At 33.0% G+C, this 57,671-nt stretch carries 57 protein-coding genes, 2 tRNA genes and 3 pseudogenes (1 of these 62 only partly in view); 35 read left to right on the forward strand and 27 right to left on the reverse strand.

Annotated elements, in window-relative coordinates:
- Window positions 1-536: 536 nt before the first annotated feature.
- The 8 genes from RSTT_RS00265 to RSTT_RS00300 all read right to left on the reverse strand — a co-directional run bounded on the left by RSTT_RS00265 (window position 537) and on the right by RSTT_RS00300 (window position 7,715).
- Entirely contained in the window at window positions 537-1,292 is a 756-nt protein-coding gene (locus tag RSTT_RS00265; RefSeq protein WP_096525256.1) for an exodeoxyribonuclease III, read from the reverse strand.
- A gap of 90 nt (window positions 1,293-1,382) precedes the next feature.
- A complete protein-coding gene (locus RSTT_RS00270) occupies window positions 1,383-1,844 on the reverse strand; it encodes an LA_2272 family surface repeat-containing protein (RefSeq protein WP_096525257.1) in 462 nt (153 codons plus the stop codon).
- An 88-nt stretch (window positions 1,845-1,932) separates the two neighbouring features.
- Entirely contained in the window at window positions 1,933-2,514 is a 582-nt protein-coding gene (yihA, locus tag RSTT_RS00275) for a ribosome biogenesis GTP-binding protein YihA/YsxC (RefSeq protein WP_015423042.1), read from the reverse strand.
- 230 nt (window positions 2,515-2,744) lie between these two features.
- Window positions 2,745-3,461 (reverse strand): Bax inhibitor-1/YccA family protein, encoded by a 717-nt coding sequence (locus tag RSTT_RS00280; RefSeq protein WP_096525259.1) that lies wholly within the window; start codon window positions 3,459-3,461, stop codon window positions 2,745-2,747.
- A complete protein-coding gene (locus RSTT_RS00285; protein WP_096525260.1) occupies window positions 3,436-3,903 on the reverse strand; it encodes a bis(5'-nucleosyl)-tetraphosphatase in 468 nt (155 codons plus the stop codon). Before RSTT_RS00285 ends, RSTT_RS00280 begins: the two co-directional genes overlap by 26 nt.
- 295 nt (window positions 3,904-4,198) lie before the next feature.
- Window positions 4,199-5,485: a competence/damage-inducible protein A gene (locus RSTT_RS00290; RefSeq protein WP_096525261.1), complete on the reverse strand. Its 1,287-nt coding sequence runs from the start codon at window positions 5,483-5,485 to the stop codon at window positions 4,199-4,201.
- Between the two features lie 178 nt (window positions 5,486-5,663).
- Window positions 5,664-6,728 carry a threonine synthase gene (gene thrC, locus RSTT_RS00295; protein ID WP_096525262.1) on the reverse strand — a complete coding sequence of 355 codons (1,065 nt, stop codon included), beginning with the start codon at window positions 6,726-6,728 and terminating at the stop codon, window positions 5,664-5,666.
- Between the two features lie 204 nt (window positions 6,729-6,932).
- Window positions 6,933-7,715 carry a DUF4238 domain-containing protein gene (locus tag RSTT_RS00300; protein ID WP_172412795.1) on the reverse strand — a complete coding sequence of 261 codons (783 nt, stop codon included), beginning with the start codon at window positions 7,713-7,715 and terminating at the stop codon, window positions 6,933-6,935.
- Window positions 7,716-8,502: 787 nt separating this feature from the next.
- Between RSTT_RS00300 and RSTT_RS00305 the strand changes: the two genes are divergently transcribed.
- From RSTT_RS00305 to RSTT_RS00330, 6 genes are all read left to right on the forward strand, one after another.
- Window positions 8,503-9,378 carry a KAP family P-loop NTPase fold protein gene (locus RSTT_RS00305; protein ID WP_172412796.1) on the forward strand — a complete coding sequence of 292 codons (876 nt, stop codon included), beginning with the start codon at window positions 8,503-8,505 and terminating at the stop codon, window positions 9,376-9,378.
- A 130-nt stretch (window positions 9,379-9,508) separates the two neighbouring features.
- A complete protein-coding gene (locus RSTT_RS00310; RefSeq protein WP_149029994.1) occupies window positions 9,509-10,168 on the forward strand; it encodes a hypothetical protein in 660 nt (219 codons plus the stop codon).
- A complete protein-coding gene (locus RSTT_RS00315; protein ID WP_096525266.1) occupies window positions 10,168-10,734 on the forward strand; it encodes a hypothetical protein in 567 nt (188 codons plus the stop codon). Before RSTT_RS00310 ends, RSTT_RS00315 begins: the two co-directional genes overlap by 1 nt.
- A gap of 295 nt (window positions 10,735-11,029) precedes the next feature.
- Window positions 11,030-12,388 carry a hypothetical protein gene (locus tag RSTT_RS00320; protein WP_096525267.1) on the forward strand — a complete coding sequence of 453 codons (1,359 nt, stop codon included), beginning with the start codon at window positions 11,030-11,032 and terminating at the stop codon, window positions 12,386-12,388.
- Between the two features lie 4 nt (window positions 12,389-12,392).
- Window positions 12,393-13,514 carry a hypothetical protein gene (locus tag RSTT_RS00325; protein WP_096525268.1) on the forward strand — a complete coding sequence of 374 codons (1,122 nt, stop codon included), beginning with the start codon at window positions 12,393-12,395 and terminating at the stop codon, window positions 13,512-13,514.
- On the forward strand, window positions 13,505-15,028 hold the full coding sequence (locus RSTT_RS00330) for a hypothetical protein (RefSeq protein WP_096525269.1): 1,524 nt from the start codon (window positions 13,505-13,507) through the stop codon (window positions 15,026-15,028). The genes RSTT_RS00325 and RSTT_RS00330 overlap by 10 nt, the downstream gene beginning before the upstream one ends.
- Before the next feature lie 292 nt (window positions 15,029-15,320).
- On the opposite strand, the gene RSTT_RS00335 is transcribed toward RSTT_RS00330, so the two are convergent.
- The 3 genes from RSTT_RS00335 to RSTT_RS05855 form a co-directional block, all read right to left on the reverse strand.
- Window positions 15,321-15,521 carry a hypothetical protein gene (locus RSTT_RS00335; protein ID WP_096525270.1) on the reverse strand — a complete coding sequence of 67 codons (201 nt, stop codon included), beginning with the start codon at window positions 15,519-15,521 and terminating at the stop codon, window positions 15,321-15,323.
- A gap of 87 nt (window positions 15,522-15,608) precedes the next feature.
- Window positions 15,609-15,785, reverse strand: coding sequence for a Fic family protein (locus RSTT_RS00340; RefSeq protein WP_096525271.1), 177 nt, complete (start codon window positions 15,783-15,785; stop codon window positions 15,609-15,611).
- A 216-nt stretch (window positions 15,786-16,001) separates the two neighbouring features.
- Complete coding sequence (locus RSTT_RS05855; protein ID WP_149029995.1) at window positions 16,002-16,232, reverse strand: Fic family protein; 231 nt, start codon at window positions 16,230-16,232, stop codon at window positions 16,002-16,004.
- Window positions 16,233-16,497: 265 nt separating this feature from the next.
- Here RSTT_RS05855 and RSTT_RS00345 point away from each other — a divergent pair, with 265 nt between their 5' ends.
- From RSTT_RS00345 to RSTT_RS00375, 6 genes and pseudogenes are all read left to right on the forward strand, one after another.
- Window positions 16,498-18,210 (forward strand): type I restriction-modification system subunit M, encoded by a 1,713-nt coding sequence (locus tag RSTT_RS00345; RefSeq protein WP_096525272.1) that lies wholly within the window; start codon window positions 16,498-16,500, stop codon window positions 18,208-18,210.
- Entirely contained in the window at window positions 18,210-18,854 is a 645-nt protein-coding gene (locus tag RSTT_RS00350; RefSeq protein WP_096525273.1) for a restriction endonuclease subunit S, read from the forward strand. Before RSTT_RS00345 ends, RSTT_RS00350 begins: the two co-directional genes overlap by 1 nt.
- The gene (locus RSTT_RS00355) at window positions 18,854-21,859 is read left to right on the forward strand and encodes a type I restriction endonuclease subunit R (RefSeq protein ID WP_096525274.1); all 3,006 of its coding nucleotides are present in this window, start codon (window positions 18,854-18,856) and stop codon (window positions 21,857-21,859) included. The genes RSTT_RS00350 and RSTT_RS00355 overlap by 1 nt, the downstream gene beginning before the upstream one ends.
- 488 nt (window positions 21,860-22,347) lie before the next feature.
- The gene (locus tag RSTT_RS06720) at window positions 22,348-22,548 is read left to right on the forward strand and encodes a caspase family protein (RefSeq protein ID WP_096525275.1); all 201 of its coding nucleotides are present in this window, start codon (window positions 22,348-22,350) and stop codon (window positions 22,546-22,548) included.
- Window positions 22,549-22,603: 55 nt separating this feature from the next.
- Window positions 22,604-23,002: pseudogene (locus RSTT_RS06725) on the forward strand (caspase family protein); the annotation flags it as partial.
- On the forward strand, window positions 22,980-23,288 hold the full coding sequence (locus RSTT_RS00375) for a hypothetical protein (RefSeq protein WP_096525277.1): 309 nt from the start codon (window positions 22,980-22,982) through the stop codon (window positions 23,286-23,288). The pseudogene RSTT_RS06725 and the gene RSTT_RS00375, both read left to right, overlap by 23 nt.
- 124 nt (window positions 23,289-23,412) lie before the next feature.
- On the opposite strand, the pseudogene RSTT_RS06895 reads toward RSTT_RS00375, so the two are convergent.
- Window positions 23,413-24,099: pseudogene (locus RSTT_RS06895) on the reverse strand (TdeIII family type II restriction endonuclease).
- A 24-nt stretch (window positions 24,100-24,123) separates the two neighbouring features.
- Window positions 24,124-24,573 (reverse strand): annotated as a pseudogene (locus tag RSTT_RS00385) (site-specific DNA-methyltransferase); the annotation flags it as partial.
- Between RSTT_RS00385 and RSTT_RS00390 the strand changes: the two are divergent.
- Both RSTT_RS00390 and RSTT_RS00395 read left to right on the forward strand, forming a co-directional pair.
- On the forward strand, window positions 24,552-24,818 hold the full coding sequence (locus RSTT_RS00390) for a Panacea domain-containing protein (protein WP_096525278.1): 267 nt from the start codon (window positions 24,552-24,554) through the stop codon (window positions 24,816-24,818). The pseudogene RSTT_RS00385 and the gene RSTT_RS00390 overlap by 22 nt on opposite strands.
- Window positions 24,819-24,998: 180 nt before the next feature.
- Window positions 24,999-25,184 (forward strand): hypothetical protein, encoded by a 186-nt coding sequence (locus tag RSTT_RS00395; RefSeq protein ID WP_095558650.1) that lies wholly within the window; start codon window positions 24,999-25,001, stop codon window positions 25,182-25,184.
- A 332-nt stretch (window positions 25,185-25,516) separates the two neighbouring features.
- Here the strand turns inward: RSTT_RS00395 and alaS are convergent, their stop codons facing one another.
- The 4 genes from alaS to RSTT_RS00415 form a co-directional block, all read right to left on the reverse strand.
- Window positions 25,517-28,150, reverse strand: coding sequence for an alanine--tRNA ligase (gene alaS, locus RSTT_RS00400; protein ID WP_096525279.1), 2,634 nt, complete (start codon window positions 28,148-28,150; stop codon window positions 25,517-25,519).
- Between the two features lie 1,233 nt (window positions 28,151-29,383).
- A complete protein-coding gene (locus tag RSTT_RS00405; protein WP_096525280.1) occupies window positions 29,384-31,336 on the reverse strand; it encodes an ABC transporter permease in 1,953 nt (650 codons plus the stop codon).
- Window positions 31,337-31,491: 155 nt separating this feature from the next.
- Window positions 31,492-32,397, reverse strand: coding sequence for an efflux RND transporter periplasmic adaptor subunit (locus tag RSTT_RS00410; RefSeq protein WP_096525281.1), 906 nt, complete (start codon window positions 32,395-32,397; stop codon window positions 31,492-31,494).
- A gap of 1 nt (window position 32,398) precedes the next feature.
- Window positions 32,399-33,619, reverse strand: a complete 1,221-nt coding sequence (locus RSTT_RS00415; RefSeq protein WP_096525282.1) for a TolC family protein — start codon at window positions 33,617-33,619, stop codon at window positions 32,399-32,401.
- A gap of 542 nt (window positions 33,620-34,161) precedes the next feature.
- Between RSTT_RS00415 and rpmH the strand changes: the two genes are divergently transcribed.
- From rpmH to cas1, 15 genes are all read left to right on the forward strand, one after another.
- Entirely contained in the window at window positions 34,162-34,296 is a 135-nt protein-coding gene (gene rpmH, locus RSTT_RS00420) for a 50S ribosomal protein L34 (RefSeq protein WP_015423058.1), read from the forward strand.
- Window positions 34,297-34,305: 9 nt separating this feature from the next.
- Window positions 34,306-34,725 (forward strand): ribonuclease P protein component, encoded by a 420-nt coding sequence (gene rnpA, locus RSTT_RS00425; protein ID WP_096525283.1) that lies wholly within the window; start codon window positions 34,306-34,308, stop codon window positions 34,723-34,725.
- A 3-nt stretch (window positions 34,726-34,728) separates the two neighbouring features.
- Complete coding sequence (yidD, locus tag RSTT_RS00430) at window positions 34,729-34,953, forward strand: membrane protein insertion efficiency factor YidD (RefSeq protein ID WP_015423060.1); 225 nt, start codon at window positions 34,729-34,731, stop codon at window positions 34,951-34,953.
- Between the two features lie 19 nt (window positions 34,954-34,972).
- A complete protein-coding gene (yidC, locus tag RSTT_RS00435) occupies window positions 34,973-36,532 on the forward strand; it encodes a membrane protein insertase YidC (protein WP_096525284.1) in 1,560 nt (519 codons plus the stop codon).
- A gap of 56 nt (window positions 36,533-36,588) precedes the next feature.
- The gene (locus RSTT_RS00440; RefSeq protein ID WP_095558651.1) at window positions 36,589-36,822 is read left to right on the forward strand and encodes a Jag N-terminal domain-containing protein; all 234 of its coding nucleotides are present in this window, start codon (window positions 36,589-36,591) and stop codon (window positions 36,820-36,822) included.
- 127 nt (window positions 36,823-36,949) lie between these two features.
- Entirely contained in the window at window positions 36,950-37,318 is a 369-nt protein-coding gene (locus RSTT_RS00445) for a CoA-binding protein (RefSeq protein ID WP_015423062.1), read from the forward strand.
- A 251-nt stretch (window positions 37,319-37,569) separates the two neighbouring features.
- On the forward strand, window positions 37,570-38,199 hold the full coding sequence (locus RSTT_RS00450) for an HAD family hydrolase (protein WP_331712790.1): 630 nt from the start codon (window positions 37,570-37,572) through the stop codon (window positions 38,197-38,199).
- Between the two features lie 669 nt (window positions 38,200-38,868).
- Window positions 38,869-39,633 carry a ParA family protein gene (locus RSTT_RS00455; RefSeq protein ID WP_096525286.1) on the forward strand — a complete coding sequence of 255 codons (765 nt, stop codon included), beginning with the start codon at window positions 38,869-38,871 and terminating at the stop codon, window positions 39,631-39,633.
- Window positions 39,634-39,670: 37 nt separating this feature from the next.
- Window positions 39,671-40,531 carry a ParB/RepB/Spo0J family partition protein gene (locus tag RSTT_RS00460; protein ID WP_015423065.1) on the forward strand — a complete coding sequence of 287 codons (861 nt, stop codon included), beginning with the start codon at window positions 39,671-39,673 and terminating at the stop codon, window positions 40,529-40,531.
- A 203-nt stretch (window positions 40,532-40,734) separates the two neighbouring features.
- Window positions 40,735-42,150, forward strand: a complete 1,416-nt coding sequence (locus tag RSTT_RS00465) for an ATP-dependent DNA helicase (protein WP_096525287.1) — start codon at window positions 40,735-40,737, stop codon at window positions 42,148-42,150.
- Between the two features lie 237 nt (window positions 42,151-42,387).
- Window positions 42,388-42,474 (forward strand) — tRNA-Ser (locus RSTT_RS00470).
- 671 nt (window positions 42,475-43,145) lie between these two features.
- The gene (gene cas9, locus RSTT_RS00475; RefSeq protein WP_096525288.1) at window positions 43,146-44,042 is read left to right on the forward strand and encodes a type II CRISPR RNA-guided endonuclease Cas9; all 897 of its coding nucleotides are present in this window, start codon (window positions 43,146-43,148) and stop codon (window positions 44,040-44,042) included.
- Entirely contained in the window at window positions 44,014-44,337 is a 324-nt protein-coding gene (locus tag RSTT_RS00480; protein ID WP_096525289.1) for a hypothetical protein, read from the forward strand. Before cas9 (RSTT_RS00475) ends, RSTT_RS00480 begins: the two co-directional genes overlap by 29 nt.
- Entirely contained in the window at window positions 44,306-46,669 is a 2,364-nt protein-coding gene (cas9, locus tag RSTT_RS00485; RefSeq protein WP_096525290.1) for a type II CRISPR RNA-guided endonuclease Cas9, read from the forward strand. Before RSTT_RS00480 ends, cas9 (RSTT_RS00485) begins: the two co-directional genes overlap by 32 nt.
- A complete protein-coding gene (gene cas1 / locus RSTT_RS00490; RefSeq protein WP_096525291.1) occupies window positions 46,670-47,455 on the forward strand; it encodes a type II CRISPR-associated endonuclease Cas1 in 786 nt (261 codons plus the stop codon).
- A 394-nt stretch (window positions 47,456-47,849) separates the two neighbouring features.
- Here cas1 and RSTT_RS00495 read toward each other — a convergent pair whose 3' ends face one another.
- Genes RSTT_RS00495 through RSTT_RS06020 form a run of 3 tightly spaced genes read right to left on the reverse strand, consistent with a single transcriptional unit; the run spans window position 47,850 to window position 49,652 of the window.
- Window positions 47,850-48,674 carry a radical SAM protein gene (locus RSTT_RS00495; protein ID WP_096525292.1) on the reverse strand — a complete coding sequence of 275 codons (825 nt, stop codon included), beginning with the start codon at window positions 48,672-48,674 and terminating at the stop codon, window positions 47,850-47,852.
- A gap of 19 nt (window positions 48,675-48,693) precedes the next feature.
- Complete coding sequence (gene tcmP, locus RSTT_RS00500; protein ID WP_096525293.1) at window positions 48,694-49,515, reverse strand: three-Cys-motif partner protein TcmP; 822 nt, start codon at window positions 49,513-49,515, stop codon at window positions 48,694-48,696.
- Window positions 49,500-49,652 carry a hypothetical protein gene (locus RSTT_RS06020; protein ID WP_172412798.1) on the reverse strand — a complete coding sequence of 51 codons (153 nt, stop codon included), beginning with the start codon at window positions 49,650-49,652 and terminating at the stop codon, window positions 49,500-49,502. The genes tcmP and RSTT_RS06020 overlap by 16 nt, the downstream gene beginning before the upstream one ends.
- Window positions 49,653-49,999: 347 nt before the next feature.
- On the opposite strand from RSTT_RS06020, the gene RSTT_RS07245 reads away from it, so the two are divergent.
- The 3 genes from RSTT_RS07245 to RSTT_RS00515 are packed head-to-tail and all read left to right on the forward strand — an operon-like array spanning window position 50,000 to window position 51,299.
- A complete protein-coding gene (locus RSTT_RS07245) occupies window positions 50,000-50,566 on the forward strand; it encodes an ATP-binding cassette domain-containing protein (protein ID WP_503487593.1) in 567 nt (188 codons plus the stop codon).
- Window positions 50,554-51,033: an ATP-binding cassette domain-containing protein gene (locus RSTT_RS00510; RefSeq protein WP_096525294.1), complete on the forward strand. Its 480-nt coding sequence runs from the start codon at window positions 50,554-50,556 to the stop codon at window positions 51,031-51,033. Before RSTT_RS07245 ends, RSTT_RS00510 begins: the two co-directional genes overlap by 13 nt.
- 41 nt (window positions 51,034-51,074) lie before the next feature.
- Complete coding sequence (locus RSTT_RS00515; RefSeq protein ID WP_102135980.1) at window positions 51,075-51,299, forward strand: ATP-binding cassette domain-containing protein; 225 nt, start codon at window positions 51,075-51,077, stop codon at window positions 51,297-51,299.
- Between the two features lie 20 nt (window positions 51,300-51,319).
- Here the strand turns inward: RSTT_RS00515 and RSTT_RS00520 are convergent, their stop codons facing one another.
- On the reverse strand, window positions 51,320-52,564 hold the full coding sequence (locus RSTT_RS00520) for a peptidase U32 family protein (RefSeq protein WP_096525295.1): 1,245 nt from the start codon (window positions 52,562-52,564) through the stop codon (window positions 51,320-51,322).
- A gap of 1,020 nt (window positions 52,565-53,584) precedes the next feature.
- Here RSTT_RS00520 and RSTT_RS00525 point away from each other — a divergent pair.
- Both RSTT_RS00525 and RSTT_RS00530 read left to right on the forward strand, forming a co-directional pair.
- Window positions 53,585-53,821, forward strand: a complete 237-nt coding sequence (locus RSTT_RS00525; RefSeq protein ID WP_096525296.1) for a hypothetical protein — start codon at window positions 53,585-53,587, stop codon at window positions 53,819-53,821.
- A gap of 136 nt (window positions 53,822-53,957) precedes the next feature.
- On the forward strand, window positions 53,958-54,146 hold the full coding sequence (locus tag RSTT_RS00530; RefSeq protein WP_096525297.1) for a hypothetical protein: 189 nt from the start codon (window positions 53,958-53,960) through the stop codon (window positions 54,144-54,146).
- Between the two features lie 259 nt (window positions 54,147-54,405).
- Here the strand turns inward: RSTT_RS00530 and RSTT_RS06025 are convergent, their stop codons facing one another.
- The 3 genes from RSTT_RS06025 to RSTT_RS06375 form a co-directional block, all read right to left on the reverse strand.
- Window positions 54,406-54,552, reverse strand: coding sequence for a DUF5679 domain-containing protein (locus tag RSTT_RS06025; protein ID WP_172412799.1), 147 nt, complete (start codon window positions 54,550-54,552; stop codon window positions 54,406-54,408).
- Between the two features lie 55 nt (window positions 54,553-54,607).
- Window positions 54,608-54,678, reverse strand: a tRNA-Gly gene (locus RSTT_RS00535).
- 55 nt (window positions 54,679-54,733) lie between these two features.
- Window positions 54,734-55,561 carry an HD domain-containing protein gene (locus tag RSTT_RS06375; protein ID WP_349677901.1) on the reverse strand — a complete coding sequence of 276 codons (828 nt, stop codon included), beginning with the start codon at window positions 55,559-55,561 and terminating at the stop codon, window positions 54,734-54,736.
- On the opposite strand from RSTT_RS06375, the gene RSTT_RS06900 reads away from it, so the two are divergent.
- Window positions 55,518-55,832: an HDIG domain-containing metalloprotein gene (locus RSTT_RS06900; protein WP_197702012.1), complete on the forward strand. Its 315-nt coding sequence runs from the start codon at window positions 55,518-55,520 to the stop codon at window positions 55,830-55,832. The genes RSTT_RS06375 and RSTT_RS06900 overlap by 44 nt on opposite strands.
- Here the strand turns inward: RSTT_RS06900 and RSTT_RS00545 are convergent.
- From RSTT_RS00545 to RSTT_RS00555, 3 genes are all read right to left on the reverse strand, one after another.
- Complete coding sequence (locus RSTT_RS00545) at window positions 55,731-56,156, reverse strand: nucleotidyltransferase family protein (RefSeq protein WP_172412800.1); 426 nt, start codon at window positions 56,154-56,156, stop codon at window positions 55,731-55,733. The genes RSTT_RS06900 and RSTT_RS00545 overlap by 102 nt on opposite strands.
- A 27-nt stretch (window positions 56,157-56,183) precedes the next feature.
- Entirely contained in the window at window positions 56,184-57,407 is a 1,224-nt protein-coding gene (locus RSTT_RS00550) for a M16 family metallopeptidase (RefSeq protein WP_096525300.1), read from the reverse strand.
- 104 nt (window positions 57,408-57,511) lie between these two features.
- Window positions 57,512-57,671: the end of a M16 family metallopeptidase gene (locus RSTT_RS00555; RefSeq protein ID WP_015423077.1), read on the reverse strand. The gene runs 1,064 nt beyond the window's last position; 160 of the gene's 1,224 nt are visible here — the last part of the coding sequence; its start codon lies off the right edge, out of view; it ends in the stop codon at window positions 57,512-57,514.

The following is a 57,671-nucleotide window of genomic DNA, read 5'->3' on the forward strand; positions in this document are numbered from 1 at the left end:
GTTACTATGTTGTTAAGAATAGTCTTCTGTTTTTACAATATAAACTTTTTCATTGCTATAAGTTCTTCTTTAGACATTTTGTGACTCCTTTTATAATTTATTTTAAAAACTTTATTTTCAATCAATTTCCTCAAACGTCACGAAAATCACACATAAATACATTCCGCTCCCACAAACATAGTGAAATTATCATCCCTGCTATTATGCTACAATTTTACTTTGTGTTTGTTAAGCCATTTACGTCTTGTTACGTTTACGCCTACGATATAGTTGCTTACCTTCATTGCTAATGGAAAGAGGACGCAGTTCGGAGCCGTAAAGAATAGAAAAGCAGTATAAACATGTCGAGAGTCCTTAAGAAAGAGATACAGACACATTATCTGTCGCACTGGTTTCAAATAGCAGAGCTTTTGTTTCCTCTCTGTCAATTTATACGCTTTTTGATTAATTTTTATAGTAGAGTGGTGGTGTTGCAACAACGTTACTGCGTAAAAGGTGTTCCTTGCGATATAATAGTCACCCGATAATGAAAACCGCTAAAAAACTGTTATTGAAACCGGGCAGTGGTCTGAACCTGAAACTGATTTCTTAATATCTGCAGATTTCAGTCGTTTGACTGAATGTTGCGACATAAAAAAGTGATCTATCCTCCAGCCTATGTTCCTTGATCTTGCGGCAGTTTTATAATCCCACCATGTATAATTGCCTGGTTCTTTATTAAAGTACCTGAATGTATCAATGAAACCAGATGAAACAAGATTATCAAGTTTTTCTCTTTCTTCAGGCATAAAACCGGATACTTTTTCATTTTCTTTGGGTCTTGCCAAATCTATCGAAAAATGTGCGGTATTATAATCGCCGCATATAATTACTGTTTTATCTTTAAACTGTTTGAGATATTTGATTAAATAGTCGTAAAATTCCATTTTATATTTAAGACGCTCTTGCGAGGCGCCGCCATTAGGAAAGTAAACGTTGAAAATAATAAAATCCTTAAAATCAAGGCGGATTATTCTGCCTTCATTGTCAAAAACTTTATTTTCAATGCTGGCGATTACGAAATCGGGCTTGATTTTTGACCAGACGGCAACGCCGCTGTAACCCTTTTTTTCTGCGGAAGAACAATAAAAATTGTATCCATTGATTTCTTTTATATCTTTGGGAAACTGTGTCTCGACGGCTTTTGTTTCCTGCACGCAGACAATATCGGCGTTTTCATCTTTAAACCAAGCAGTAAAATCTTTTTTATATATTGCTCTTATTCCGTTTACATTCCATGAAACTATTTTCATTTAGCCTTTCTCAAAATAGATTCTGCAGTCAGTGTGTTGACTGCGGACTTGAAGCCATCTCTTAGTACTGCTGATGTTTCTCTTGCGAGATTAAAACCTTGCATTGGCAATTATCATTATAGGAATAGGACCCTTTTTAATGAAATTTATAAAACCGAGTTGTATGCCTTCCATATTTTCAGCCACATTTATAAAGCCTACCTGAATACCTTTTACTGATACTGCTTTGTTAAAAAATCCTTTCTGTATGCCTGAAATTTCACCTGAGTTTAAATTTATTATACCGGTCTGCAATCCTTTAAATAATTCTGTAAAAGTTATAAGACATGCGTGCTGCCAGCCTGAACAATCATCGGTTTTTGCATAAATGAGATTACACAGTATACCTTTTACTTCAGGAGTGTAAGTTCCGATACCTATTTCTAAACCGTTAACAGAATCGTCTTGCGGTATAGCGGTTTTTTCCCATATAGAAAGTTTAAGCGGCGTTGTTGCAAAAGAGATACTTGTAAACACGGCAATTGCGCATAATGCTGACAATAATCTATTCATTCCCAGACCATCCTTTTTTCTTTACTTACGGTATTATTCAGACCGCTGCGGGAATTGCTTTTATACCTATGGTCAGCATAAATATGTTCTAACTGTTAAAGAATTTTAAAATATCTGTTTTCAGTTTATTAAATCCGTTTCTCTTTTTTGCGCTTACTGTAAATACGTTTGGTTTATCTGTACCAAAACACTCTGCCGCTTTACTTTGTATTTCGTCTTCAGAAATAGTTTGAGGCACTTTATCGCATTTGTTTGCGATAATTTTAAAAGAAATATTATACTCTTTAAGCCATTTAGTCATATCGAAATCTAATTCTGTAGGACCTACAAAGGCGTCTATAACTATGTAAACCGTCTTATTGCTATTTCTTTTGATTATGCATTCTTCCATCATCTTATTCCAAAGTTTTTTTTCCTGCAGACTTACTCTTGCAAAGCCGTACCCCGGCAAATCTACTATCCATTTTCTTAAAGAAACGCTGTAAACATTTATGCTTCTAGTTCTGCCTGGCGTTTTTGATATTCTTGCTAAATTCTTTTGCGAACATAAAGCGTTTATAACGCTGCTTTTTCCGACATTAGATCTTCCGGAAAAAATAATCTCTGCAACACTTTTTGGCAGAGAATCCGCCTCTGCTGTAGCTCTGAAAAAAACTGTTTTCTCTAACATATGGTTTTTATCAACATATACAGTGTGCTTGTTTTGGAACAAAATAAAATGTGTAGCGCTAAGTTTCCGCTTGCGTCGTTTATTCTCAGCAGGCAGTTTACCTGCTGAGAATAAACGACGTTTGTATTGACAGGGAAACAGGGAATTCTGATGGATAGTGCGCTGTTTTTGTTCTAACTCAAAAGTCTGTATTCCTTTTTTATGAATTTTACTTTATTAGTAGGCAGACTTCAGTCTTTCCTGTTCAGCTTTGAAAGGAGTTTCAGCATTTCGAGATAAAGCCATACGAGCGTTATCATAAGAGAAAGAGCGCTGTACCACTCCATATATTTGGGAGCGCGGTCATACGCGCCTTTTTCAATCAAATCGAAATCAATGATAAGATTAAAAGATGCAACGGCTACAATCACAATACTTATGATGACTCCAAAAGTCGAAGAATCATGAATGTATGGCAATTTCCCGGCTCCAAAACTGTTTAAAAGTAAATCCGCTATATAGACAAACGCTATGGCAAGTGTTGAAAATATTACAGTTTTTTGAAATCTCGGAGTGGCTTTAAGTATGCCGGCTTTGTAAGAGGCAAGCATACAAAATAAAACGCAGATTGTTGAAAGGATTGCATTTACTACAATGCCCGGATACGACTTTTCAAAATACAAAGAAACCGTACCAAGAACAAATCCTTCGCACATTGCATAAAGTGGTGACAAAAACGGCGTTGCTGTCTTTTTAAATATTGAAACAAAAGCCAGAACAAAAGCTCCGATTGATATCGGAAACAGCAAAGGCGCTATTACTCCGGGATGCGTCCACGAATAAAATGCGCTCCCCACAAGAAGAATCCATAAAATTATACTTTTATTTATTGTTCCCGACATCGTCATAACTTCACTATAGCTTTCAGTCGATTGAAAAACGCTATCTTTTAAAAGCGGATTGCTCATGTTGTCCTCCAATGATTAAATTATAAGCTGCTGAATTTACGATTTTTTTTTGATTGACGAAAGAAAGCATATCTCGCGCTTGATTTATATTAGCCCATTTTAATTCCAATATCTCGTTTTTGTCAAAATCCGAAGCGTCTTCAAGTGCCGATGCAAGAAAATATATTGAATGTTTTTCGACTTGTCTTTCGTCCGTGCGACTTGCTGTGTCGTCAATTATATATACATCCTCCTGTCTGAAATTTTTAATGAACGAAATATTTTTAATTCCCGTTTCTTCAAAAATTTCTCTTCTTGCAGTCTCTATTTCGCTCTCGCAGTTTTCAATATGTCCTTTTGGAAATCCCCATATTCTGCTTCGTTTTGAATTTACAAGCAAAAATAAAGGATTGTCATTTTTCATTTTATAAAGTACCGCGCCGCAGGAAAATTCTTTAAGCATGCATATACTCCTATTTTTATTGGTTGTATCGTTAGTCCGTAATTAAAACCGGCAACGGATAACAGTCCGGGGGACCAGTAATTCATTGTTATCTCTTAATGATATTGCCGTCTGACTATTGAAACGGACAAACCCTTTGGCAGATTCAGCTCTGAAGCTCGATAAAAACTATACAAATAATCTAAGTTGAAAGTTTCAGCTTTTTGGGGCGGCGGTCATTTGTCATTAAAAAGTAGCCGCCGCGTCAATTTCCTATTTTAAAGTCCGGTGAGAAAAATATAATTGAAAGACGCTTTTAATAGGAATGTTTTGCTATAAGCTTTCTTCTCAATAAATCCAGCGCTGTATTTACGGTTCTTTTTCTTATGTCTTTTCTTGTTCCGCTAAAATTAAATTTAAAGCTCTCAGTTTTCTTTTTATCGGCAGAACCTATATACACAAGACCAACCGGTTTTTTTTTTGTTCCGCCGATTGGTCCTGCAATTCCAGTTACTGAAAAAGCATAATCACTGTCCGAAAGTTTCAGAACGCCTTCCGCCATCTCTTTGACTGTCTCTTTGCTTACAGCTCCGAAATTTGTCAAAGTTTCTTCTTTTACTCCGAGCAGTTTCATTTTTGATTCATTTGAGTATGTGACAACAGAACTTTTAAAATATAAAGAACTTCCGGGAATGTCTGTAATTGCTGCCGCTATATTTCCCCCTGTGCAAGACTCTGCAAAAGAAACTGTTTTTTTATTTTCAAGCAGGAGTCGTCCCGCGACGGATGCAAGAGTATCGTTATCAAAACCAAAAATATTGTCTTTTAAGACGTTGCCAAACCCGAGTTTTAACTTGCTTATTGTCTCATCGACAAAAAGTTCATCTGTTCCGGAAACTGAAAATTTTATGTCTATAACCGATTTACTTGCGAGAATGCCGAACTCCACAAATTTTGAATCGCCGGATACGGCTTCCTCCATAACGGGCTTTATCATCTCTTCAACCGCGGATTCTGCAATTCCGAATACATGTAATACTCCATTCTTCTTTATGCCGACAGAATAACTTTTTAAAAACGGCTCGACGTTTTCTTCAAATATCGGCTTCATTTCTTCTGGAGGTCCGGGAAGCAGAAACAATGTTTTTCGGTATTTTTTTTCGCTGTCTTTAAATTTAAAATGTAACATCTGACCCGGCGCTGTTCCAACGCGGTTTTCTAAAACTTTTGCGCCTCTGATAATATTTGCCTGTTTCTCGTTAATTTTAGGAATTGAAGCAGCAACAGAGCGTTTTAAGAAGTACTCTTTTATAGAATTTAAAACTTTTTCGTCGGGATATATCTCGAGATTTAAGCATTCCGCAGCGGTTTCAACTGTTATATCGTCAAATGTCGGACCTAGTCCGCCTGTGGTAATAACAATATTACTTCTCTTAAAAGCTCTTTTAAATTCCCGCAGCAAATCCTGTTTTTTGTCACCGACGTCGGTAACAAGCGATATTTCAAATCCTATAGCAGAAAGTCTTGAGCCTATATAAGCGGCATTGGTATTAACTTTTCCGGTAAGGAGTTCGCTTCCCGTACAGATGAGTTCAATTTTCATATTTTTTTAGTAAAGTCTGTTGTTGACTATTATCAATAACAAATACAGTTATAGTCAGTCTGACGAAACAGCAATATTCCTGTTCACATTTATAAAAAGTCTGCCAAAACAACATATTTTTCGATTTTACTGCTGTAATGATATCGACTCCTAAACCATGAGTCATATACAAAAGATTTTAAAATCCTATAGTGTTTATAATATCTTTAATATCTGCTTTAACTTTTTTGGGCTTAACAGCGTTTGTTACTGCGGTATCCGGATCTTTCAAGCCGTGTCCGGTAAGTATGCAGACAATTTTTGCGGGAGCAGCACTTTTAAAATAGCCCTGCTTAATATATTTTATAAGTCCCGCTATAGATGAAGCAGAAGCAGGCTCGCAGAAAACGCCTTCCGTTACAGCCACAATTCTGTACGCTTCCAGTATTTCTTCGTCTGTTACTTTGTCTATTACGCCGCCGGATTCATCTCTTGCTTCTTCGGCGGTCTTCCATGAAGCGGGATTTCCTATTCTTATAGCGGTTGCTATTGTTTCAGGGTTTGTAATAGGATGTCCTTCAACTATCGGAGCTGAACCTGCTGCTTGAAAACCCATCATTTTAGGAAGAGTATATTTTTCCGGTGCTGCCTTATTATATTCTTTATATCCTTTCCAGTATGCGGTAATATTTCCGGCATTACCGACCGGCATAAACTGATAGTCAGGAGACTGCTCCAGACTTTCGCATATTTCATAAGCTGCGGTTTTTTGTCCTTCTATTCTGAAAGGATTGATTGAATTAACCAAAGTAAGAGGATATTTGCTGCTTAACTCTTTTACGAGATTTAACGCTTCATCAAAGTTTCCGTCGATTTCCAAAACTTCCGCTCCGTGCATAACAGCCTGAGAAAGTTTTCCAAGCGCTATTTTGCCTTCAGGTATCAGCACTACGCATTTTATTCCCGCTCTTGCGGCATAAGCCGCGGCAGAAGCCGAAGTATTCCCGGTCGAGGCGCAGATGACAATCTTGCTTCCGTCTTCGACGGCTTTTGAAACAGCCATTGTCATTCCTCTGTCTTTGAAAGAACCGGTGGGATTCATTCCTTCAAACTTAAGATATATTTTACCGTTAAATCCGAGTTTATCAGGCAGATTTCTTGCAGGTAGTAGAGGGGTATTTCCCTCATGAAGAGATATAACCGGAGTTTTGTCGCTGACCGGCAGATTTTTCCTGTACTTTTCAATCAAACCTCTGTAACCCATTTTCCTTATTCCCTTTATAGAATTTATAAAAATTATTATACTCTATTAAGAGTGTAAAATCAATAATAATAAAGAAGCTGAAATCCTTAGAAACATCAGATCTTTCTGAGCGTAAATATGTAGTACTCTATCGTGAATTTGTTTGTGTCTGTGCTTTACCGTTGAATATGTTAAATTGATTTATTTAAGAAAGTATATTTTCGCTCACAAAAACTGTTTAAGGAGAAATCTTTTATTGGATATAATATACTCAGACTCAGTATCATTATAGATTTCTTTATTGAATTCTTTGATAATAATATTTATTGGTTTATTATGCACTGTTTTAAATATCTCAGGACCTCTTGCTCCAAAAATAAGTAACTTTGGAGTCAAAGCTATCATTATTAAATCTACTTTACCTTTTTCGCCCAGCATCAGCAATGGGTGATTTGAAGTAAGAAATTGTCCATATTGCATATCTTTTTCTTCTATTATTTTGTTGCCAAAGGTAAATCTTTTAAACTGACCAAATATCGCTCCTCCCGGATTAAACACTGATAAAAAAGAATAATTGGATAGCGGTTTGTTATATTTTTGTAATTCTTCTATTTCTTCTTTAGTAGCTTTCCCATGTCTTATCAATTCATCAGCGAATTTAGCAAGGTCGGACTCTGCTGTTTCATAAGCTTCAGCAACAATATGTTTTTTTCTTACTTTAAGAGCGACTATAAAAGAATAAAAATTCCCAAATTCTGTTTCTGACAACTTATCCATTGTTTTATCTTTAAGAATCTTATTTATAGTAGGAAACCAAACGTTATTTTCAATTTGTGCAAACATATTTTCAACTTCATTGTCCCATATTCTGTCAGCAAATATATTTCGCGGATTGGGTTTAAATATATTAGAATTTTCTTTTTGCAGGCAGTATACTTGCGTGTCATTAAATTTCCACTTTGAACTGTAAAACTGAGGAATATAGTGATTATTTTTTGTTTTCGGCATAATTTTTTGCATCCTATTAACTTATTCATTAGAAAACAATATAATAGCAGTTGTCTGGATTTTAAAGTGCATAAGTAATATCTAACTATATATGATACATAGGCGAATAATGGAACGTATGTATTAAAATACAATACTAAATACTTTATATTAGTACATAAATATAAATAATAAGCGTATAACAAACAGATAATATCTGCTAGTGAATTTCTTAGAGATTTTAATCTTTTTAAATTTTCAGAAAGTATTACTATGCATTTAAAACAAAAATGTTTAGGACTCAATTTAACTCGGGGATTTCTTACAAAAATCAGATATAAGTTTCGGTTCATTAAAACGTTTTAAAAATAAGCGCAAAATCTCTCTAAGTTGTTTAAACTAAACCGAAAGTTTATAACAACTAACTGCAGGAACTTTAGCTTTTGCTTGTCAGGTTGAGTGGACGGAGTCCATGAAACATCCAGTCTTTTCAGAATACCTTATGGCAATGCTCTCATTTTTCTTTCACTTCAAAGAAGGATGGAGTGCGCAGCAGAGAGGACTGACTTAATTTTCTTCCTTTAAAGATATTGATCTGGCGTTAGCGTTAAAGAGAGGTGTGTAAAAAATATTCAATTTGCAGCAATGAAAGATATATAAATAGCGGAAAAGCAAAATGTAAGCAAAGGATGTAAAAGGAATTTTGAAAGAATCGTACGTTCGGCAGGCAAAGAAAAAATTGGGCTGATATTGTATTAAACAATCTGAAAAAAGAGTATTCAAAATTTTATTTTGAGGTGAAATGATAATGACTGACAATCAAACTTTAGATGAAAAAATACAAATAAAACAAGATGACTGTAAAAAGGAAATTTTTAATGCGGATAAAGATAAAAAGGATGATATACTTGGAAGAATTCGTTTTGCCGAAAATATGTCTTTGAGGTTATTGAATTATAAGGCTGATGAAAGTGTCATTATTGGACTTAATGGAGAGTGGGGATCAGGAAAATCATCAGTTATAAACTTAATTAAACAATGCATTAATAACAATAACGATAATGCTGGCAAGCCGGCAATAATAAATTTTAATCCTTGGACGTTTTCAAAAAGAGAGGATATAACAAGGTATTTTTTCGATGAAATATCTTCTGCATTTGATTACAAAAACAGAAGTGAAGAAGATAAAGCTACAGCGGAAAAATTCAGGAGTTATGCCAAATTGCTAGGAGCTTTAGAATATGTTCCCAACTCTTCTGTTTTCTTATTTTCCAAGTTTTTAAAGAATATTTTTAAAAGATGTGAAAAGTATTGTAGAAAATCCGAGAATGTATCTATAATGGGTATTAAAAATGAACTTAATGATCGTTTAATTAAAAACAAAAGAAATACAATTGTGTTTATTGATGACATAGACAGGTTAACCAATAAAGAAATCAGAGAAATATTCAGATTAGTAAGAGTTAATGCTGATTTCTGGAAAATGATATATGTAATTGCTTTTGACAGACATATTGTTGAAAAAAGCTTTGAAGAACAGGGGAAAGAATATTTAGAGAATATCATACAAGTAAATGTTAATGTGCCGTTTCCTTCTAAAGAAGGACTTTCACAGTTTCTTTGCAAGGAATTAGACCGGGTAATAAAAACACTGCCGGCATCAGTGCAGGAGTTATTTCAATAAAGATGAAAATGAAAATAATTGGGATAGTGTTTATCGTTCAGGATTCAGAGACTTTTTTTAAAATATCAGAGATATAAAAAGATTTATAAGCGGGTTAGAATTTAACATATCTCGAATGTGTAAAAATAATGTGATTGGAATAAATCCAATTGACTTTATCGCTGTTAAAGCAATTAGAATGTTCGCTTATGATTTTTATTTACTCATGGCTGAGAACTCGGTTCTTTTTACGGCAAAACATAAGTTAGAATTTGAAAGATTAGGATTATCTGAAGAAAAGATAAAAGAAGAAATAGACAATGCGTTAACGAATTGTATAACTGAAGATAATAAATGTCGTCAGACTGTAAAAGGTTTAGTTAAAGAGTTATTCCCGTGGCTTAAAGATATTGAGGAAGGAATATCGCGTGAATATAATTACGTAATATGGAGTAAACAGTTAAGAGTATGCTCTGAGCGGCTTTATGATTCTTACTTTAACTTTATTCCTGGCGGAGATGAAGGAGAGATAGGCAGATATGAAATAACTAAAATCCTTAAAGAAATGGATTCCATGGAAACTTTTGAACGAACTCTTCGTCAATATATAGAAACAAAAGGAATCGTAAAAATATTGGCGAGGACTCAAGATTTTACAGGAGATGAAAATTATATTTCTAGGGAAAATGCTAAAAATGTTGTAGGGGCATTGCTCAATATTTATGAAGACTTACCCGGTACTTTATCTCCAATTAGCGAGAGTATAAACAAAATGCTTGATTCATATCCCAAAGATAGTGTCGGTTTATAATGAATCAGTTATTAAACAGGGAGACAGATAAAGAGAAAAATTTTAATTTATTGAAAGAACTTATCCCTCAAACAAAAGGTTTATCTATGCAATTTGATAAAACAAGAACACAGAAACCAAATTCTTTTCGAATACCTCCAGATAAAATAATATTTCTGCAAAAGATATGCGTTGAAAAAATAAATAATGCCGATAAAAAATATCTTATTAATCATAAAGACTTACGATTTCTTTTATATAAATGGAAAGAGTGGTGTGGTTCAAAACAATTGACTGAATTTATCAATCAAGTTCTTGAGAGTAATAAAAATACAATTGTACTTGTAAGTCATTTTATTTCAGTTTCAGAAGTAATAGAATCGAGAAATGGCGAAATAGAAAGGACTAAAAAGTTGCAGTATCTGTATAAAGAGTTAAGTAATTTCGTTAATTTGGAAGATGTAAAAACAAAACTGGATGAGATTAAAAAGTTCTATCCGAAATTATACGAAGAACATAGAAATACTATAGACTTGTTTCTGAAAGACTATGAAAAAAGTTTTGTATGTCCTCTTTTGAAGTTCTAAATATTTTGTAAAAGTCAGCACTATTTTCAAATACTCCTTGAATGGATATTTTCTAAATTGAAAGGTAATAAAGACTAAAAAGATAGTGAATTTACAGTCTTAAAATTAAATGTAAATCTATTCAGTAAACCTTTATATATTTATGTTATGTTATAATAAAATTCTGAAAGAACTAAACAATGACATTAAATATGAGATTGAAATAATGAATTTGTCTGATTGCCGAACTCAACGATTTCCTCTTCTGTATTTATGAAAAGACAAATTTTGACAACGCAACATAATACAATAAATTATGAATGAAAACTCCTCACAAGATTACATTGAATTAAATCGAAAATATGTAAAATTTCAAGACTCTCTTTCGTTTTCGAAACCCGAAAACATTGACGTTGTTCTTAAAGAAAATGACGCTGTTGTCATTCTTGGAGATAAAGGAAGTGGGAAAACAATAGAAGTCAAACAATTTCAATCAAAACATCGAGACAATTCAAAATATTTTGAATTGAAAGATATTTACTCGGGTTTGCAAGATGTTAAATCTAAAATAGAAGTATTAATAAAATCATTAGATTTAAAAAATGACGATAGTTATTTATATTTGCTTTTTGATGCTATTGATGAATGCAGATTACAAGGTATCCGTAAACAAGATGCATTTGAAATAACATTGCGTAAAATAAGAAACGATTTGGAAAATCTGCCAATCCATATCTCTAAACTTAAATTTATCTTTACATCTAGAGAAGCAGACTGGAAAAAAGATGCGGATAATAATCTGATTCAAAAATATCTTAGCATCGATACGCTGAAACAAAACAGCGGCACTGCTAATTCCGACAGTGTAATTTTAAAAGATCCTACAAACTGCACTACAGATACAGGAAAACACGATATTAAAATAAGTATTTATACTCTGGAAGAACTGAATAATGAACAAAAACGGCTTATTGCAAAGTATTTAAAAGAAAATGAGGATTTTTTTGAGAAAGATATTATTGCGCAGGGATATTCTAATACTCCATTGGATTGTTTGGAATTCTTAAAATTTAAGACAAGGCGCAGGAATACAACATATAAAATGGAGGATTTTCTTCGTTATAAACTGCAGCGCAGACACAGAGAGCTGAATGAAAGCCGCAATGACGGTCAGTTCCCGATGATAAAAATAGAACGTTTGTCAAAACGATTAGCTGCAGCGACATTGTTTTGTAAAACAGTATCTATTCAGAAAAGAGAATCATACTCTGATTTTTCTACTTCGTCTCACAGTAATGATGTTTCATTAACTGAGTTGTTCCCGAATGAAGATTCGTCTTGTTTGAATGCTTTTATAAATTCTGCTTTGTTCTCAGCAAATGGCGAAAATTCTGTTAAATTCTGGGATGAGTTATCAAGAGATAATGTAGCGCATTTTTGGCTGAAAGACAGAATTGAGAAAGGTAAATATAATGAGATAAAGAATCTGATTTTCCAAAAATGCGACAGCATAATCTCTCCGAAGAAATCGTTTATAATTTCAGCTGTTTTTCTTGCCAATACTGAACCCGAATTTAGAAAATATCTCATTGAATTTCACCCGGAATTCTTGGTGATATATTCCTATTGTTGCGAATCTCTGACAGAGTTTGATAAAAAAGAAATTCTAATTTAAAAGAATGAAACATAACAATTTTTTAGCCAAAATTTTTCTTATGCAATTGCTTTACTATTCAGATGCAAAAAACTTAGATAGGAAACTAAAGGGAAAAGTTAACAGCTTAATGACTGCGTACTTATTCCCTAAAAAAGACATGACTATAGGCATAAATTTTTATACAAGTGCAGTTGAAATTTTACTGAGGCAGGAACATCCAAAAATAAATCAAAAATTAAAAGCGTTTTTGTTATCAAATATATCAAAATTATCAGATGTAACAATCGGAACACTGCTAGAAGACTATTTGTCTCCTGAATATATTTCATTTAAAGAAGTCACAGTTTTGCTAAAAAAGTATATTAATGAAGGTTGCGATAACGGGGGAATGGCTTATTTAAAAATTGTTTATCCTAAGCTTATTCAAAAACTATCCGATGCATCTGAAATTAAATCTATATTGGACGGCATATCATTTGATTTTTCTAATGAAAACGAAGTATTTATTTATGTTTCCTTACTTATAAGATTTATTGACTGCGGCGTGAAGTCTGATGAGATATCAAATCACTTATTAAAATTGCATAAGTACAATTATGATAAATTTTATCCAAACTCTAAGAATGAGGAAGAATTAGAACATCTGAAAGAGAAAATAACCCCAGAAATAAACTTAGCTTTTGTTAAGAAGCTCTTAGAAGAGTATAAAGCCTTGAAAGAGTCAAATTATGACTGGTTCCCTTACGATAAACTATATAAAATAAATGATGATATTATGAAGATATTTTTGAAAGAGACAAACAATAAGTCTTTATCTCAAAATAGCATTTTATATTTATTTAACTTTTGTTTACGTAATTTAAAAAAAACTTATTCGGACTCAGGCACTATGATGCAGATAATAAAACCGTATCTCAACACAAAACAGAAACGTCAAAGTTGGAAAGAATTTTTAAATCCTCCTAATATTGCTGTTAAAAATAAGATAAGTGAATACAAAGTCCAAAAAGAAAAGGATCAACAATTTTTAAATGAACATATTGAAGATATCAGATGCGCGGCAAAAGAATATCAGCATATAATTGTTGGTCTTTCTCTTGAAAATAAGGCAGATATATCTAGTATTGAAAATGAATGGGGGTAGATATTGCCGGCGCATATAAAGAAGGTATAAAAAAATACTGGCAAATATGTGAATTGGACTTCAATCAATATGTAAATGAAATTGTCGGAACAAATAAAAGTTTAAAACAAACAGTTGCAGGATTATCAGGACTACATTTATTTTTTCAAGATAGTCCTGACTGTTTAAATAAATTAAATGAAGAACAGGCAAAACGCGCAATATATTGGGGTGTACAGAAATTAAATCTTTTGCCAGACTGGATAAGTAAATGCATTAAAATTTATCCCAAGATCGCAAAAGAAATTATATTGCCGATTATTGATAAAACAATCGAGTTAAAAGCAGACAATTATTTACTTTTCAATTTATCTCAGATAGATAGTGATGCTTTGAGTATATTTTATGAAGATTTATGGGGACGCATACAAAACCAGCCTGATTCTAAATCTATCTGCGATGTTGTCAAAATTATTACAAATATGAATTTGATTGATGACAAAAAACGTTTGGCTCTTGTTGTATATATCAGAGGTAAGATTTCTGATATTGAAAATAAAAATACAATCATTTGGCTTAGATTACTTTACAATACAGACCAGAAAAAATTTGCTGAAACAATACAAAACTTAGAAAAAAAATATAGCAACGAATCAGAAAAAATGCAACGATTTTTTATAAGTCTTTTTGATGAATTATATCTTTGTCAATTTTATGAAGTTAAAAATAAAACGGCAGATAATAGCGGACTTATAGATTTATTGCCGCTGTTGTTTAAATATATTGACACCAATAACGACGTTCAGCGTAAAAACGGCGCTGTTTTTTGGACTGGACCAAGAGATAATGCTGAAAGTTTTAGAGATCAGATTTTTAATTTCATTAGTAGTGTTAACAATTTCAGGAAAGATGATAGAAGGCTCTTGTTGGATTTAGCAAAAAAAATTAATCACAAAAAGTATAAAAAGTATTCTGAAAGAATTCAATGCGTTGCTGATGAACTTTTACTGATAGATGAAGAGAATCTGGCTGAGGATGATGTTATAAAAATAGAAGAATCGGATTATCTTGCTCCCAAAAGCGCAGATGACCTGTTTAGAATAGTCTGCGATAAGTTGGATGAAATCAAAACAGATATTGAAACTTCAGATTATAGCTTGAAAGAACTTTATCAGGATAATATAAAAAAGGAAAAATATTTCCAGAAATATATACTGATGGGATTGAGGAAATTATCGCGAAACCTATATTCTTCGGTCCGTGAACCGGAAGTGGCTGCTAATAATAAACCTGATCTGCAAATATGGGATGGAAATTGGTGTGTAAATATAGAATGTAAAGTTGCGGATAACTGGAGTGGAACCGATATGTGCGATACAATTGATTCTCAACTTATTGAAAAATATTTGAAGTATAAAAAATATCGGCATGGAATTTTATTGTTATCCCGCATAAAAAAAGATTCTTGGGAAATCAAAGAACAAAGCGTTTATTTTAGTGAACTTATAAAAATGCTTCAAGAACGTGGCAGATGAAGCCAGAAAGAAATATATTCATATCAAAGATATACGCGTTATTGGAATTGATTATTCAATATAATCAAAAAATTGTAAAAAAATAATAACTAAAAACTCAAAGAAGCATACATTTAATTCCCTGCTGACTTTTCATGGGATTTTTATTTTCGTCGTTAGTTCATTGACGGTTTTTAAGGAAAATCCTTTCAATTTTTTGCTAAATATATAACAACGATAATTGGATTGATAAGTACAAGTATAATAATTCTGAATAATGTTATTGACACATATAATTAGCTTATATAATAATTTAAGTTCTTAACGAACTGTACTTTCTTGCTTTTTGGGATTTGTTGGCAATTTTTAAAAAGCCGGATGTTACAAGTTTCTGCGCTAGCTGTCTTGCAGTTCTGTCTGAAAACCTGAATAAAGCTTTGATATTTTTGCTTGTAATAATAAAATAAGTCTTTTCAAATAAAGTTAAGATTTTCTTTTGTAAAATGCTATTCAATTTTGCTGAAAGATTTTAACATTCCTGTCACAAAATATTTATTCTATCCATGACTTTATGTCTGCAGCAGCTCTGCCAAAATAATAATTATGAGAGCATCCTAAAATTTTTTGCATAGTATTCTTCTAAATTATATATGCCTTTAAGTTCATAACCGCATTTATGTAAAACCAGAGTTGTCAAAATTCTGGCTGTTCTGCCGCTGCTGTCATAATAAGGATGTGTTGTAACAAACTGATAATGAGTTACAGCGGCTAGGAACATAGGCACAATATTTTGTTTTCATTTAATCAAGCGAAAAATGCTGACATTAATTTAGGAACATCTTTTGCTTCATGAGACAGACAAACTATTTTTCCGCTTCTAAGATTCTTTATGACATTTTATTCTGTTCTGTAATTTGTTGGTTTCGACTTACCGTTGTCCGTAATATAACCATGCAGAATTTTTATATCTTTTTCTTTAATTTCAAGAGTTTTACTATATAGCAAGTTTTGTCATTTCATCAAAAGCTTTATAATAACCTTTGATTTCTTTTTCATCTCTTGAGCGTCCTTTTATCTGTTTATGTTTAAGTAAAACTTCTGCAGCTTCTTTTTTAGTCAGCCTGTTTCTTTCAATCATAGTTGAATAATGAGTTGAAAAGAGTTTAGAATATTCTCTAAGGCTTGATAAAACTTTAAGTGTCAAGGGTAATAATTTAGCCTTCACTTTTATTGATTATATTTCACTCAGTTTTTTTAAAATGGTATTGGTAATTTTATATTTAGGTTCAAATTTTAACGGCATAGTAACGACACACTCCTATGTCGTTAATTATGCCATTAAACTGCCGTTAAATTGAGTTGATAAAAGAAATATAAAAATGATACAATTCAAACGCATTAAGTTTTAATGAGACGGCAAACAGCTAAACAAGAAACTTGATAAAACAACCTGCATATCAGATAGCGGTTTTATTTTAAGGCGGAATATAATGAGTAGTTTTTCAGATAAAGCTAGTTTTATTTGGAGCGTCGCGGGCTTACTAAGAGGTAATTTCAAGCCAAGCGAATACGGCAGAGTTATTCTGCCGTTTACAGTTTTGAGACGTTTTGACTGCGTTTTAGCGCCGCATAAAGATAGGATTTTAGAAATCAACAAAACTCTTACCGTAACAAATAAAGCTCCGGTATTTAAACGCTATACCGGATATGATTACTATAATATCAGCAAGTTTAATTTTGAAAAATTGCGCGATGATAGCAACGCTGTTGAAACCAATTTAAGAGATTATATTAACGGTTTTTCAGATGATATAAGAGCAATACTTGATAGTTTTGAAATAGGAATAACAATTGAACGGCTTAAAAAAGCAAATTTACTTTATTTAATAGTTCAGAAGTTTGCCGAGTTGGGTTTAGATGAAAAATCCATAGATAATTTAACGATGGGATATATGTTTGAAGAACTCATTCGCAGATTCTCAGAACAGTCTAATGAAACAGCCGGCGAACATTTTACTCCAAGGGAAGTTATTGAGTTAATGGTTGGTCTTCTTTTAGAAGAAGATGGCGATATTCTTAATACTGAAGGTAAAGTAATAAAAGTTTATGATCCTGCCTGCGGAACAGGAGGTATGCTGGCTGTCGCTCAAAAAACCCTGCAAGAGTACAACAGTAAAATAAAAGTTATTCCTTTCGGTCAAGAACTCAATCCGGAAACTTATGCGATATGCAAGTCAGATATGATTATAAAAGGCAACAGTCAGGCTGGGATCGTGCTTGGAAACAGCTTCTCTGAAGACGGATTTAAAGATGAAAAATTTGATTATATGCTTTCTAATCCGCCGTTCGGCGTGGAGTGGAAAAAAGTACAAAGTTTTATTTTAGACGAGGCAGAAAAACAAGGATTTAACGGACGCTTCGGCGCAGGTACGCCGAGAATATCAGATGGTTCATTGCTTTTTCTGCAAAATATGATTTCAAAAATGATTCCGCAGAAAGACGGTGGTAGCAGAATAGCAATAGTTTTTAACGGTTCCCCGTTGTTTACAGGCGACGCTGGCAGCGGAGAAAATGAAATAAGAAAGTGGATAATAGAAAATGATTTTCTTGAAGCTGTTATAGGACTTCCTGACCAGCTTTTTTACAATACCGGCATTGCTACATATATATGGATTTTAAGCAACCGTAAATCAGATCGCAGAAAAGGCAAAATCCGCTTAGTTAACGGAGTATCTTTTTTTGAGAAAATGCGCAAATCTCTTGGCAATAAACGCAATGAAATAAGCGATAAAAGCAGAAATGCTTTAGTCAATTTATATTCAATGTATGAATCTGACGAAAATTATATTGATTTTGATAACAGCGATTTCGGTTATAAAAAAATTACTATTGATCGTCCCTTGTATGATAAAGATGGAAAGCCTGAACTTGACAAGAAAGGCAATAAAAAACCAAATGCGGAATTAAGAGATACAGAAACAGTGCCGTTAAAAGAAGATGTAAATGAATATTTTAAACGCGAAGTTTTGCCGTATGTGCCTGATGCATGGATTGATGAGAGTAAGACAAAGACAGGCTACAAAATTCCTTTTACAAGATGTTTTTATAAGGTTGTTCCGCTGCGTTCAAGTCAAGAAATTATGAAAGAAATAGAATGTCTTAAAAAAGATATTGACGAGGCTTTTCAGGAGCTTATTAAATAATGGAATTATATTCAAAATATAAACCCAGCGGGATTGAATGGATAGGCGATATTCCGGTGGACTGGGAAATTAAAAAATTGAAATACATAGCTGAACTGGATAAAGAAAATCTAGCCGAGAAAACAGACCCCGATTATAAATTTGAATACATAGATATTGGAAGCGTTTCTAATGGAAGAATTGATAAAACAACAGAGATGATATTTAAAGAGAGTCCTTCAAGTGCAAGGATGGTTGTAAAAAAAGGGGATATTATTGTTTCAACTGTAAGGACTTATCTAAGAGCAATAGCGTATATTGAAAAACACGATAAATATATATGTTCCACAGGGTTTTGTGTACTTACTCCTAAAGATATAGATTCAAAATACTTATACTTCTACTGCATGAGTGAATTTTTTGTTCAAGAAATTAGCAGAAATTCCGTAGGTGTTACTTATCCCGCGATTAGTTCTTATGCCGTTGGAAGAGTGTACATACTAATTCCGCCGCTTGAAAAGCAAAAAGAAATAGCAAACCTTCTTGACGATAAAACAGAAAAAATTGACAATCTTATTGAGAATATAACAAAGCAGATAAAAAAATTACAAGAGTACCGCAAAAGTATTATCGGCGAAGCGGTTACAGGAAAGGCAGCTATATAGTGCCTATAAAAACAAAAGAAATAACTTTTGAAAATGAAATAGAAAATATTCTGCTTAAAAACGGATATATTAAAGGCAATCCTGCGGATTATGATAAAAAATATGCCTTAGATACTGCTCTGCTTTTTAAATTTTTGCAAAACAGCCAGTCGAAAGAATGGGGAAAACTTGTAAATAAATACGGAGATGGTGCTGAAAAAAGTTTTTTAAGACGACTTGGCAGAGAACTGGAATCCAAAGGTATGTTATACCTCTTACGTAACGGTATTATAGATACTCCGGCAAAATTTGAGCTTTGTTTCTTTGAACCTGCAAGTAATATGAACGAGACAGATATTGAACATTACAAAAAAAATATTTTATCGATTACAAGGCAGGTACATTACAGTCTTAAAAGTGAAAACTCTATAGATATTGTGATATTTATTAACGGCTTGCCTGTTTCTACAATAGAACTTAAAAACCCTGTTGCCGGCCAGACTGTAGGAAATGCAAAAAAACAGTATAAATATGACAGAGATCCGAGAGAGTTGTTATTAAGTTTTAAAACAAGATGTCTTGTCCATTTTGCAGTAGATACTGATGAAATTTACATGACGACTAAACTTTGCGGCGCAGATACATATTTTCTGCCGTTTAATAAAGGCGACGGACATGGAAAAGGCAACCCTTTAAACTCTCGCGGTTATAGAACGTCTTATCTATGGGAAGACGTTCTGCAAAAAGACAGTCTGCTCGATATTATACGCCGCTTTATACATTTAGAAGTTAAAGATAAAAAAGAAAATATTATTTTCCCGCGTTATCATCAATTAGACGCAGTCAGAAAACTTATTGCAGATGTTAAAGCAAACGGTTCAGGTAAAAATTATCTTATACAGCATAGCGCGGGAAGCGGTAAATCAAACTCTATAGCATGGCTTGCGCATCATCTGCAAAACCTGCATGATACTGATGATAAAATTATATTCAACAGTGTTGTTGTAGTTACAGATCGAAAAGTGTTAGACCGTGAGCTTCAAGATACCATATACCAGTTTGAGCATATAGACGGCGTTGTTGCTAAAATTGATGTTAATTCTAAACAGCTTGCTGAAGCTTTAAAAACAGGTAGGAAAATTATAATAACCACTTTGCAGAAATTTCCTTTTGTGCTTGAAGAAGTAAAGGATTTAAGAGGATTAAAAGGAAAACGCTTTGCTGTTATTATTGACGAGGCGCACTCTTCCCAAACCGGGGGCGGATCCAGTAGTAAGCTGAAAGCCGTGCTGGGCGACGATACGGCAGGTCTGTCTGAATGCGAAAAGCTGCAGAAAACAGCAGATGAGGAAGCCAAAGAAGAAAAAAATATTCCTGACAGCGAAGATATTATCAGAAAAGAAATGAAAACGCACGGTAGACTAAAAAACCTTTCCTTTTTTGCCTTTACCGCAACGCCGAAACCTGCAACGATTGAAATGTTCGGCAATAAGGGAGACGACGGCAAGCCGAAAGCATTTCATTTGTATAGTATGAGACAGGCGGTAGAAGAAGGATTTATTTTAGACGTGCTTAAAAATTATATGACATATACAACATACTTCCGGCTAGGTAAAGCCATAGCGAATGATCCAAGATATGATAAAAGTAGAGCCAACAAAGCGCTTGGTAAATTTCTAAGTTTGCATCCTCACAATTTAGCTCAAAAAACACAGATAATGGTGGAGCATTTTCGTTCCGTTACTAAAAATAAAATATGTGGAAAAGCAAAAGCTATGGTTGTGACGAGTTCAAGACTCCATGCTGTCCGCTATTATTTTGAGTTTAAAAAATATATTAAGAAAATGGGATATCAAAAAGAGCTTAGAGTTTTGGTAGCATTTTCAGGAACAGTAAGTGACGAGGGAAAAGAGTCTACTGAGCAAAAATTAAATAATATAAAGGAAACAGAACTTAAAGAAAAATTTAAAGGAACTGACTATCAGATATTATTGGTTGCTGAGAAATATCAAACAGGTTATGATGAACCTTTACTGCATACAATGTTTATTGATAAAAAACTCGGCGGAGTTAAAGCGGTTCAAACGCTGTCCAGATTAAACCGCATCTGTCCCGGCAAAGAGGATACTTTTATATTAGATTTTGTAAACAGCGCAGAAGATATAAAAAAATCTTTTAAACCGTATTACAAAGCCGCCGATATAGAAGAAACTACAGATGCTAATATAGTTTATGATATTAAATCGAAACTCGATGAATTTAGAATATATTGGGACACGGAAATTGAGAATTTTGCCAATGTTTTTTTTAAACCGTCAAAGAAACAGGAGAATTTAGATTTTTCTATACTCAACAGTTATATTGATCCGGCTGTCGACAGATATGAAGGCAAAAATGAAGAAGAACAGGAAGAGTTTAAATCAAATCTTACAAAATTTGTACGCGCCTATTCATTCATAAGCAATATAATAAAATTAGATGATGTAAAAATGCATAAATTTTTTGCTTATTCTAAATATTTATTGAGAAAACTTCCAAAAGACAAAAGAGATGAAGTTAATCTTAATGATGAAATAACATTGCAGTATTATAGAGTACAAAAGATTTTTGAAGGAAGCATTATTTTAGAAGAAGAAAACAATCCGCTCAAAAACTATAAATATGTCAGTAAGGTTGATACAAAATATGAAACGGCTTCATTATCGGAACTGATAGAAAAACTTAACGAACGTTTTGGAACAGATTTTACAGTGATGGATAAAGTGTTGCAGCAATTTATAGCTGATATGGAAAAAGATGAAAATTTACGCAAGCAAGCAATGAATAATTCTAAAGAGCATTTTAAATTTCCGTTTAATGATGCTTTTATGACTATTGTTGTTGACCGTATGGTGCAGAATAAAGAATTTTGTGAACGAATACTTGATGATGAGAAATTTGGTAAAACTGTTAAAGAACTTCTGTCAGGTTATATGTACGATAGATTGAGAAAGACAGATTCCGTAAAAATTGAACTAGATAATTGAAGTAAATTTTATGTATGATAATTCCTGTTTTTTATAAATTTAAATAACTCTTGGTGTCGCTTCATTATAATAACAAAATAAGAAAATTAAAGGATTTTTATCTCAAAAAAACGTGTATTTATTAGTTTTGATTACGATAATGACTTAGCATTAAAAAATTTATTAGTAGGACAAGCAGCTCATCCAGACTCTCCTTTTGAAATAGCAGACTTCTCAATAAAAGAACAATTAGAGGACTGTTGGTTAGAAAAAGCTGAAAAAAATAAGAATGTGTAATGTTGTAATTGTGATATGCGGGGAATATACAAATAGGGCAACTGGAGTTGGAAAAAAACTTTCTGTAACAAAAAAGTTGGGAATGCCTTATTTTCTCTTGTATGGATATTCATATAAAAACTGCATTAAACCGATTTCAGCAGATAACAATGATAAAATGTATAAATGGACATGGGATAATTTAAAAGCGCTTCTAAACGGAGAAAGACGATATGAATAAAGCTTTACTTGTGGGATTAACGAATTATCAAAACAATACATTAGATGGTACAATAACTGATGTTAATTGTTTAGAAAAAATTCTGTCACGACATTATGATGATACAAAGAATTTTGACTGCGACAAGATAATAAAAGTATCAACTAGAAAAGAACTAAGAAAAAAATTAATAGAATTTTTTTTCAAAACCTGAGGATACTTTATTTTTTCACTTTTCAGGTCATGGTCTAGTTTGTGCTAGTGAAGGATATTTAGTAACGACAGATGCAGAAGAGTATGATTGGGGTATTTCTGTTAGAGAACTGTTGTCTTTAGCAAATAGTGCTGAAGCAAAAAATATTTTAATTACCTTAGATTGCTGCTATAGTGGAAAATGTGGCACTATTACAGATTTTGGTTCTAATAAGAGTGTTCTTTTATCTGAAGGCATATCTATAATTACAGCAAGCACAGAAAAACAGTCATCTATGGAAGAGGTCGATGGAAATGGAATGGGAATTTTTTCTTCTTTATTATGTGAAGCTTTAGATGGTGCTGCTGCAGATATACTTGGAAATGTATCTATTCCATCAATATATTCACATATAGAGCAAGCATTTAATGCTTGGGAGCAAAGAATCAAATTTGACTTCTTCTTGTGTTATTAGAAAAGCAAAACCTAAAATTGACGTTAATATTCTAAGAAAAATAACAGAACTTTTTAAATTACCTGCAGAGGATTTAAAGTTATCACCCGAATATGAGTCCGAAAATCCCAAACGTGATGATAAGAAAGTGAAAGATTTTGAAATTTTAAAAAAATTTTGCAATATAGGTTTAGTTGAGCCTGTTGAGGCAGATGACATGTATTTTGTAGCTATGGAAAATAAATTCTGTAGGTTGACTGCTTTAGGAAAATATTATTGGCGTTTAGTGAGTGAAGGGGAAATATAAATTATTCCCTGCAGTTCGAACCAGAAGTTCTCATTGATATATACAATTTCTATAAATTTGTGTGTAAAATGATATAAACGAATTCCTATAAAACTACTTTGTTGTTGCCGAGACTAGTTAAAAATTACTTATTGTATTTTTTTAAATAGTTATCAATTTCACCTCTTAACTCAATGCCGGCACGTTCGAAACAGCCAAGTAAATCTTTATATGTGTCTTTGTCGTTTAAAAAATCCCAAAACTCATCAGCTACTTTTAGTTCATTGGAATATCTAGCATCCCGGCAATTGTCCAGCGAACATACGGTTTTGGATCATAAGGATTGTAGGGGATTGCTATTAATGTGTTTACCTTTGCTTTTGGATTTTCCGCAAATATTGTTGCAATCCATTCTAATAACGTTCTTTTAAATTCTTTGAAGCCGCCTTTATTGGGGTTTGCCGTTTTAATATCAAATAAAAATTTTTCACCATCTGCTTTTTCAAGAAAGATATCTACTTCAGTAAGCTTTACTTTATGCATTTTACCTTTTTGACTTACTTTTCTTATTCTTTCCGCTTTATCATTTTTATTCGGTTTAATATTTGCAGCAGAAATATTATCAATGATATTTTGTATTTCCATTTGAGAACCTTCACTTATCTGTGTTCCAGCGTCTTATCTGTTTATCAGTTATCTTAAAATTGGATTTTGCCAGCTCATCAAGCGCAACCGGCTCAAATACAGCAGTTCCAAAATTTGTATTTAAAGAATGTATAAAAGAAAATAATGCCATTCTATCTTTGCCCAGCAGTCTTGTATGAAACGGCATAAAAGTATTCGCAATTTTCATTCCAGCTTTTTGAGCTTCTCTTCCCTGTCCTTTAAACAGAGAACCTATTTCAAGTTCATCTTTTCTTTCAAAATCAAAGCATAAGCGTGCTGTTCATGGTAATCTATAAGACCGACATAAGGCGGACTTGAGAATATTCCTGAAATTTTTTGCCTGTAATATATCTGCAAAAGATTTTTGTTTTTTAGAAAGCGCTGAAATAATATCAATTGTTCTGGCATCTCCTGACAGACAGTAGTGGAGAGTTCCGGTTTTTAATTTTTCAAATTCTTTTATTCTTTTGATTGTATCTTTTGAATAAGTTTTCCACCATTTCATAATTGAAAATACTGGTTTACAGATTTTTCCATGTTTAGAACAATAATAAATTTCCGATACAGGTTCTGTCAGCGTCGCCAAATCTGAATGCGTAGTCGCCCTGCACGAGCGCATTGTACGACTTAAAATCAGGGTATTATTACGAACAGATAAAATACTTGCCTAAAAGACCGGCAGATTTATCTGGTTTATCAGAGCGTGAAAGAAGACACATTGATGTCACTTTAGATAAATATTCTAATAAATCGGCAAAAGCATTATCAGACCTTTCTCATGAAGATATTCCATGGATTTCTGCAAAAGACGGCGAAGTTATTGATTATGAAAGCGTCTTTTACAGGACGGATGCTACTTCTGTTAGATCGTATGAAGCTGATTAATTATTCTCAGATTTCTGAATTTTACAAAGACTTTAAAAAAACTTCTAAAGAAATTTAGTACATTGGAAGAAGATTTTGAAACTATGAAAAAATCGGCAATAGAGATAATATCATCTTAAAAATGTTAAAACTGAAGCTGTCGTGCCAATACAAGGTTTTTGTAGTCCTGATTATCGTTCAATGAAAGTAAGAAAAATGGCATGTAAGTTTTTAAAAGGTAAAGGCGGCAGAAGCGGTTTAAGGGTTATATATGTTTTTGAACAAAAAGAGAAAAAAGTTACTTTTATAGAAATGTATTACAAATCAGAACAAGAAAATGAGAATAAAAAAAGACTTTCGGCTTTTATAGAGAAGAATTTTGGATAATATTAAAAACAATATACCAGCCGCTCCAATCAGTTGTCGTCAGAAACTGCAGTTTGTTAGGCAGGAATGAGTAAATAGAAAAATAATGTTTTTATAATTTTTTTGCGGTTCTTTTTAGTCTTCCTTTAATTTTCGTTTAGCAAATTGCAGCAACAGCCACAGTCCGATCGCAGTGGCAATGAGCGCCATAATCATAAAAATAACTACATAAACCAGACATACTAAGGTTATTATTTCCATAATTTCCATTTTTTTACCTCATATTTAATAAACAACATTAAAACAGTGATGTTCTTTTCTATTTTAGCGAGATGTGTCTAGAAAATTAGTATTTATAATAAAATATATTTGTGCGCATTTTTTACGGCATCGTTTAAATTTGACAAGTCTTTTGACCCGCCTTGAGCAAAATCAGGTTTCCCTCCGGCGGAACCGTTTATAGACGCTGCAAAAGCTTTCGCAATTTTCCCAGCATTGATTCCTTTTTGCACGCAGTCTGCTGTAGCGGATAATATAAAAGATGCTCTGTCTTCATTTTTAGAAACGATTAATAATACGGCAGACTTCAATTTTTCTTTTAATTGATCGGATATGGTTCTCAGCGCTTTTATATCTGCTTTGTCTGCAATGACAGATAAAAAGTTTATTCCGTTAATTTTTTTGACTTCTTTGGCGTAAGAATCTATCTCGCCTGATATCAGACTGCTTTTTAAAGATTTGAATTCATTTTCAAGTTTTTTATAATCGGATATATATTTATGCGCTTTATTTACAAGTTCTTCTTTTGAAGCGTTTAATATTTTCGAAGTTTTTATAATTACGGCTTCTTCATCAAGAATATAATTTTCTGCAGCTATGCCTGCAACCGCTTCTATACGCCTTACTCCTGCGGCGGCAGATGATTCCGATATGATTTTGAAAATGCCTATATCGCCGGTTCTGCTGACGTGCGTTCCGCCGCACAATTCCATTGAATAATTGCCGTCTCCGCTTTCATTCTTTATTAAAACAGTCCTTACTTCGTCGCCGTACTTTTCGCCAAATAATGCCATTGCTCCGGCATTTCGCGCTTTCGCTATTGCCATAGTTTCAATACGCACTTCTGAATTTAATCTTATAATGGAGTTGACTCTTTTTTCTATTTTAATTAAGTCGTCTTTTTTGAGCGCGGAAAAATGCGTAAAATCAAAACGAAAGTAATCTCTTGCAACTAGAGATCCCGCCTGAGTTATATGTCCGCCGAACGCTTCGCGAAGCGCTTTGTGAAGCAGATGCGCAGCCGTATGATGTCTTGCAATTTGTTTCCTGCGTTCAATGTCAATTATTGTAGATACAGCATCATTAATTTTTATTAGACCTTTTAGAACTTTTACTTTATGCACAAACAAATTTCCCGCGGGTTTGAAGATATATTCAACGATACTTTCAAAAGAGTTGTTTGCTATTTTTCCTTTGTCGTCGCTTTGACCGCCGGACTGCGCATAAAAAGAAGAGTGTGAAAGTATAATCTCGCCATTATCGCCGGTTTTTAATTCGCTGATTTCGCTGCCGTCTTTTATTAAAGCCAAAACTCTGCTTTCGCTTGCGTAATTATCGTATCCGGTAAACACCGTATCGCCTGTCTTTTTGCGCAGTATTGAATAAAAAGTTATGTCTCTTTCGCCTGATCCGCACCATGCGACCCGCGATTTTTCCTGCGCTTTTTTCTGTTCGAATTTAAATTTGTCTTCGTCAATCTCCAATCCGTTTTCAAATGCCATCTCTTTTGTTAAATCGTGCGGAAATCCGTAAGTGTCATAGAGTTTAAAGACATCTTTGCCGCTTATAATATTTATGTCTTTAGATTTGTAAGAGTTTATAATGCTGGAAAGTATTTCAGATCCTGATTCAAGCGTTTCTAGGAATTTTTCTTCTTCGGTTTTGACAATGGATCGTATATTGCTTAATTTTGACGAAAGTTCCGGATAGGCAGCCTCCATAATTTTAAGTACGTCTGAAACAAGTTCATTTATATACGGCTTATTGTATCCGTAAAATTTCCCCTGTCTTAAAGCTCTTCTTAGAATTCTTCTTAAGACATAACCTCTTCCTTCGTTTGACGGCAGTATGCCGTCTGAAATTAAAAAGGTTACCGCTCTTGAGTGATCAGCAATCATTCTCAACTTTGATATATTGCTGCCTTCATTTTTTATCTTTAAAATCTCTGCAGCATTTTCCATCACAGGCATAAACAAATCAGTGTCAAAAACGTTCTTTCTGCCGTTTACCGTCGCTGACAGTCTTTCAAGACCCATACCTGTATCGATGTTTTTTCTGGGAAGATTTTTTAATGAACCGTCAGGCTGTCTGTCAAACTGCGTGAAGACAAGGTTCCATATCTCGAGATATCTGTCACAATTGCACTCCGGACAGCATGCGGGGCTTCCACAGCCTGTCTCTTGCCCCAAATCTATTAAAATTTCTGAACACGGACCGCACGGACCTGTCTCGCCCATATTCCAAAAATTTGTTTTTTCATCCATTTTTATAATTTTGTTTGCAGGAGCGATATTCTTCCAAATCCCGGCAACTTCGTCGTCATCTTTATAAATGGTTATGTATAGTTTATCTTTGGGCAGCGACATGTTTTTTGTTAAAAATTCCCAAGCCCAAGCCGCGGCTTCCTTTTTAAAGTAATCGCCAAAAGAAAAGTTTCCGAGCATTTCAAAAAATGTAAGGTGTCTTGCGGTTGTTCCTACCTGATCGATGTCTGACGTTCTGAAACATTTCTGGCAGCTTGCTGCTCTTGTAAAAGAATCTTTACTTTGTCCCAGAAAATGCTGTTTGAACTGCACCATTCCCGAAGAAGTAAAGAGCAGCGTTTTATCCCCGGCAGGGATAAGCGAGTCAGACGGAACGACAGCGCATCCGCTGTTCTTGAAAAATCCTAAAAATTCCGCTCTGATTTTTGATGATAACTTATCCATAATATGAAAAGTGTATCAAAATTCCTCTTTTAACTCAATTTTTTGACGCGGCGTTTTTGTATTTGACCCAAGTTTTCTTCTTTATAACATAAAAAGCAGTCATAGAGAGACTGCTTACGGCATAGAGGAAAGATTGCATATAAAGCTCAGTCAGCGCACAAGTATAAAGAACTGTTTAGAAATATATAAAAAGGATTGTTAAAAAAGAGTTGAAAAAACTAAGATACTTTTAATTGTAGGATTAATGTGCTAATGACTGCCTGTCAAAAGCCGCCGCTAATCATTTCTCGACCATTGCCGACAAAAACGATGTCTCTACTCCACTCAATAACTACCGATACCAATTGTTGACAATGATGCTAGTGAAAAAAAGTTGAAAGCAGTTCCCGTAAATTATGTTTCTCCTGTCGTTAAGTTTTTAAAATAGTTGGATTAAAGTTGACATATATAAGTCTTGCATACTATGTATTTGGTAAAATCGGAGCAGAAATAGTCGGGATATTGTATGGATTGTTTCTTTGGCTTCAAGGGGTCTTATGTTTGTATATCTGTGGCTTAACTATAAATTCTATTTTAAAAAGAGTAAATTAAATAAAATTGGAGTAAAGTAAGAGAGCAAAAATTTGGTATGGCATGTGTGTGGGGAACGTCGTAAAGAAAAATATCTTAAGAATTCTATGCATGGTGCGGTTTAATGATAAGCAGATATCTAAACTTGATGCGATGTCAAAGTAGTGCGGGCTATATCTACAATATTGCGTAATATTGTTGTAGCACATTTAGAAAAAAATGCTAATATAAGTTAAAGAAGTAAATCAAACAAGACAGTTATTGCCCGTTTAATAGAAATAGTTATCCAGAAGTTATCAACAGGCTAAAGATATTGAAAAATCAATGCGAATATTGTTTTGCGTAAAAGACTATCCACATTGTTTAGAATAACTATTATTACTGTATTCAAGTTTTTAAGGATGTTTAAAGGATAACGGTAAAAGATTTGAGGGTTAATAAGTCTTTCCCAATTCAATGCGCGAGCTGTCAACTAATAGTGAATAAATATAATTGGTTGTCGTCTATGACTGTTCAGCCGTTTTATAAAACCACTTCCGAATATATGAGGTTATTATGCATGACGATGTTATTGTTGATGCGCCTTATACGTTGGACAGTAAATATAAGCAGGATAATATCTTGTCTTAAACGGCGATTTGTGGGAAAGTCACAACCGAAGTATCAGTCGTGTCTTAAAGCGTCGATAGGGTTTAGAATCGACGCTTTTCTTGCCGGCCACACGCCAAAAATTAAACCTATAAGTCCTGAAAAACAAAAAGCAAATCCTATGGAAAAAGGCGTTATATAAATTGTCCATCCGGCAAATTTACCCATTATAACCGATAATCCTGATCCAAAAAGTATGCCTATAATGCCGCCTACGCAGCATACAAAGACAGATTCAATAATAAACTGAAATAAAATATCGGCATTGTTTGCACCTATAGCTTTTCTCAAACCTATTTCTTTTGTTCTTTCAGAGACGGAAACAAACATGATATTCATTATACCTATGCCGCCGATAAGCAGACTTATGAAAGCAATGGATCCAAAAAGGTAAGTAAATGTTCGTGTCACTGAAGATAGTGTTTTCTTAATTTCCTCCATATTAATCACTCTTACGGCATCTTTTTCGTCAGCCGGTAGCCGGTGTATAAATAAAAGCCTTTTTATTATAGATTCGGAAACTTCTGACATATCCGCATCTTCCTTTACCTGTACGTCCATAAATCCTAACTCTTTAATGCCGAACATTCTGTACAGAGCAGTGTTTAAAGGAATAATAACTTTATCGTCTTCATCGCGCCACTCATTTGAACTTTTAGAAGGCAGAACTCCTATGACTTGAAAATCCGTTTTGTTAATTTTTACATATTTGCCTGTAGGGTTAAAATTTTCGTCGCCGTAAAGTTTTTTTATTACAGTCTTACCCAATACTGCAACTTTTTTCTTTTCCCTATTTTCTTCTTCTGTAAAAAATCGGCCGTCAGATATATAATAATTTTTTAAATCGGCATAATCTGCGGAAACTCCTATAAGCGTTGTATCGCAGTTTTTGCCGTTTGCAACAATAGTTAGTTGCTCTCTCCCGCAGCCGCCGCTGACAGTTCGTACGCCTGAAACGTTCCTTTTTAGATCGTCAATATCGTTAATGTTTAGTTTTAAATATTTGTCATTTTGTGAAAGACTGGGAATTACCATTAAAATATCCGGCTTTCCCAAATTTTCAATATACTTTGTAATATTTCTTTTTGCTCCATTGACGATGGCAAACATTGCTATAAGACTCGCAACTCCCATCGTAATTCCCAGTACTGATAATATAGAGCGCATTTTGTTTCCCAAGAGAGATCTTAAAGCCTCTTTAAAGTAATCTCTAAATTTTTTTACTAATGAAAAAGTGTTATGTTTAAACGTTTTCTTTTGAAAAACCGGGTTTGAACTGCTTTTTTCTGATATTTTTTTATCAGATATTATAAGTCCATCCTGTATCTTCACAATTTTTGTTGCGCAGTCGGCAAGTTCTGCCTCATGAGTAACCATTACTATCGTTATGCCTGTATTATTCAAATCTTTGAGTATTTTTATAATTTCTTTAGCGGATTTTGTATCTAAATTACCTGTCGGTTCATCTGCAAAGATTATCAATGGTTTATTTATGAGAGATCTTGCAATAGCAGCTCTCTGTTGCTGCCCGCCAGAAACTTCGCTTGGACGGTGTTTTATACGTTCTGACAAACCAACCATATCAAGCAGTTTTAAGGAATCTTCGAATTCTTCTTTGTCTTTTGAATCTGTATAAATCGCGGGCAGAGAAACGTTTTCTGAAAGTGTGAGTTTAGGTAAAAGGTTAAACTGCTGGAAAATAAATCCTAAATAGCGGTTTCTTAATGCGGCAAGTTCGTTATTGGAGTAATTTAAAGTTTCTATCCCTGCAAGTTTATAAGAACCTTCCGACGGCTTATCAAGCAGTCCCAATATGTTTAGAAGAGTGGATTTCCCGCTTCCCGACTGCCCCATAATGGCAACAAATTCGCCCTGCATAATTTCTAAATTTATGCCGTGCAGTACCGGAACATCCAGCTTTTCAAGGTGATATGTTTTCTTGAGATTTTTAATTTCTATTGCTTTCATTTTAATTTCACATTTTTGCTTATTCTAAGACGTATGTACGTATATAAATAAACTTAGGATTGTTGAATACTGTGCCGCTTAAGAATCACCTGTGCCTCAGCATAGCTTCTGCTGAAAAACGAATTTGCAAGGATAAAACTAAAAAAATAGAAATTTTAATTTTTCTCTTTGACAGGCTTGAAAGTAACAACGGTTTCATCCTGATTTAGCCCTGATAAAATCTCGGTAAATATACCGTCGCTTATCCCGGTTTTTATCTCTCTTTTCTCCAATGTAGGTTTATTTATATTTCCAGTTTTCACGGTTACGGTCTTAGTGTCCCCTATTTCGCTGATAAAAGTGTTGGCAATTGCCGGAGCATTCTTTTTGAATTCCGCTATTATCATTACCGTTACAGTCATTCCTGATTTAAAAGCCTTAGGTTTTTTTAAGGGCTTTATTCGTATTTCATATACATTAACGTTATTTAAAAGTTTTGATTCATAGGATATATGTTCTACAATGCCTTCAAAATTTTCGTCGGGATATGCGTCTAAATACATTTTAGTCCTGATACCTTTTTTAATATATCTTAAGTCAGTCTCGTCTATATATGCCTTAACTATTAAATCATCAGCCATAGCTAAAATTACTTCATTTGAAGATACGTCATGACCCGGTTCTTTCTGCCTTAAAATAATAAAACCGTCCATATAAGCAATAATAGGTGTCGGTTTATAAATGTTCTGATATTTTTCGTATTCCTGTTCGCTTATAGTTCTTGCCGCATCAACCATTGATGCTCTTTCGCTGGAACTCATCAAAATAATAATTTGCCCTTTTTTTATTTTATCCCCTTCGTTTACAAGAATTTTTTCAATTCTTCCGTTAAACGAAGACTTAACTTCAAGCCTGTTTCTAGGATTTACGACCCCGTTTTCCCTAAGTTCCAAATACAAGTTTCTGGGTGTGAGAGTCGTTTCTTTGTCTATCACCTGTTTTGACGGTTTAAATTTAAATATAAGAAATACTGCAGTTGCAACGACTGCAAGCAAGATTGTAATCAAAATAAATTTTTTCATGTTACTTCCCTTTTAAACTTTTTCCTGTGAAAGTATTCCACTCAGCTCTTTTCAAAACCGCCTCTTTTTTAGCTTCGAGCAGCTCTATTTGTGAAGAAAAATAATCTTTTTCTATTGAGTACCACTTTTCGTAATTTACGATTCCGTTTACGTATTCTTTTGCCGAGATTTCTGAAAGAAGTTTTGTAACGCTTAAATACTGCGTTTTTAAAGCAACAAGTTCATAAGCATTTGTAAGATTGTTATAATGTTCTATAGCTTCCGCTTTTAAATTATTGGCGATATTTTTTAACTCTTCAGAAGCAATTTTCAGATTGTTTGAAGCAGTTTGCATATATGCGTATCTTTTTCCGCCGTTAAAAATCGTATAGGAAATTTTTAACGATGGCAACCATTGACTAAAAAGTAGTGAGCGAAGCGAACGACTCTTTAATTGAATATTTCCTGTTAACGATGGCAACCATTGACTTTTAGCTTTTAAAGTTTGAATTTTACAGCTTTCAAGTTTATTTTGTGCGATTATAAATTCCGGAATGACAGTTATAAGACTGTCATAGTCTGGTTTTTGGGGTAACTTTTCAGAGATAGCAAGCCGTTCGTTTGTTTCCAGAATTGTTGTATAGTCGTTTCTGCCTATAGCTTTTAACAACTGTGCCGAAGCAGTTTCTATATATCTTTGCATCACTTTTAAATCATATTCTACTATTGCAAAATCAGCTTCTACTTTCCTTAGCGAAGCGATATTGACTTCGCCAGAATTATATTTAAATTCTATCATATTTTTGTTTTCTATTCTTTTTTCCTTTGCATTCTTTAACAATTCTATTTTTTCGTATAAACATATAAGATTTATATAAGCTGCATCGGCTTTATAAAGCTCATTGGAGACAATCCTAGCGTAAGACGCTTGTGCGGATTTAAATTCAGAGGCTTTAGCTTTTAGATCGCTGTATTTTTCAAATCTTTCAAAAAGCGGAATAGCAATTTCTAATGTATAAGGATAATCATCATTACACTGGAAATTGCCTATAATTTCTGGTAAAAATGACCCCAAAGAACTATTATATTCTTGTTTTGCATTATCTAATGCAAGTTTTGCAGCAGCAATGGAAGGGTTATTTTTTAAAGTCTGTATTTTAACCGTTTTCTTGTTAATTTCCTCAGCATAAACATAGAAGGTTACAATAAATAACGATAGTAAAACAACAAAGATTTTTTTCATATTTAATTAATATCTACATTTCTTAAAGTTATTACAGCTATGGATATTTACTTATTATACATTTTTTTATGATTAAAGGAAACGGAAAATCTAAAGACATTCTCAAGCCTTAGTTGCGTCGGGATATTCTGCTTCTTATTTTCATTAAGAGATTTTGTAAAAACTGCATTTGTTGTCGCTAGTCGCAGTAGCGAGGCATCGCTTACTATTGGTTAAGTTAAAATATTTTAGAAAATTATTTTGCATAAAATATTTAAATTATAGGGTTTATTTAAAACATTATATACTTTCTTTTCCATAAATAAGAAAACTACTTAACGACTTGGCAAATTTGTTTTTTTGTTGTAATTATAAGTCCGTGCTTTACCGCTTATTTGCTGTAAGGTCTGTTTAAAATCTGCCTGCTGTTAAAACAGAATGTTTGTTGTGGCAGGAGCGACTACTCTGCAACAGATTGACACTATCTTAAAATTTTAAATATAATATTAAAGATATTAGATTGCGTATAGGATTTTGGTAAAGAGGAAAAAGGGTTTATAAATATGAAAAGAACGTTTCAGCCTAATAGAGCGAGAAGAAAAAAGAAAATAGGTTTTAGGGCAAGGATGGATACGTCCGGCGGAAGGAGAATTTTGAGTGCGCGCAGAAGAAAAGGACGTAAGACGATCAGCGCATAAAACAGTTTTATGCGGGCAGAAAACAAGAAAAACTTATCAGGAAGTTTGTTCCCGGAAAACAGTGCCGGAAAAAAGTTCTCTTTTACGTATTTTGAGCGACTGCATATCCAAAAGGATTTTGACAAAATATTTAAAAATGGGTTAAGACTTGAAAATAAGAATATAAAAATTTTAGTTTATAAAAGGAATGATGGGCATATTATAAGAAGATTGGGACTTATTACAACTAAAAGGGTAGGAGCTGCCGTCATAAGAAATAGGACAAAGAGAAGATTAAGAGAAATTTTCAGAACTAATAAACATTTTTTGGAATCGGGTTTGGACTTAATTTTTATTTCCAAGCCAGGGACAGCATTGTTGGATTATGACAGTTTGAAAAAAATTATTTTAGATTTACTCAAAAGCGCAGAGTTATATAATCCGGAGTAATGTATGAAACAGATTGCGCTTTTTTTAATTAAATGTTATAAATTTATCTCGCAGTTTCTTCCATCTATATGTCGTTTCCAGCCAAGTTGTTCTACTTATGCTTATCAAGCGATAGAAACCTATGGTTTTTTTAAAGGTTCTCTTTTAACTTTTAAAAGAATTATACGTTGCCGGCCTTTTTGTGCCGGCGGTTTTGATCCTGTACCTTTGCCTAAAAAGAAAATTTAATGTTAAAAGGAAAGTCATAATGCAAAAAAATTCTATTTTATTTGTAACCTTATCGGCTTTTACGGTTTTTATATGGTATTTTTTCTTTGCTCAACCATCGGAACAGTCTTACCGGCAGATGATGCAGCTTCAAAATACAGCTGCTGTTTCAGAGAGCGGAGTGAATAAATTTAAAAATGCAGATTTAAATGAATTCCAAATAGATGATATATATGCCAAAGAAGAGCATATAAATATTGAAACCGAACAATACAAAGCCGTTTTAACAAATAAAGGGGGGGGGGTGTTGAGCTGGTCTGTTAAAGAAAAGAATGGGCAATGGGTGGATCTTGTATTTCCTGAATCAGCGCCCGTTATGGCAAATTTCCCCAATTTAACTTATAAAGTTGTTTCAAAATCCGCTGAAAAAATAGTTTTTGAATATGCATCAAAAGAAGGCTGGAAAATTACAAAAATATATAACTTGTCAGATCTTTATATGCATAATTTAAATATTTCTGTTGAAAAAAATGCTAAAACGCCTTTTCCGCAGATAGACTTAAAATGGGGTCCGGGACTAGGCACTGACAGCAAAGAATTAAAAGAGAACATCTCGTTGACAAGAGCTTTGGTTTACACTGCAGTAAAACCTAACAAACTTAAAAAACTTAAAGATAACTTTGAACCTGCTTCTCTCTGTAAATGGACGGCTGTGGACAATAGATATTTCCTTGTTGCATTTATACCTAAAAATTCGATGGATTTTGATAAAATTTTATTTTCAAGACTTGAAAAAAAGCATCCTTGTTCAGTCATACTTAAGGCAGCAGAACCTAAAGATGTTGATAAAAAAGATTATTCTGTCAACTTTTATTTAGGTCCTAAAGACTATAAATATCTAAAAACTTATGATTTAGGTCTTGAGAAAACTGTAGATTTTGGGTTCTTTGGGTTTTTAGGTAAAATTGCTTTTTCGATTTTGGTGTTTTTCTATAAACTTACGCATAACTACGGCTGGGCGATTATAATGCTTACAACTATTATACAGATTTTGGTGTTGCCGCTGACTTTAAAAAGTTTTAAATCCTCAGCAGCAATGAAACGTGTGCAGCCTGTAATAAAAGATATTCAGATGAAATATAAAGACAATCCGCAAAGGCTTAAAGCGGAAATGTTAAATATTTACCAATCTCAGAAAGTTAATCCTCTAGGCGGCTGCCTGCCTATGCTTTTACAGCTTCCTATTTTCTGGGCTTTTTTCACAATGTTGAGAAATGCTTACGAACTGAGAAATGAGGGCTGGATTTTATGGGTAAAAGATTTGTCCGCTGCAGATCAGTTTATGCAATTTGGATCTTTTAATTTGAATCTTCTTCCTTTAATGATGGGTATAGGAATGTTTTTCCAACAGAGAATGACTACAGTAACATCAGATCCTACGCAGAGAAAAATAATGTACATAATGCCTGTAATATTTACATTTATGTTCTGGTCTTTTCCATCAGGGCTTGTTCTATACTGGCTTACTAATAGTTTGATTTCAATGATAGAACAATATTTTATAATGAAAAAAGATGCAATTACTGTAAAACATATTTAATGACGCAGAGTGTCGTTAACTGTAAAAAAGAATAGTATGTACAGAGGTGTGAATAAATGTCGGAAATAGAATTTAAAGGTAAAAATGTGATGGAAGCAATAACTAATGGATTGACGCAGCTTGGCTGTAATAAAGAAGATGTGAAAATAAAAATTGTCAGTGAAGGTTCGACTGGGCTTTTTGGACTTATGGGTGCAAAACCGGCGGTTGTTTTGATATCAGTAGACGATTCTAAGTGCGGTAACAAAACATTCTTTTCGTCCGACTATAAAAAATCCGCAAAAAAATAGAATATTAAAGACTTAATGTATGAGAACAAATATCATTTAGAACAGTACTTGGAATTGAATATATGCAGAAAAGTAATTAATCTGAAAAACATATTTTTTCGTGAAGATATTTTGAGAAGAGAATATTATGGATAGGAATAAGTTGATTGCTATAGTCGGTGTTTCTGAAAATCCGGATAAGACCGGTTTTAAGATTTTTACCGATTTACTGAGAGCTGGTTTTAAAGTTGCAGCTGTCGGTATACGTGGTGGTGCGATTGCTGGAAAGAGAGTATATAAATCTTTAAAAGATTTACCAGCAAAACCCGATATGATTTTGACGGTAGTTCCGCCGGCAGGCACTGATAAAACTGTTGATGACGCGATAGATCTTGGTATAAAAGAGATTTGGATGCAGCCGGGATCTCAATCTGAAACAGCAGTACAAAGAGCAAAAGCTGTGGGAATGAAAGTAACAGAGAGTGGTTGTTTTATGTTGGTGCACGGAATATGGTAATTTAAACTTTCAGACTGTTTTTAACGTATATTTTGCAAGTTGGAGTAATCTACCGTTAAACGTTTACAGGAGATTATATAGAAATGTATATGTGTAATATATACATCACAGCTGTTCATAATGCTCTTTTATAATTTGGATAAATATGATTGTAAAAGAGAGTATATGTACAAAGTTGTGAGCAGTTTTTCTAAGAAAAGTAAGGAGATGAATAAAAAATCAAAAAAATTAAAACAAAGTCTTTTAAAGCGGTGTTATTTGATATGGATGGCGTAATAGCAGATTCAATGCCGTATCATTTTATTTCGTGGTTTGAGGTTTTAAAACAGCATAATGTAAGAATAAACCCTATGATTATTTTTGAAATGGAAGGTGCAAAGTGGGATAAAGTTATAAAACTTGCATTTAAACAGTCAGGCATACCATTATTTCAGCAGTTAACGCAAAAAATCCGCAAAAAAAGAGAACAAATTTTCAATCAGTATTTCAAGAGATATATTTTTACAGGCATACCAGAATTTATAAAATCATTGAAAAATAAGGGTGTTTTAGTAGGACTTGTCACAGGTTCTTCTTTAAAAGAAGCGCAAAAAATGCTGCCAGAATATATATACAAATTGTTTGATACAATTATTGCGGGAGATGGAGTAAAGAGAGGTAAGCCCTACCCTGATCCTTATTTAGCTGCAGCAAAAAATTTAAAAGTTTTGTCTAAAGAGTGTATGGTTATAGAAAATGCTCCGTACGGCATAAAATCCGCAAAAGCTGCAAAAATGTATTGTTGTGCTATAGCTACAAGTTTATCAGGAGATTTACTGTCAGAAGCCGATATAATATTTGATACCCACAGAGATTTATATGAATATTTTGAAGGCGATTAAAACCTCTCTGCGTTTCTTCTTATTGTAAGTATAGTCTGCCACTAAATATATTTTGAAGTTTGGAATAATGTTTATTTGTAAAACTTGTTTGCAGTTTTAAATGTTTCACGTGAAACAATGCTTTTTTTAATATGTCAAACAAAATGAAAGATAAAATAGGGGATTAAGGTCAAATTTTAAACTTTATAAATATAATTATATTACAAATGTTAAAACAAACGCATAGAATAAAGAAACCATTCTGTTAAATAGCGATATAAAAATGAAAAAGTAAGAAAGATTTTACATCAAATTAAAAACAGCTCTAAATTAAATTTAGAATTACAGTGCTGAAAGTCAAAATGGAAAAATGTTAAAAATTTTTCTAGACGTAAAATTGACAAAAAATCTTTAAAATTCAAAGACTGCAAATCTCATCTTAATAATGTTTATTATGATATTAAGTTTTCGCGTAGAAAAATCTTTCCCATATAAAATCATATTATTACTGTTGTATTTTGCATAATTAAATTCGCATATATATTTGATATAGTAGTTTAAAAGATTGTATAATTGATAATTACAGTTTTGTCTATCACACCGCAGTAATTAACTATGTTTCACGTGAAACAAATAGAGTCTAATATATAAGTTCCCGTAATATAATAGAAACTGTAAGCGGAGTTTTAAATGAGTAAGGTAATCGCAATTGCTAATCAAAAAGGCGGAGTAGGAAAAACTACGACTGCAATTAATTTTACGGCGAGTTTAGCATATATGGGGCATGAAAGTCTGTTAATTGATATGGATCCACAGAGCAACACGACAAGCGGGTTTGGTATTAATAAAAATAATCTTGAAAAGAACATATATAATGTTTTAATAAATGAGGTAGCTTTGGAAGATATACTGCAGGATACCATTATGGACCGGCTTGATATTGTGCCCGCGACCACCAGTTTAAGCGGTGCGGAAGTAGATTTGGTTAATATGTCCGACAGGGAAAAAAGACTGAAACTTGCATTAGAAAAATTTCATAAAATATATAAATACATTATTATAGATTGTCCTCCATCTTTAGGATTGCTTACAATAAATTCTTTAGTTGCAGCAGACACTGTTTTAATTCCTATGCAGTGTGAGTTTTTTTCATTAGAAGGGTTGGGACAACTTTCAGAAACGATTTCTGCATTAATGCAAAGTTATGATTTAGAGTTAGAGGGCGTTTTGTTTACAATGTTTGATTCAAGAACTAATCTTGCAGATCAGGTTGTAGAGGAAGTAAAAAAGTTCTTTAAGGAAAAAGTCTATGAAACAAAAATACCGAGAACAATAAAACTCGCCGAAGCTCCAAGTTTTGGGAAACCTGTTTTACTATATGATCCGTCAGGGAAAGGTTCTCAAGCATATATAGACTTTGCAAAAGAATTCCTTTTAAAGCAAAATATGGAGTGAAATTTAACACAGGTGTATTATCAAGGAGACATAGAGTATGCAGAAAAAAGCATTGGGTAGAGGTTTAGAATCATTAATACCGGCATTAGCTGCAAATAAAGCATCGACTGATGAAATAATAATAATAATACCATTAGATAAAATTAAATCTAACAGATTTCAGCCTAGAAATAAATTTGATGAAGTGAAGCTTCAAGAACTTGCGCGATCAATAGAAAAACACGGACTTGCACAGCCTATTTTAGTTGCCGCGTCGATAGTTCCTGGCGAATATGAGATTATTGCTGGGGAAAGGAGATACAGGGCATCTAAACTTGCAGGAAATAAAGATATAAAAGCTATAGTAAAACAATCTGCCGATGATAAGCAAAGGTTTGATTTGGCGTTGGTTGAAAATATTCAGAGGGAGAATTTAGATCCTATAGAGGAAGCAAGAGCTTTCAAAAGACTCATAGAAGAATTTGGGCATACACATGAACAAATATCAGATATTGTTGGCAAAGAGAGATCTGTGATATCAAATGCGTTAAGGCTTTTATCTCTACCTGAAGATGTGCAATTATTAATAACTGAAGATAAAATTTCACCGGGTCATGGCAAAATACTTGCCGGAATAGAAGATAAAAATAGGATAAGAGCTATTGTAGATCGAATATTAAATGAAAACCTTTCAGTTCGAGCGGTAGAAAAAATTATTTCCGAGCTTAAGCCTGAGAAAGAATCTGACGGACAGAAAAAGCAGGAAATAGAACTTATAAATTTAAAAGAAGAAATTCAAAGAAAGCTTGGCACAAAAGTCAATATTTCAGGAACAGGTAAAAAAGGCAGGATAGAAATTTATTATTATTCTTTAGAAGACTTAGAAAGAATTACAAAAGAGCTTAAATTTAGCTGTTGATAAACCTTATTTAGTTTTTTATTTAAAATTTTGATATAAAAATATATCAAAAAAACAATTTATAAAAACGTATTGAAAAATGAATATAAAACTCAAAATGTGATAATTTTGTGCTAAACAAGAAAACATATAAAACCGCTTGTGCATAAGTTGTTAATAACTTTTTGTATAGTTAAAGCATTAGATATGCATTTTAGAAATAGTTGAAAAAACTTAATTTAGATTATTCTTTGTTGTCTAAAAAAACTAATATTAAAAATATGGGAGCAGAAGCTCTTAAAAAAGTTGCTGACGCCACAGCTGCAATGCCAAACACAACGCCTCAAGAGGCAGTGAACATGAAAAGTAATATTGATATTGAAATAAACGATGAATTTAAACAAGCTTATGATTTAATAGATAAAAGCGACAATTGTGTTTTTATTACCGGAAGTGCCGGTAGCGGAAAGACCACTTTTTTACGTTATTATACGATGCGTGCAAGTAAAAAAACTGTAATTCTTGCTCCGACTGGCGTAGCGGCTCTTAACTGCGGCGGTGAAACAGTGCATTCGTTTTTTTATTTTAAACCTGATATAACTGTCTCAAAGATAAAAAAGAAAAAACTTTCTGAAAAATCTATATACAAAAAAGTTGAAACGATTATTATTGACGAAGCGTCAATGCTACGCTGCGATATTTTAGATTGTATAGATAAGTTTTTAAGATTAAACAGAGAGAAACGTCAAGAACCATTTGGCGGGGTACAAATGGTTTTTATCGGAGATTTAAAACAGTTGCCGCCTGTAGTAAAAAGGGAAGAGTATCATATATTTAATTCCGTTTACAAATCTCCTTATTTTTTAAGCGCATATTCTTTAAATAAATGTATTCTTCATACTGTGGAACTTAAAAAAATATACAGACAGAGGGACAGCAATTTTGTCGCATTGTTAAATGCAGTGCGTGACGGAACAGCAAATGATGATGAGATTGCTGAACTCAACAAAAAAGTATCGTCTCAAATTTTTAATAGACCTATGACGGTATATCTTACAACTACAAACAAAAAAGCGGCGTTTATAAATCATAAATATCTTTCAGAAATAGAATACAAACAAGTAGTTTTTACAGCGGAGACAAAAAATATAGAGGAAAATTCAAAGGTTTTCCCTGCTGAATACGAACTAGTGATAAAAAAAAATGCACAAGTGATGATGTTAAACAATGACGCAAAAAACAGATGGGTTAACGGCAGCATAGGCATAGTTGAGAATATAAAAAGCGGCGGCGACTTCGGTAAACTATCAATATGCATAAGATTTCCAAACGGGAGAGTTGAAAACGTTGAGCCGTATAAATGGGAGTTGTTTAAATATGGATGGAATGAAGAAAAAAAGCAGATAGAAACATATAGGGCGGGTTTTTTTAAACAGTATCCGTTAAGGCTTTCATGGGCAATTACAATACATAAAAGTCAGGGAAAAACTTTTGACAATGTTATTATTGATATGGAGTATGGCGCGTTTGCTCCGGGACAGTTATATGTCGCTTTAAGTCGCTGCACATCTTTTGACGGAATAACACTTTCAAGACCGCTAACCAAAAGAGATATCCTTGCTCCTGCAGTGTGGGATTGAAGTTATTTTGGATACGAAGTATTTGACTTTATAAAAACTGCAGTTATATAATCTTGAGAACTGTTAATTAATATGAAAAATAAAATACAAATTATCCGTTATTGAAATGATAAGTGTTGTCTTACTAATAAGAACTATGTATCAAGTTTCTAATTTGTTGCATAAATACATCTAAACCCAAAATAATAAATTGAAAAAACACAATAATATTGTAAAATTACGCTTCGTTAATAAAATGGAGAGATGGCCGAGTGGTTTAAGGCGCAGTCCTGGAAAGACTGTTTATTCGAAAGGGTAACTAGGGTTCGAATCCCTATCTCTCCGTATTTTAACTTTAGAGTAAAACTGACTGTTTCCGTACTCTGTTCGTTATTCGTCCCTTGCTTTTTGGTCTATTTAGGGGGGGCGAAATCTCTGAAAATTATATAAATAATGGAAAAGCCAAAGTTGAAAAACGTGTTATTGTATATAAAACAGGTGGCGAAAGTGTAAAGTGTTGTTTAAGTGTATATAAAAGATAAGAAAAGCAGAATAATATTACAGAGTTCTTTTAACAGAATATTGCCGCAGAAAAATATGACAATAATGAAAGACTATAACTGTTATGCAATAGTAGTAGTAGTATATATTAGGAATTACTTTTGTTTTTTCAATGTTCTGCTATTTTTAATCCCAGTGAAAAATGGTTAATGTTAAGTTATATGTATTTTAGTGATTTTTATAGTAGTACTTATGCAAATCTGCGAATAATTTTAGGGGATTGTGTAAACATCAAAGTATAGTTCCCTGTCGTCAGTAAGAAAGCTTGTTTCTTTATTTCTTTAAATATTATGACCCCGGTCACATAACATTTATAAAATACTTAATAATGCTAAAGGTTATCCTTAGAACACATAATGAGGCACAGCGAGTTAATGCGGTAGATTGGCTTTTATCTTAATATTATTTTTGTATTTTTAACTCAACTTTATAATTTAAAAATAATTGGAGATATTATGAATAAAGTTCAAGAAATTGAGTATAAAAAGATAAGAGAAAAACTTGCAGATAGAGAATATCGTATAGGATTGGACTTAGGTGTTGGTTCAATAGGATATGCTGTAGTATCCTTAAAAGAATGCGATGATTTGTCCTATCTACCGGAAGATATTATTTTATCAGGAAGCAGAATTTTTAAATCCTCTATAGGAGCTGTCGAGCGCAGAGAATTTAGATTACAGAGAAACAGTCATAGACATCACAGAGAGCGCATGCGCTTTCTCTGGCAATTACTGGCTGAAAAACAGCTGGCTTTACAATCTTCCAAAGATTTAGAGAAAAAAGAAAATTCTGCTGATTGTGAAACCTCACAAAAAAGATTTCCAATCAATATATTAAAAGAAGATCCTTATATCCTAAGATATAAAGCTTTGGAGGAAAAGTTATCTTTGTTTCAGTTGGGGTATGTGTTATATCACATTGCAAACCATAGAGGTACGGACTCAGTTAGAAGTTTCTTAGAGTATGATGACGATAAGGTAAAAGAGAACACGTTAACAGCAAAAATTGCAAAAGAAACTAAGAAAGTTATAGATGCAAAAAAATATCGTACATTCGGCGAATATCTTTATAAGGAAAAAATAGAAAAATTTCAGCAAAATATAAGAAAAAAAGTCAGTAATAGAAAGACACCAGCAAATAAAAATAAAGAGTTTGCTGTTACCAGAGATGTAATAATTAAAGAAACTGAAAAAATTTTAGCCAGTCAAAAACAATATTATACTTATATTTTGACTGATGAGTATATTAAAAAAATTAAAGATGCAATATCTTACCAAACTGAAAAACTTATCCCGGAATCTGGATATTGTCCTTATTTTAAAGATGAAAAAAGAACTCCCTCGCTCACATAAGCTTAACGAATACAGAAGAATGTACGAGGCTCTTAATAACGCAAAATATTTTGCTCCGGTTCTCGATGAGAATACTGGTGAAATTTTAAGTTATCAAGAAAAAGAATTTTCAAGAGAAGAAAAAAAGATACTATTTGACGAAGTGTTATTAAAAGGTATGGAATTAACTGAATCAGGAGCAAAGAAATTATTACATCATCTCCCTGACGGTTGTGAGGTACAGCTTCAAGGTAGAGATAAAACAACTCAAAAGATTAAAGGTTATGCTCTGGTTGATCTTGCAACAGCAGGATGAATTTCTTTATGACTGGAACAGTCTTCCGCTTGAAAAATTAAAGCCTAAATTAACAAACTATTATTCCTTAACTGAAAGTGAAGTTGATGAAACTTTTCAGGAAATCAAACTTCCGTCAAACTACGCTTCTGTTGGAAAGAAAGCAATGGAAATTCTGCTGACATATATTAAGGACGGTTGTTCTTATACTGAAGCTCTAGAGAAAGCAGTCAGTGAAGGCAAACTTAAAGTTGACAAACAGACGATGATATATGATTCGTTGCCGTACTATGGTAAGATTCTTAAGGAAAGCCCTCAAAAACTTATAGGAAAAGCTTTCTCAAAACAATTTGCTGACAGAAATTATAAAGAACCTGATACTAATAAAAATGAAAGAGAGTTTGGCAAAATTGCCAACCCGGTAGTTCATCAGACATTAAATGAACTCAGAAAACTTATCAATGAAATTATTACTGTGTTTGGTAAAAAACCTCTAGAAATAGGTTTGGAGACAACAAGAGAACTTAAAAAAAGCAAGAAAAATAGAGAATATTTATCCAAGCAACAAAATAAAAACGAATATGCTAGAAATAGGATATACAAAGAATATATAGAACCGCATTTGTCGCAGATAAAGAGCCGGCAGGAAAATCCTTCAAAATATATTTTGAAATTTGAACTTCTTGAAGAGCAAAATTTTATTTGTCCGTTTTGCTATGAAAAGATAACTCCTGATGATATAATAAATTCAAAAGTTGACGTAGAACATATTTTCCCGATTGAAGAGAGCGAAGACGATACAAAAAACAATCTTGTAATTGCACATAATGAATGTAATGCTGACAAAGGAAAGAAATCGCCTTTTGATGCTTTTGGGGATAAGACATCCGGGAAATACAGGTGGAATTGCATTTTACACAATGCCCAAAACAATTTGCCGCACAAAGTATGGCGGTTTTATCAAGGTTCTCTTGAAAAATTTTTAGAAAACAAACCTATGTCAAGGCGTTTTGGGACAGACAACAGTTATATTTCTAAAATAGCCGCGAAATATCTAGCGTGTCTTTTTAATGATCCTTATCATTCAGAAATATTTTGTATTAAATCTTCTCTTATCGCTCAGCTTAGAATTGCTTGGGAACTGAATAGTATAATGGTTCCTCTTGTAAAAAATATCCTTTCCGAAAAAGAATTAGAAGAGTTCAAAATATCGAAAAACAAAAAAATAAGAATTGATAACAGACATCATGCTTTAGATGCTATAGTAATAGCCTACGCAAATAGAGGGTATCATAATTTTTTAAACAGGATACATGCAAAAGAATATAAAATAAATTATAGAGAAAAAAGCTGGTTATCTAAAATATTATTACCGCCATTAAATAGAGATTTAGAAGACTTTAAAATAAGCGTAAAAGATTCTATAGAAAAGGCGAATATCAGTATCAAGCATGACCATAATACTAACGGATCATTAGTAAAAGCTACAGCTTATAAAGTTTATTATTCCGGAACCGGGGAATATATAATTACAACCTCAAAAAATGTTGAAGAAATATCTTTTAAAGAAAAAGAGAATCCTAAAGATACTCTTCATCGGGCTTTATGTAAGTTTGAATGTAGAGACATAGACATCAAAGATGAAAAATTAATAAAAAAACTCAAATATAATAGCACTCTTTATGAAAAAGTACAAAATAATTTGTCTAAAGCAAAACAAGAATTGGAACAAGATAACAAAAAAACCGAAGAAGAAGGGAAAAAATCGCAAGAAATAACAGATGTTCGGATTTATAAAAAGGCCTGCAGCTTAGTCAAGGGACAGTACATTCAATGCGGCAGCAGACTTAAGGATAAATTTTTTGCTGTAAAAGAACCTACGGAAATAAAAACGGGGCTTGGCTATGATACCGGCGATAATTTATTTTTAGATTTATATTATGATAAGACAGGAAAACTTTGCGGTGAGATTATACGAAAAGTAAATTTTAATCGAAATAAACCAAACTATCAAAAAGAAGACTATACTCTTTTTGAAAGGATTTATCAGAGCGATACTCTGGAGGTTGATACTTCTGAAGATAAAGTCTCATTGAAAAATAAAACAGGTTCTGCTCCGAGTGACAGAACGTTTATAAAAGTTAAAACTTTCACAGAATTAAATGCGTATTTTGACGGTAAAAGAGATAAAATACAAATATTTTTTGGAAATTTATTGAAATCAAGTTCAAGTTTTAAAGATGACTCATTTTTTATATCAAGTATGCAGAAATACAATGTAAGAAAAGTTATTTTAACTTCTTTAGGCATTATAAAATACCGCTCGCAAATATTAAAAAACAAAGAGGTCTGAATGTGGAGAATTATTGATATTAGCGGTGATGGATATCATATTTTTGTCAAGAACAATAATTTTTCCGTACTAAAGAATAATGAAGAAAAACTTCATGCAAATTTCTCGGATATCAACTGCATTATTTTGCACGGTAACGGCATTACATATACAAATTCAGCAATTCAGAAATGTCTTAAAAATGAAATTCCTATAGTTTTCTGCGACGAAACACATACGCCCGCGGGAATGTTGTTGCCGTATTTTAATATTGCAGAGTATGGTAAACGTTTGGAAATACAATTATCTGCCAGCCAGCCTATACGAAAGCAGGCTTGGAAACAAATAATAACAGAAAAACTTATAAACCAATCCGCTTGTTTGGCATCTTTCCCAAAAAGCAATAGTAAACATTTACAGCTTTTAGATTTTGCGAGAGAAGTGAAAACCGGAGATAATACTTTTAGAGAAGGTATTGGTGCAAAAATATATTTTGGAGAGTTATTTGACAATTTTTACAGGAGCAATAAAAATGAAGATATAATTAATTCTTCGCTGAATTACGGATATGCTGTTTTGCGGAGTGGTATTGCAAGAGCTGTAGTATCCTGCGGACTTAATCCTGCAATTGGGGTGTTTCACAGTAAAAATAAAAATCCTTTTTGTTTAGTTGATGATCTCATAGAACCTTTGCGTCCTATGGTTGACTATATTGTGAAATCACAATATGAGGATTTTATTAAGGAGAAAATATTAACGCCTGCATTAAAAAGATTTCTTGTTTCAATAACCGAAAAAAATTGTTAGTTGAAAATGCCGCATATTCTTTTGTTGCTGGATTACAAAAATATATTCAGTCGTATCTGGCATATATATCAAAACAAGAGAAACAAATTATTTTTCCAAAGTTATTTTATGATATCAAAATATAAAGCTATGTGGGTATTAATTGCTTTTGATCTGCCTGTATTAACACAAAAACAACACTTTTTCGGAGAGAACCATATTTAACGCGGATAAGCAATATTTCGATAATCACCATTAGAACCAAGAGCAGCACGAACATTAAGGGTCTTCCACTACGATTACTATACTACTTATTGCACATATACACCACTGTGTAGCAAATTATACTTTTTTACGGCGGATTGTGGATCGCAAATATATTATAAGATTTTAAAGGAATTATCAAGAAATAGTATTAAAATATTGATATTGGATTTGAATACAGAGAGAAATTATGAGAAAACTGTTTGGAAACATTTAAGTCAGTGATAGTTCCCTTTTTAATGTAGTGCTTTTTATTATTTTTCTCGGCAAAAGAGATAACTTTTTCAGCTGTCTCATTAAAAAATTCTTTACATCCTTTGTAAGCAGATACTTGGGAATTATAATTTAATTTTCCAAAAATAATTTTGTCAACAAATTCTAAAGCTTTTAAAGTCTCATCAAAATCCTGCTTTATTATGTTCGGCGTGGGATAAGGTTCTATGCTCACCCATGTTTTAATTCCATTTTTATGAAGATTGTAAAGGCTTTTTATCCGCTTTTTCATAGGAGAGGCAAAAGGCTCTAATTTTTTTCTGAAATTATCTTTAATTGTTATGAGGGTTATTCCAAACTCATTGTTTGAACTGAGAGTTGTTAGTTTATCAGGCAGAATACCTTTTGTAATCGCAATACATTTTATGTTCTCCCGGTTAAGTCTTTTTATAATTTTATAGCTCATTTCAGATATCTCATTATATCCGCACATAAACGGATCTGTAGTGAAAGAAAGCTGCACAAAGCGGATTTTATCTTTATATTTTGGGATTTCAGATTCTAATATTTCTAAAGCGTTCTTGACTATTTTAGGTTTTATCCAATCGTCATATATTTTAATTTTACCAAAACGCTTAGCCATCAGCATAGCATAACAGGGATATAAACAGCCGTGAGAACAACCCTCTGCGTGGTTAATAGTATAATCACCATACTCAACATTTGTCTTATGCAACAAACTTTTTCTTATTATACTACTCATAAATAAATTTGTCCTTTTATTAAAAAACGATTTTTATTTTGGGTTTTTCTTTATTCTTATAACTTATATAAAAATTCCCTTTTTTGCGGTTAGATACTTCAGGCATAGGCATAACAGTTATTTTATTATCCTTCTCGTAAGAATTTAATATGGCGGTTACTCTTTTAGGTAACAAACCATGTAATATTCCATATTCATATAATTCACAGTTTGTCAGACTTTTATTTTTGTGAATATTTTCTATGAAAGGCGAATCTTCATCTGAAGTAGTTTTTTCAAATAAATCTTTTTCTTTAATTTTGTCTAAAGCTTCTAAAAATTTTTCTGCGCCAAGAATATGTTTTGTCAAGAAGAATAAAGTATACTTATTATTGGATTTTGTATTTTTAAGTTCTTTATAATAAACATAATCTGTATCAGCTTTTTTAGTAAAAGCCTTTTTTATTTCGTTTACAAAACTCATTTCATCCTGACATTTTCTAGCATCTTCTTCAGCTATACCCATATCATTAAGAAATCCAGCAATAGGTTTTAATTGTTTAGAATTTTCTTCTTTTCTTAAAAATCTATATATGTGATTAATAGGTATAAATATTAAAATATCTAATCTTTTTGCTTTAAAAATGTTTTGATAAGTGTCCCCTCTTAATTGAGTGTATCCCCAAGGATCAATAAAAAATAAGTGATTTGTTTTAGTTTTATGGTCAGCTTTTGACAATACGTCATTAATAAATTCGTTAGCATCTTTATTAAAACATAAAACTCTGTTGCCATCAGGTTCTAAATTTTTTATTAAGTCTACATAAGATTCTTCTTTAATATCGTTTAAAACGAGATGTATATTTTGTTGCTTGAATTACTGATGGATGTTATAACATTTTTGGCGATTATGGCGCTGCCTTCTTCGCCATTATTTGATATGCCTTTTCCGGCAAAAGGCTCAACTATAAAAATATCAGTAAAATACAACCTCATCATTATTGATAAGTACGCTTTTAAATATTTTTCATAAATAGATAATTTTATTATGGTTTTCTATATTCCCTTTTGTATCCATTGTATCATCTATAAAATTATTTAAATTTTTAAATACTAAGTATAAATAAATATATATACACTTTAACATATTTTATATAAAATAGAATATAATGTCAAAAACAAGATGAGGATTTTTGTTATAATTTAAAAGTTTAGAGGAGACACAGCAACAAATTTTATATGCCCCCCCCCCTATTTTTTTAAGTCATATAAGTTTATATTTTCCAGGCAAAATATACTTTGAATATTTTTCAGCGCAAATACAAGCGGGAAACCGCATCGCTATTATAGGAAATAATGGAACCGGCAAATCATCTCTGCTCAAAATTATCAAAGGCGATCTGCCTGCCTCTGAAGGCGAAATACAAAATAAAAACGTTTCTTTTGGCTATGTTCCGCAGTTAATTTATAAATATGAAAATTTAAGCGGCAGCGAGAAATTTAACAGAGCTTTAAGTGTTGCTTTTTCAAATCATCCTGATATATTACTTTTAGACGAACCGACAAATCATTTAGATCTAAAAAATCGCAGATCTCTTATAAAAATGCTGAACTTTTATAAAGGCACTCTGGTAGTAGTATCCCATGACACAGAGCTGTTAAGAAGATCTATTGACATATTGTGGCATATAGATAACGGGAAAGTGAGTGTTTTCAACGGGAAATATGACGACTACTGCCAAACAATAATGCAAGAGCGCCAAAATATTGAAAATGAGCTTGAATTTCTTGCAAAGGAAAAGAAAGAAAATCATAAAGCTTTAATGAAAGAACAGCAGCGCGCAAAAAAAACAAAGAAAGAGGCAAAAAATTTGTTGAGCGTAAAAAATGGCTGCCCGCATTGGGAGATTTAAACCAGAGTTATGCTCAGAAAACAACCGGCAAAAACAAAGGGTCTATTTCAAACAAAAGAAAAATATTAAACGAACGTCTTTCAAGTTTAAGACTTCCTGAAATAATAAAACCAAGTTTTTCTTTAACAGCTAAAGATATAGCTTCAAAAACGATTGTTTCAATAAGCGGTGGACAAACGGGATACGGACATAAAATAATTTCAAAAGATATAAATCTGTCAGTTGCAGGAAGCGAACATTTAGCGGTAACCGGCAGCAACAGTTCAGGTAAAACAACAGTGTTTAGGGCTATTTTACATTATCCGCAGATAAAAAAAACGGGCGTTTGGGATCTGCCGCGCTCTGAAGATATAGGTTATTTAGACCAGTGTTACAGTTCTTTAAGTGACATAAAAACAGTGTTAGAAACTCTGGCTGATTTGTCGCCTGAAAAAAACGCATGCCGAAATAAGAGATTTTTTAAATGATTTTTTATTCAGGAAAAATGAAGAAGTAAACAAACAAACAGGTGTCCGTTTTATCCGGCGGCGAAAAAGCAAGATTATCACTTGCTAAAATAGCATTACAGACGCCAAGACTGCTGCTTATAGACGAGATTACAAATAACATTGATTTGGAAACAAAAGAACACGTTATGCAGGCATTGAAAGAATATCCCGGAGCAATGATAATAATTTCCCATGACAGCGCATTTCTGGAAAATATAGGAATTACGCATTACTATAAGTTATAGACATATCGTTATCAAAAAAACTATACAGTTTTTATTCTTATTATTGTATTTTCAGGGAAAACAGAAAGGTCTCCGTCGACAGGTATTTTTACGGATTGACTAGCTTTCCCCGGCGCAAGCTCTTCAATAAGATTATTATTATCTTTATTGTAAATTTCATTTAAAATAATTTTCACCGGTTTAAACTTAAAAGGCGATAATATTTCTATTTCAGCTCCTTTTTTCAGCTTATTTCTCAATTCTATTGTTAAAAAGCCGTTTGCGTTGCTTTTTATGACGCCGGCATTTCTGTAATTGCTTTTACTTGAGGTATCAATATAATCCTGCGCTTCTATTCCCGGCATACCGTCAAAAAAACCTATAGTATATCCGCGGTTTTGCAGAGTTATCAGTTCTTTCATATATTCATCAGGATGCCAGCTGCCGGGGTTGTCAAAATAATCGTCAATTGCTTTACGATAAACCCTTGCTGTCTGCGCCGCATAATATTCGCTTTTATTCCTTCCTTCTATTTTTAAAGAATCAATCCCTATGCTTATAATTTTATCCAGTTTCGGCATGAGACATAAATCTTTTGAATTTAAAACATATGAGCCTTTATCATCTTCTTCCATTTCTAAATATTCGCCCGGTCTTAGTTCCTCTTCAAGAAGCAGTCTGCTTTTATATTTCCACCTACACGAATGGGCGCACGCTCCCTGATTTGCGCTGCGCGAAGCCATAAATGCAGACATTAAACATCTCCCAGAATAACTTACACACATAGATCCGTGTATAAAAATTTCGAGTTTTATCTCTCTGCACTTTTCTCTTATTTCTCTGACTTCAGAAAAGCTAATTTCTCTGCCGAGAACGCATAATTCAGCTCCCAAATTTTTCCAAAAATCTGCCGTAAGCCAAGAACAAATATTTGCTTGAGTTGATATATGTATAGGAATTTGCGGAATTTCTTTTTTTACATATTGAAATATGCCGGGATCTGAAATAATGATGCCATCGGGATTTAACGTTTTCAGCGTTTTTGCAAATTTTTCAAGTCTGTCAACATCTTTATTATGCGAAAACAAATTAAGCGTCAGATACACTTTTTTCTCGATATTATGCGCAAAGGAAATTCCCTCTTCCATTTCCTCCAAGAGAAATTCTGATTTTACTCTTAACGACATTTCGGGAATGCCGGCATAAACAGCATCAGCTCCGTAAAGGAACGCTGTTTTTAGTTTAGATAGAGATCCTGCCGGCAATAAAAGTTCTGGTTTTTTCATATAAGGTAATTTGACGGTAGCTGTAGTGCTTGTTCAAACATAGTTTTATAAAAATTTTGCTGACAGTCTTAAGCTTTAATATTCAATAAACATGCAATTGTAAGTAGGGGAAAATTGTAATATTATCGTTGTCGTGAACTAACTGTAATTCCATTGCCATTGCAAGAATAAGAATATCAAAAGTAGAGAGTTTGGGTTTTCTTTCTGAGAGCGGGGTCATGATGTGTTCAACTTTATATATTTTGTCGCAACTTAGATTGTGGTAGCGGTGTAAATCGTACGGGTAAAAAATAAGTCTGTTTCTTATAAGGAACTTTTATGAATATCAGGATCTGCCAAGCGACAAAAAGTCTAACTATCCAACAGGTAGTAATGACGGTACTGCGCTTTATTTGACATGCCTATTTTTCATGTATTCTTTATATGGAGAAAAACCTGCCTCTTTAAAAATTTCCCGCATTTTTTTCAATAGCTTTTGCAGTTTTTGCTAATTTTTTATCGGGTTTTGTTTCGAGTTTTTTTAGGTTTTTTTTCTTGGTTTTCTAGTTTGCTCATCGGTTTTAAATCTCCATTATTATAAAGGATAAATTTAGGAATAAAAAATATATATGTTATTTTAGCGTTTTCCGCTGATATTATCAAGTTCTTGCAAAATAATTATCTATAAACTAAGCAAAAGAGGGAGTTGCAAGTGATTGATTAAAGAGGTTGCAGTTTGGTAAAACAAAAACAGAGATCCAAAATCCGAAAACGGGAGAATAAAATAAGATGGAATAAATGAGTAAAGTAATTGCAGTTTTGTTAGTTGTGTTTTTAGATTTTAATTCTGTTGTAAGGGCAGAGGACTTACACAAATAAATGAAGCGGCGCGCGCGATAAATAATAGAAGATCTATTCTAAAAAGGAAGTAAAACAACCGCCCTCTCTTGTTATTATGTAATAGCGATTTGTTTATCCCCACTACTTGGAATATGCCTTCTTGTTGGCGCTGCTTTATGGAATTTAAGCAATGAAGGGCAAATGAAAGAAGGGAGCCGCGTCGTGGCGTGGAAATTGGGTGTGTATGTTGTTGCTCTAATTGGGTATTGTAAAATATATTATAATATAGGGGGGGGGGTAATTCCCTTTTTCCTGTACCCCGAGGTAAAGGAAGAAAAGTTAAGCGCTGTTATAAAAATAAAAAAATATGTTAAAATGCTCGGTGCGTTCTATAGAGGAAAAATTATTAAATTTAGTGAACGCTTTTGGCGGCGATAAAACTTCTTTTGTTAGACTTTTATTTCTTTTTAGTATGTCCGATAACTAGCGTCTGTGCCATGAATTTATTCCTTATTAATTATTATTATTGCGGCGTATTCTGACATAAGTGGAATGAAAAGAGATGGTATTATTGATGGAAGGATCAAAAGAATTCCTGTTAAACCAGTTTGATAAACAGCTTTACAGAATAATTGATAATGACTTTGAAAAAATAAAAGAATTATATCGGAAATTTCATGATAGAAGTCGTGAAGATCTAATTAAAATGACATACCAGAGGTATCCATCGTATGCAAAAAACAGTAAAAATCTGGATATTTAACAAATCAAACTCAAAATGAAATTAAGAAAATAATACCTGATAATAAAACGACTTTATTTGATGTCGGTTACGAAAGTAAGAGTTTAGAAGTTTATCTAAACTTATTGATATAAAAACTCTCATCGATATCAGGAAAAGCCTGGTAAAAAAGGTTATTCAATCGGATATTATAATAACGTAGAATAGACGATAGTCGCTGAGACGTTAGTTTGTTGGTTTTCCGAATACTGTTTATAATTTATAATCAAACACCTAAATCTCATTTTTTGCCGACAATTTTAAAAACCTTAGTTGAGCAATGAGGGCACACGCCCGAAACGGCTTTAATGCCGTTTTTCATCACTACGTCTTGAGGATCTTTCACTTCAACCTGTTTTTTGCATTTCATACATCTCGCTTCTGCCATAAACTATACCTCTATATTTTTTATATTTTATTTTACTGTATTTCTGTATTTGGAAAGCGGGCGATGGGAATCGAACCCACATCTCCGACTTGGGAAGCCGGGGTTTTACCACTATACTACGCCCGCAAGAAAGCGGCTCGCAACGACTTTCTCCAATATGCTGAGCTGACCAAGAGTATCATTAGAGTTTATACTTTTTTTTAATATGTGTCAATTTTGAAAAAACTATTTTTAGAGCCTCATCCGTATTGAAAATTTTACCTTCTAACTGCGTCTCTGTGGCAAAGTTTAGAAGTTCCCCGATCCATGGGCCAGGTTTTAAGTTAAACTTTTTCATTATTATATTCCCATCAATAATTTTAGACAACGGTTCTGCATTTTTCAATTCATAATAATATTTCAGAAGTTCCCTAACCGATTTTTCCTGAAGTTTTAGTTCCTTAGAGGAGAATACTTTCAGTTTCTTATAAGAATGCCAGTCTGACATTGAAATAACGAGTAAATCCGGAGTATTGTCGCCTATATCTCTAAAAAATTTTAATGCGGCTTTTTTTGTGACAATATTATTTCTTGTCAAAGTTGATGGACGCATGTGATTGCTTACTAAAAATACCGCAGTTTCAATATCATTTTTACTGGATTTGAGAGAAAACATAATTTCTTTTACTTTTCCGGCTCCCAATTCTTCGTGTCCTAAAAAGTGCATTTTGCCATTTTCAAATTTCGCTGTTTCAGGTTTTGCGCTGTCATGGAAAAGAGCGGCAAATTTTAAAAGACTCTCTCTTGTGATGTTCTCGGAAAAAGTGGCATTATTATCAAAATGTTTTTGCATGTCGGTATAATTTTCAGGGAAGTACTTTTTTAAATTATTGAGGATGTTTTCTGCCGATTCCACAGTCTCAAAAGAATGCTGAAACAGTCCTCCCGGATGATAATAATATTTTCTGCATGTTTTTTTCATTTTCTTGATTTCAGCGAAAATCTCAGAAAGCAGTCCGCAGTCATCCATATCTTTAATTAAAGCTGCAGAATTTTTTACCGACAAGCAAAAACATTTTGATAATAATGCCACTTTTTCCGAGAACATCACAAGAGAGAGTCTTTTAAAATTTGCCGCTCTTTTCCATGACAGCGCAAAACCTGAAACAGCGAAATTTGAAAATGGCAAAATGCACTTTTTAGGACACGAAGAATTGGGAGCCGGAAAAGTAAAAGAAATTATGTTTTCTCTCAAATCCAGTAAAAATGATATGCTTTTTAAAATTTTTAAAGTTCTTTAAATTGAAAGCTGTTGCATTAATGGTAAAATCCCTGTTTTGAAGATCCTGTTCTATGGTTTTGCCGTTAAAGAGAGAAATGTCTATATTTGTGATAACATCGTCTTTAAGAATTATTCTATAAGTTTTTCTTGTGTCATTTAAAGTGATAAGCTTTGAGTTAAATACATCTGCAATTTTTTTAGAGTATTTCAAAGCGTTTCTACTAACTGCTAAGTCAATATCAATAGGACTGCGTTTTAAAAGCAGATCTCTTGAAAATCCTCCGGTAGCATAAATATCAAAATCTTTTGACAAATTGTTGATTTTTTTAATAAGCTTATTCAATATTGTGGTTCGACTCCGCCGTATTATTTATGCCTCGGGATTGACAATTACGCTGACAGAGTAACTAAGAAATACTTTGTTTATAGCGTCAAGTACATTTTGTGCTGTAATTTTTTCCATTTGTTTAAGATATTCATTGTCATATTCGCAACCCTGTCCGACAATTTCCCGCCAGCCGTAATAATAAGACTGTTTACTTACGGTCTGCCTGCTCATAATATAAAGACCTTTTATATACGTTTTAGTATTTTTTAATTCCTCTTCGTCAACTTTTAGAGTGCAGAAATCTTTCAAAATTTTATCTGTCTTTTTTAAGGTTAACTCAATATTTTTCTTGTCAAGCCCTATATAAACTGCAAGATAGCTTTCTGCTTTTCTCGGTGTATATACAGCACCTACTTCATAGGCAAGTCCAAGATTTTCCCTTAACTCGACAAAAAGTCTGCTTGTCATCTTTCCGCCTAAAATAGCATTTGCAACTTTAATTGAAACAAAATCTTTGCTGGAAATAGCGGGAGCGGGAAATCCCGTATATATGTAAGCCTGATTAAATTTTCCTTTGATTTCTTTTTTAATTGATTCGTGCTGTTTTATGTTGAAGACAGGTTTTTCAACTTTTTTGCCATCGGGAACCGACGCAAAATACTTTTCTAAAGACTCTTTTACAATGTTTTTGCCTATGTTTCCGGCAACCGAAATCAAAATATTTGAGGTATTATAGGAATATCTGTGCCAATCTGCCAGATCTTTACAGCTGATTTTTGAAACGGTTTCTTTTGCACCTAAAACAGGCATTGCATAAGACGTGTTATGGTAAAACAATTTTGCAAACTCATCGTAAGCGATGTTTCCGATATTGTCTCTGCGGCAACTCAGAGCCGCTATAACATTCTGTTTTTCAAAAGATAATTCTTTTTCATCAAATGCTGGATTTAATACTGCATCTGCAAGAATGTCTGCGGCTTTGTCAAAATATTCCGAGAGAAAGGTCATACTGAGTAATGCTGTATCGTAATCCGCATCGCCGGACAAATCTGCTCCTATGCTTTCTGTCTCGTTTGCAAGGATTTCATTGGACCGATTTTTTGTGGACTGTGTCATAAGTTTTGCAGTAAGATACGATATTCCGGCATTATCTGAAGTCTCGTTTATAACTGAAACAGGGGTGAATATTCTCATTGAAACAACATTGACTCCACTGGTTTTATTGAATACGACCTTGATATTATTGCTAAGCCTAAAACTTTCCATTTTGCCTCCAGACACATTTTATGCGAGCAACATTTTACGCCAAAACATAATTTTAAGCAAAATTGTCAATCAAAGCAAAAGCGTATTTTCATTTATTTCTGGCTTTAGACAGTTGCTGCTGAAGGCAATAATGCTATATTGGAAACTGTTGCGGGAGAATAGTATTTCTTGAAGAAATTGATGATATCGCTGACTGTCATACTTTCTATTTTTTTCATATGTTCCGTTACAAATTTAGGATTGTCCATTAAGTGCCAGTACCCG

Origin of the sequence: Candidatus Endomicrobiellum trichonymphae (assembly GCF_002355835.1) — a bacterium.
Classification (GTDB): domain Bacteria; phylum Elusimicrobiota; class Endomicrobiia; order Endomicrobiales; family Endomicrobiaceae; genus Endomicrobiellum; species Endomicrobiellum trichonymphae.

Excerpts from the sequence above, each read along its gene's own strand:
- RSTT_RS00265 (WP_096525256.1), bottom strand. The coding sequence starts at position 1,292 with ATGAAAATAGTTTCATGGAATGTAAACGGAATAAGAGCAATATATAAA.
- RSTT_RS00270 (WP_096525257.1), bottom strand. The coding sequence starts at position 1,844 with ATGAATAGATTATTGTCAGCATTATGCGCAATTGCCGTGTTTACAAGT.
- yihA (WP_015423042.1), bottom strand. The coding sequence starts at position 2,514 with ATGTTAGAGAAAACAGTTTTTTTCAGAGCTACAGCAGAGGCGGATTCT.
- RSTT_RS00280 (WP_096525259.1), bottom strand. The coding sequence starts at position 3,461 with ATGAGCAATCCGCTTTTAAAAGATAGCGTTTTTCAATCGACTGAAAGC.
- RSTT_RS00285 (WP_096525260.1), bottom strand. The coding sequence starts at position 3,903 with ATGCTTAAAGAATTTTCCTGCGGCGCGGTACTTTATAAAATGAAAAAT.
- RSTT_RS00290 (WP_096525261.1), bottom strand. The coding sequence starts at position 5,485 with ATGAAAATTGAACTCATCTGTACGGGAAGCGAACTCCTTACCGGAAAA.
- thrC (WP_096525262.1), bottom strand. The coding sequence starts at position 6,728 with ATGGGTTACAGAGGTTTGATTGAAAAGTACAGGAAAAATCTGCCGGTC.
- RSTT_RS00300 (WP_172412795.1), bottom strand. The coding sequence starts at position 7,715 with ATGCCGAAAACAAAAAATAATCACTATATTCCTCAGTTTTACAGTTCA.
- RSTT_RS00305 (WP_172412796.1), top strand. The coding sequence starts at position 8,503 with ATGACTGACAATCAAACTTTAGATGAAAAAATACAAATAAAACAAGAT.
- RSTT_RS00315 (WP_096525266.1), top strand. The coding sequence starts at position 10,168 with ATGAATCAGTTATTAAACAGGGAGACAGATAAAGAGAAAAATTTTAAT.
- RSTT_RS00320 (WP_096525267.1), top strand. The coding sequence starts at position 11,030 with ATGAATGAAAACTCCTCACAAGATTACATTGAATTAAATCGAAAATAT.
- RSTT_RS00325 (WP_096525268.1), top strand. The coding sequence starts at position 12,393 with ATGAAACATAACAATTTTTTAGCCAAAATTTTTCTTATGCAATTGCTT.
- RSTT_RS00330 (WP_096525269.1), top strand. The coding sequence starts at position 13,505 with ATGGGGGTAGATATTGCCGGCGCATATAAAGAAGGTATAAAAAAATAC.
- RSTT_RS00340 (WP_096525271.1), bottom strand. The coding sequence starts at position 15,785 with ATGTTCCTAGCCGCTGTAACTCATTATCAGTTTGTTACAACACATCCT.
- RSTT_RS00345 (WP_096525272.1), top strand. The coding sequence starts at position 16,498 with ATGAGTAGTTTTTCAGATAAAGCTAGTTTTATTTGGAGCGTCGCGGGC.
- RSTT_RS00350 (WP_096525273.1), top strand. The coding sequence starts at position 18,210 with ATGGAATTATATTCAAAATATAAACCCAGCGGGATTGAATGGATAGGC.
- RSTT_RS06720 (WP_096525275.1), top strand. The coding sequence starts at position 22,348 with ATGAATAAAGCTTTACTTGTGGGATTAACGAATTATCAAAACAATACA.
- RSTT_RS00395 (WP_095558650.1), top strand. The coding sequence starts at position 24,999 with ATGAAAGTAAGAAAAATGGCATGTAAGTTTTTAAAAGGTAAAGGCGGC.
- alaS (WP_096525279.1), bottom strand. The coding sequence starts at position 28,150 with ATGGATAAGTTATCATCAAAAATCAGAGCGGAATTTTTAGGATTTTTC.
- RSTT_RS00405 (WP_096525280.1), bottom strand. The coding sequence starts at position 31,336 with ATGAAAGCAATAGAAATTAAAAATCTCAAGAAAACATATCACCTTGAA.
- RSTT_RS00410 (WP_096525281.1), bottom strand. The coding sequence starts at position 32,397 with ATGAAAAAATTTATTTTGATTACAATCTTGCTTGCAGTCGTTGCAACT.
- RSTT_RS00415 (WP_096525282.1), bottom strand. The coding sequence starts at position 33,619 with ATGAAAAAAATCTTTGTTGTTTTACTATCGTTATTTATTGTAACCTTC.
- rpmH (WP_015423058.1), top strand. The coding sequence starts at position 34,162 with ATGAAAAGAACGTTTCAGCCTAATAGAGCGAGAAGAAAAAAGAAAATA.
- rnpA (WP_096525283.1), top strand. The coding sequence starts at position 34,306 with ATGCGGGCAGAAAACAAGAAAAACTTATCAGGAAGTTTGTTCCCGGAA.
- yidD (WP_015423060.1), top strand. The coding sequence starts at position 34,729 with ATGAAACAGATTGCGCTTTTTTTAATTAAATGTTATAAATTTATCTCG.
- yidC (WP_096525284.1), top strand. The coding sequence starts at position 34,973 with ATGCAAAAAAATTCTATTTTATTTGTAACCTTATCGGCTTTTACGGTT.
- RSTT_RS00440 (WP_095558651.1), top strand. The coding sequence starts at position 36,589 with ATGTCGGAAATAGAATTTAAAGGTAAAAATGTGATGGAAGCAATAACT.
- RSTT_RS00445 (WP_015423062.1), top strand. The coding sequence starts at position 36,950 with ATGGATAGGAATAAGTTGATTGCTATAGTCGGTGTTTCTGAAAATCCG.
- RSTT_RS00455 (WP_096525286.1), top strand. The coding sequence starts at position 38,869 with ATGAGTAAGGTAATCGCAATTGCTAATCAAAAAGGCGGAGTAGGAAAA.
- RSTT_RS00460 (WP_015423065.1), top strand. The coding sequence starts at position 39,671 with ATGCAGAAAAAAGCATTGGGTAGAGGTTTAGAATCATTAATACCGGCA.
- cas9 (WP_096525288.1), top strand. The coding sequence starts at position 43,146 with ATGAATAAAGTTCAAGAAATTGAGTATAAAAAGATAAGAGAAAAACTT.
- RSTT_RS00480 (WP_096525289.1), top strand. The coding sequence starts at position 44,014 with ATGAAAAAAGAACTCCCTCGCTCACATAAGCTTAACGAATACAGAAGA.
- cas9 (WP_096525290.1), top strand. The coding sequence starts at position 44,306 with ATGCTCTGGTTGATCTTGCAACAGCAGGATGAATTTCTTTATGACTGG.
- cas1 (WP_096525291.1), top strand. The coding sequence starts at position 46,670 with ATGTGGAGAATTATTGATATTAGCGGTGATGGATATCATATTTTTGTC.
- RSTT_RS00495 (WP_096525292.1), bottom strand. The coding sequence starts at position 48,674 with ATGAGTAGTATAATAAGAAAAAGTTTGTTGCATAAGACAAATGTTGAG.
- RSTT_RS06020 (WP_172412798.1), bottom strand. The coding sequence starts at position 49,652 with ATGATGAGGTTGTATTTTACTGATATTTTTATAGTTGAGCCTTTTGCC.
- RSTT_RS00520 (WP_096525295.1), bottom strand. The coding sequence starts at position 52,564 with ATGAAAAAACCAGAACTTTTATTGCCGGCAGGATCTCTATCTAAACTA.
- RSTT_RS00525 (WP_096525296.1), top strand. The coding sequence starts at position 53,585 with ATGAAAGAAGGGAGCCGCGTCGTGGCGTGGAAATTGGGTGTGTATGTT.
- RSTT_RS00530 (WP_096525297.1), top strand. The coding sequence starts at position 53,958 with ATGGAAGGATCAAAAGAATTCCTGTTAAACCAGTTTGATAAACAGCTT.
- RSTT_RS06025 (WP_172412799.1), bottom strand. The coding sequence starts at position 54,552 with ATGGCAGAAGCGAGATGTATGAAATGCAAAAAACAGGTTGAAGTGAAA.
- RSTT_RS06375 (WP_349677901.1), bottom strand. The coding sequence starts at position 55,561 with ATGGATGACTGCGGACTGCTTTCTGAGATTTTCGCTGAAATCAAGAAA.
- RSTT_RS00550 (WP_096525300.1), bottom strand. The coding sequence starts at position 57,407 with ATGGAAAGTTTTAGGCTTAGCAATAATATCAAGGTCGTATTCAATAAA.